The organism is Silvimonas iriomotensis (genome assembly GCF_014645535.1).
Classification (GTDB): Bacteria; Pseudomonadota; Gammaproteobacteria; order Burkholderiales; family Chitinibacteraceae; genus Silvimonas; species Silvimonas iriomotensis.
Genome location: NZ_BMLX01000001.1, coordinates 1,323,923 through 1,380,193, shown reverse-complemented (window position 1 = coordinate 1,380,193; position 56,271 = coordinate 1,323,923). Strand labels below are relative to the sequence as shown.

General features: G+C 59.5%; 58 protein-coding genes (2 of these 58 only partly in view). 49 read left to right on the top strand and 9 right to left on the bottom strand.

The features are described from left to right. From IEX57_RS06155 to IEX57_RS06070, 18 genes are all read left to right on the top strand, one after another. Positions 1-642, top strand: partial view of an ABC transporter ATP-binding protein gene (locus IEX57_RS06155; RefSeq protein WP_188703334.1) — the 3' portion only. Its footprint begins 186 nt before the window's first position; the window shows 642 of its 828 coding nt (coding positions 187-828); its start codon lies off the left edge, out of view; it ends in the stop codon at positions 640-642. Further along, positions 639-1,364 carry an ABC transporter ATP-binding protein gene (locus IEX57_RS06150; RefSeq protein WP_229708789.1) on the top strand — a complete coding sequence of 242 codons (726 nt, stop codon included), beginning with the start codon at positions 639-641 and terminating at the stop codon, positions 1,362-1,364. The genes IEX57_RS06155 and IEX57_RS06150 overlap by 4 nt, the downstream gene beginning before the upstream one ends. Before the next feature lie 82 nt (positions 1,365-1,446). Continuing rightward, positions 1,447-2,352, top strand: coding sequence for a DMT family transporter (locus IEX57_RS06145; RefSeq protein WP_188703333.1), 906 nt, complete (start codon positions 1,447-1,449; stop codon positions 2,350-2,352). Between the two features lie 145 nt (positions 2,353-2,497). Next, entirely contained in the window at positions 2,498-2,998 is a 501-nt protein-coding gene (locus IEX57_RS06140) for a low molecular weight protein-tyrosine-phosphatase (RefSeq protein ID WP_188703332.1), read from the top strand. 375 nt (positions 2,999-3,373) lie between these two features. Then, complete coding sequence (locus IEX57_RS06135; protein ID WP_229708786.1) at positions 3,374-3,943, top strand: TMEM165/GDT1 family protein; 570 nt, start codon at positions 3,374-3,376, stop codon at positions 3,941-3,943. Positions 3,944-4,168: 225 nt separating this feature from the next. Beyond that, positions 4,169-5,461, top strand: coding sequence for an NCS2 family permease (locus IEX57_RS06130; RefSeq protein ID WP_188703331.1), 1,293 nt, complete (start codon positions 4,169-4,171; stop codon positions 5,459-5,461). A 21-nt stretch (positions 5,462-5,482) separates the two neighbouring features. Further along, a complete protein-coding gene (locus tag IEX57_RS06125) occupies positions 5,483-6,031 on the top strand; it encodes an adenine phosphoribosyltransferase (protein ID WP_188703330.1) in 549 nt (182 codons plus the stop codon). A gap of 14 nt (positions 6,032-6,045) precedes the next feature. After that, entirely contained in the window at positions 6,046-6,600 is a 555-nt protein-coding gene (locus IEX57_RS06120) for a hypoxanthine-guanine phosphoribosyltransferase (RefSeq protein WP_188703329.1), read from the top strand. A gap of 829 nt (positions 6,601-7,429) precedes the next feature. Further along, on the top strand, positions 7,430-8,677 hold the full coding sequence (glyA, locus tag IEX57_RS06115) for a serine hydroxymethyltransferase (RefSeq protein WP_188703328.1): 1,248 nt from the start codon (positions 7,430-7,432) through the stop codon (positions 8,675-8,677). Between the two features lie 214 nt (positions 8,678-8,891). Beyond that, positions 8,892-9,359, top strand: a complete 468-nt coding sequence (gene nrdR / locus IEX57_RS06110; protein WP_188703327.1) for a transcriptional regulator NrdR — start codon at positions 8,892-8,894, stop codon at positions 9,357-9,359. Then, positions 9,356-10,468 (top strand): bifunctional diaminohydroxyphosphoribosylaminopyrimidine deaminase/5-amino-6-(5-phosphoribosylamino)uracil reductase RibD, encoded by a 1,113-nt coding sequence (ribD, locus tag IEX57_RS06105; protein ID WP_188703326.1) that lies wholly within the window; start codon positions 9,356-9,358, stop codon positions 10,466-10,468. The genes nrdR and ribD overlap by 4 nt, the downstream gene beginning before the upstream one ends. Before the next feature lie 4 nt (positions 10,469-10,472). Beyond that, positions 10,473-10,652 (top strand): YfgJ family double zinc ribbon protein, encoded by a 180-nt coding sequence (locus IEX57_RS06100; protein WP_229708784.1) that lies wholly within the window; start codon positions 10,473-10,475, stop codon positions 10,650-10,652. Beyond that, on the top strand, positions 10,653-11,264 hold the full coding sequence (locus IEX57_RS06095) for a riboflavin synthase (protein WP_188703325.1): 612 nt from the start codon (positions 10,653-10,655) through the stop codon (positions 11,262-11,264). After that, on the top strand, positions 11,265-12,374 hold the full coding sequence (gene ribBA / locus IEX57_RS06090; protein WP_188703324.1) for a bifunctional 3,4-dihydroxy-2-butanone-4-phosphate synthase/GTP cyclohydrolase II: 1,110 nt from the start codon (positions 11,265-11,267) through the stop codon (positions 12,372-12,374). Between the two features lie 61 nt (positions 12,375-12,435). After that, positions 12,436-12,909, top strand: coding sequence for a 6,7-dimethyl-8-ribityllumazine synthase (ribH, locus tag IEX57_RS06085; protein ID WP_188703323.1), 474 nt, complete (start codon positions 12,436-12,438; stop codon positions 12,907-12,909). Then, entirely contained in the window at positions 12,906-13,397 is a 492-nt protein-coding gene (gene nusB, locus IEX57_RS06080; protein WP_188703322.1) for a transcription antitermination factor NusB, read from the top strand. The genes ribH and nusB overlap by 4 nt, the downstream gene beginning before the upstream one ends. Positions 13,398-13,419: 22 nt before the next feature. Further along, a complete protein-coding gene (thiL, locus tag IEX57_RS06075; protein ID WP_188703321.1) occupies positions 13,420-14,391 on the top strand; it encodes a thiamine-phosphate kinase in 972 nt (323 codons plus the stop codon). A gap of 35 nt (positions 14,392-14,426) precedes the next feature. After that, on the top strand, positions 14,427-14,930 hold the full coding sequence (locus IEX57_RS06070) for a phosphatidylglycerophosphatase A family protein (RefSeq protein WP_188703320.1): 504 nt from the start codon (positions 14,427-14,429) through the stop codon (positions 14,928-14,930). A 78-nt stretch (positions 14,931-15,008) separates the two neighbouring features. Here the strand turns inward: IEX57_RS06070 and bamC are convergent, their stop codons facing one another. Continuing rightward, positions 15,009-16,262, bottom strand: coding sequence for an NlpB/DapX family lipoprotein (bamC, locus tag IEX57_RS06065; protein ID WP_188703319.1), 1,254 nt, complete (start codon positions 16,260-16,262; stop codon positions 15,009-15,011). Positions 16,263-16,298: 36 nt separating this feature from the next. Further along, on the bottom strand, positions 16,299-17,174 hold the full coding sequence (dapA, locus tag IEX57_RS06060) for a 4-hydroxy-tetrahydrodipicolinate synthase (RefSeq protein WP_188703318.1): 876 nt from the start codon (positions 17,172-17,174) through the stop codon (positions 16,299-16,301). Between the two features lie 656 nt (positions 17,175-17,830). Between dapA and nagE the strand changes: the two genes are divergently transcribed. Continuing rightward, positions 17,831-19,804, top strand: a complete 1,974-nt coding sequence (nagE, locus tag IEX57_RS06055; protein WP_188703317.1) for an N-acetylglucosamine-specific PTS transporter subunit IIBC — start codon at positions 17,831-17,833, stop codon at positions 19,802-19,804. Positions 19,805-20,032: 228 nt separating this feature from the next. Here the strand turns inward: nagE and IEX57_RS06050 are convergent, their stop codons facing one another. Beyond that, positions 20,033-21,013 (bottom strand): malate dehydrogenase, encoded by a 981-nt coding sequence (locus IEX57_RS06050; RefSeq protein WP_188703316.1) that lies wholly within the window; start codon positions 21,011-21,013, stop codon positions 20,033-20,035. A 331-nt stretch (positions 21,014-21,344) separates the two neighbouring features. On the opposite strand from IEX57_RS06050, the gene IEX57_RS06045 reads away from it, so the two are divergent. The 13 genes from IEX57_RS06045 (at position 21,345) to IEX57_RS05985 (ending at position 36,002) form a co-directional block, all read left to right on the top strand. Beyond that, a complete protein-coding gene (locus IEX57_RS06045) occupies positions 21,345-22,067 on the top strand; it encodes a GntR family transcriptional regulator (RefSeq protein ID WP_188703315.1) in 723 nt (240 codons plus the stop codon). Between the two features lie 119 nt (positions 22,068-22,186). Beyond that, a complete protein-coding gene (gene sdhC, locus IEX57_RS06040) occupies positions 22,187-22,561 on the top strand; it encodes a succinate dehydrogenase, cytochrome b556 subunit (protein ID WP_188703489.1) in 375 nt (124 codons plus the stop codon). After that, complete coding sequence (gene sdhD / locus IEX57_RS06035) at positions 22,555-22,902, top strand: succinate dehydrogenase, hydrophobic membrane anchor protein (RefSeq protein WP_188703314.1); 348 nt, start codon at positions 22,555-22,557, stop codon at positions 22,900-22,902. The genes sdhC and sdhD overlap by 7 nt, the downstream gene beginning before the upstream one ends. Next, on the top strand, positions 22,902-24,668 hold the full coding sequence (gene sdhA / locus IEX57_RS06030; protein ID WP_188703313.1) for a succinate dehydrogenase flavoprotein subunit: 1,767 nt from the start codon (positions 22,902-22,904) through the stop codon (positions 24,666-24,668). Before sdhD ends, sdhA begins: the two co-directional genes overlap by 1 nt. Before the next feature lie 20 nt (positions 24,669-24,688). Next, on the top strand, positions 24,689-25,390 hold the full coding sequence (locus IEX57_RS06025; protein WP_188703312.1) for a succinate dehydrogenase iron-sulfur subunit: 702 nt from the start codon (positions 24,689-24,691) through the stop codon (positions 25,388-25,390). A gap of 200 nt (positions 25,391-25,590) precedes the next feature. Beyond that, entirely contained in the window at positions 25,591-25,833 is a 243-nt protein-coding gene (locus IEX57_RS06020) for an FAD assembly factor SdhE (protein ID WP_188703311.1), read from the top strand. Positions 25,834-25,897: 64 nt separating this feature from the next. Continuing rightward, positions 25,898-27,181: a citrate synthase gene (gltA, locus tag IEX57_RS06015; RefSeq protein ID WP_188703310.1), complete on the top strand. Its 1,284-nt coding sequence runs from the start codon at positions 25,898-25,900 to the stop codon at positions 27,179-27,181. A gap of 107 nt (positions 27,182-27,288) precedes the next feature. Beyond that, positions 27,289-30,114: a 2-oxoglutarate dehydrogenase E1 component gene (locus IEX57_RS06010; protein WP_188703309.1), complete on the top strand. Its 2,826-nt coding sequence runs from the start codon at positions 27,289-27,291 to the stop codon at positions 30,112-30,114. Positions 30,115-30,194: 80 nt separating this feature from the next. Next, positions 30,195-31,442 carry a 2-oxoglutarate dehydrogenase complex dihydrolipoyllysine-residue succinyltransferase gene (odhB, locus tag IEX57_RS06005; protein ID WP_188703308.1) on the top strand — a complete coding sequence of 416 codons (1,248 nt, stop codon included), beginning with the start codon at positions 30,195-30,197 and terminating at the stop codon, positions 31,440-31,442. A 126-nt stretch (positions 31,443-31,568) separates the two neighbouring features. Then, positions 31,569-33,002 carry a dihydrolipoyl dehydrogenase gene (lpdA, locus tag IEX57_RS06000; protein ID WP_188703307.1) on the top strand — a complete coding sequence of 478 codons (1,434 nt, stop codon included), beginning with the start codon at positions 31,569-31,571 and terminating at the stop codon, positions 33,000-33,002. 96 nt (positions 33,003-33,098) lie between these two features. Further along, complete coding sequence (sucC, locus tag IEX57_RS05995) at positions 33,099-34,268, top strand: ADP-forming succinate--CoA ligase subunit beta (protein WP_188703306.1); 1,170 nt, start codon at positions 33,099-33,101, stop codon at positions 34,266-34,268. Between the two features lie 141 nt (positions 34,269-34,409). Further along, positions 34,410-35,294 carry a succinate--CoA ligase subunit alpha gene (gene sucD / locus IEX57_RS05990; protein WP_188703305.1) on the top strand — a complete coding sequence of 295 codons (885 nt, stop codon included), beginning with the start codon at positions 34,410-34,412 and terminating at the stop codon, positions 35,292-35,294. A 135-nt stretch (positions 35,295-35,429) separates the two neighbouring features. Continuing rightward, a complete protein-coding gene (locus IEX57_RS05985) occupies positions 35,430-36,002 on the top strand; it encodes an HI_0983 family protein (protein WP_188703304.1) in 573 nt (190 codons plus the stop codon). A gap of 54 nt (positions 36,003-36,056) precedes the next feature. Here IEX57_RS05985 and loiP read toward each other — a convergent pair whose 3' ends face one another. Both loiP and IEX57_RS21295 read right to left on the bottom strand, forming a co-directional pair. Further along, on the bottom strand, positions 36,057-36,806 hold the full coding sequence (gene loiP / locus IEX57_RS05980; RefSeq protein ID WP_188703303.1) for a metalloprotease LoiP: 750 nt from the start codon (positions 36,804-36,806) through the stop codon (positions 36,057-36,059). Positions 36,807-37,400: 594 nt separating this feature from the next. Beyond that, entirely contained in the window at positions 37,401-37,532 is a 132-nt protein-coding gene (locus IEX57_RS21295) for a hypothetical protein (protein WP_268238309.1), read from the bottom strand. Between IEX57_RS21295 and IEX57_RS05975 the strand changes: the two genes are divergently transcribed. The 14 genes from IEX57_RS05975 (at position 37,531) to IEX57_RS05910 (ending at position 50,583) form a co-directional block, all read left to right on the top strand. After that, a complete protein-coding gene (locus tag IEX57_RS05975) occupies positions 37,531-38,484 on the top strand; it encodes a sugar ABC transporter substrate-binding protein (protein ID WP_188703302.1) in 954 nt (317 codons plus the stop codon). The two genes, IEX57_RS21295 and IEX57_RS05975, sit on opposite strands and share 2 nt — an antisense overlap. 263 nt (positions 38,485-38,747) lie before the next feature. Then, positions 38,748-40,298 (top strand): sugar ABC transporter ATP-binding protein, encoded by a 1,551-nt coding sequence (locus tag IEX57_RS05970; RefSeq protein WP_188703301.1) that lies wholly within the window; start codon positions 38,748-38,750, stop codon positions 40,296-40,298. Positions 40,299-40,375: 77 nt separating this feature from the next. After that, positions 40,376-41,407: an ABC transporter permease gene (locus IEX57_RS05965; RefSeq protein ID WP_188703300.1), complete on the top strand. Its 1,032-nt coding sequence runs from the start codon at positions 40,376-40,378 to the stop codon at positions 41,405-41,407. 34 nt (positions 41,408-41,441) lie between these two features. Beyond that, positions 41,442-42,443, top strand: a complete 1,002-nt coding sequence (locus IEX57_RS05960; RefSeq protein WP_188703299.1) for a LacI family DNA-binding transcriptional regulator — start codon at positions 41,442-41,444, stop codon at positions 42,441-42,443. Positions 42,444-42,533: 90 nt separating this feature from the next. Further along, positions 42,534-43,481 (top strand): ribokinase, encoded by a 948-nt coding sequence (gene rbsK, locus IEX57_RS05955; protein ID WP_229708781.1) that lies wholly within the window; start codon positions 42,534-42,536, stop codon positions 43,479-43,481. Beyond that, a complete protein-coding gene (gene rbsD / locus IEX57_RS05950; protein ID WP_188703298.1) occupies positions 43,478-43,885 on the top strand; it encodes a D-ribose pyranase in 408 nt (135 codons plus the stop codon). The genes rbsK and rbsD overlap by 4 nt, the downstream gene beginning before the upstream one ends. Before the next feature lie 200 nt (positions 43,886-44,085). Continuing rightward, positions 44,086-45,189, top strand: coding sequence for a nucleoside hydrolase (locus tag IEX57_RS05945; protein ID WP_188703295.1), 1,104 nt, complete (start codon positions 44,086-44,088; stop codon positions 45,187-45,189). 239 nt (positions 45,190-45,428) lie between these two features. Beyond that, on the top strand, positions 45,429-45,773 hold the full coding sequence (locus IEX57_RS05940) for a carboxymuconolactone decarboxylase family protein (RefSeq protein ID WP_188703293.1): 345 nt from the start codon (positions 45,429-45,431) through the stop codon (positions 45,771-45,773). Between the two features lie 57 nt (positions 45,774-45,830). After that, positions 45,831-46,616, top strand: a complete 786-nt coding sequence (locus IEX57_RS05935) for an SDR family NAD(P)-dependent oxidoreductase (protein WP_188703291.1) — start codon at positions 45,831-45,833, stop codon at positions 46,614-46,616. Between the two features lie 48 nt (positions 46,617-46,664). Further along, positions 46,665-47,339 (top strand): SDR family NAD(P)-dependent oxidoreductase, encoded by a 675-nt coding sequence (locus tag IEX57_RS05930; RefSeq protein ID WP_188703289.1) that lies wholly within the window; start codon positions 46,665-46,667, stop codon positions 47,337-47,339. 8 nt (positions 47,340-47,347) lie between these two features. Continuing rightward, complete coding sequence (locus IEX57_RS05925; protein ID WP_188703286.1) at positions 47,348-48,442, top strand: flavin monoamine oxidase family protein; 1,095 nt, start codon at positions 47,348-47,350, stop codon at positions 48,440-48,442. 1 nt (position 48,443) lies between these two features. Further along, positions 48,444-49,133 (top strand): cupin domain-containing protein, encoded by a 690-nt coding sequence (locus IEX57_RS05920; protein ID WP_188703284.1) that lies wholly within the window; start codon positions 48,444-48,446, stop codon positions 49,131-49,133. A gap of 2 nt (positions 49,134-49,135) precedes the next feature. After that, positions 49,136-50,071 (top strand): transcriptional regulator GcvA, encoded by a 936-nt coding sequence (gene gcvA, locus IEX57_RS05915; RefSeq protein ID WP_188703282.1) that lies wholly within the window; start codon positions 49,136-49,138, stop codon positions 50,069-50,071. 2 nt (positions 50,072-50,073) lie between these two features. Then, positions 50,074-50,583 (top strand): DNA-deoxyinosine glycosylase, encoded by a 510-nt coding sequence (locus IEX57_RS05910; protein WP_229708778.1) that lies wholly within the window; start codon positions 50,074-50,076, stop codon positions 50,581-50,583. A gap of 369 nt (positions 50,584-50,952) precedes the next feature. On the opposite strand, the gene IEX57_RS05905 is transcribed toward IEX57_RS05910, so the two are convergent. The 3 genes from IEX57_RS05905 to IEX57_RS05895 form a co-directional block, all read right to left on the bottom strand. Further along, a complete protein-coding gene (locus IEX57_RS05905) occupies positions 50,953-52,713 on the bottom strand; it encodes a methyl-accepting chemotaxis protein (RefSeq protein WP_229708776.1) in 1,761 nt (586 codons plus the stop codon). Positions 52,714-52,921: 208 nt separating this feature from the next. Beyond that, the gene (locus tag IEX57_RS05900) at positions 52,922-53,335 is read right to left on the bottom strand and encodes a tellurite resistance TerB family protein (RefSeq protein WP_188703278.1); all 414 of its coding nucleotides are present in this window, start codon (positions 53,333-53,335) and stop codon (positions 52,922-52,924) included. Next, positions 53,332-53,787: an acyl-CoA thioesterase gene (locus tag IEX57_RS05895; protein WP_188703276.1), complete on the bottom strand. Its 456-nt coding sequence runs from the start codon at positions 53,785-53,787 to the stop codon at positions 53,332-53,334. Before IEX57_RS05895 ends, IEX57_RS05900 begins: the two co-directional genes overlap by 4 nt. Before the next feature lie 130 nt (positions 53,788-53,917). Between IEX57_RS05895 and IEX57_RS05890 the strand changes: the two genes are divergently transcribed. Both IEX57_RS05890 and IEX57_RS05885 read left to right on the top strand, forming a co-directional pair. Further along, the gene (locus IEX57_RS05890) at positions 53,918-54,370 is read left to right on the top strand and encodes a universal stress protein (protein WP_188703274.1); all 453 of its coding nucleotides are present in this window, start codon (positions 53,918-53,920) and stop codon (positions 54,368-54,370) included. Further along, positions 54,363-55,229 (top strand): radical SAM protein, encoded by an 867-nt coding sequence (locus IEX57_RS05885; protein ID WP_188703272.1) that lies wholly within the window; start codon positions 54,363-54,365, stop codon positions 55,227-55,229. Before IEX57_RS05890 ends, IEX57_RS05885 begins: the two co-directional genes overlap by 8 nt. Positions 55,230-55,318: 89 nt before the next feature. On the opposite strand, the gene IEX57_RS05880 is transcribed toward IEX57_RS05885, so the two are convergent. Next, positions 55,319-55,642, bottom strand: coding sequence for a helix-turn-helix domain-containing protein (locus IEX57_RS05880; RefSeq protein ID WP_188703269.1), 324 nt, complete (start codon positions 55,640-55,642; stop codon positions 55,319-55,321). A gap of 151 nt (positions 55,643-55,793) precedes the next feature. Here IEX57_RS05880 and IEX57_RS05875 point away from each other — a divergent pair, with 151 nt between their 5' ends. Further along, a protein-coding gene (locus IEX57_RS05875) for a ferritin-like domain-containing protein (RefSeq protein ID WP_188703267.1) crosses the window boundary here: on the top strand, positions 55,794-56,271 show its 5' portion. It continues 305 nt past the right edge of the window; only the first 478 of its 783 coding nucleotides appear in the window; it begins with the start codon at positions 55,794-55,796; its stop codon lies beyond the right edge, outside the window.

Sequence of the window (56,271 nt, the reverse complement as noted above, 5' to 3'; positions counted from 1 at the left end):
GTGGGCGATGTGGTCATGCATCATCCGCAGCACGGCAAACTGATCCTTAACCAGCTGGCCACGCATCGCGTTGCGCGGCATGCCGGGGTGGTGCGCACGTTCCAGAATATCCGGCTGTTTCCCAGCATGACGGTGCTGGAAAACCTGATGGTGGCGCAGTACAACACGCTGCAACACGCGTCGCGTTTCTCGCTGGCCGGGTTGTTCGGGCTGGCGGGCTATCGCGACGCCAAAGCAGAAGCCCTGGCCAAGGCCACGACCTGGCTGGAGCGGCTGGGTTTGCTGGATCGTGCCAATGTGGCGGCCGGCAATCTGTCTTATGGCACGCAACGCCGTATCGAAATCGCCCGTGCCTTGTGCGTTGACCCGCTGCTGCTGTGTCTGGATGAACCGGCCGCCGGCCTGAACCCGCGTGAATCGGCAGAACTCAACGAGCTGCTGTTGTATCTCTCGCGGGAGCACGACAAGGGCATTTTGCTGATCGAGCACGACATGAGCGTGGTGATGCGCGTGTCAGACCAGATCTGCGTACTCAACTTTGGTCACAAGATTGCCGAAGGCACGCCGATGCAAATCCAGCATGACCCGAACGTGATCAAGGCCTATCTGGGCGAAGAAGAAACCGAAGAGGCCAGCGCATGAGCATGTTGAAAATGAGCGGCGTGCATGCGCATTACGGCGCCATTCACGCCTTGCGCGGGGTTGATCTGACGGTAGAGAAGGGCGAGATCGTCACGCTGATCGGTGCCAACGGCGCGGGTAAATCCACGCTGATGATGACGCTCTTTGGCCAGCCGCGTGCATCTGAGGGCAGTATCCAGTTCCAGGATCTGGACTTGCTGAAAACCGCCACGCACCAGATTGCCCGCAAAGGCATTGCGCTGGTGCCGGAAGGGCGGCGCATTTTCCAGCGCATGACCGTGCTGGAAAACCTGCAGATGGGCAGCACGTTTGCGGATGGCGCGCATTATGAGGAAGACCTCAAGCGCATGTATCAGATGTTCCCGATTCTGGAACAACGGCTGAACCAGCGCGCTGGTACGTTATCAGGCGGTGAACAGCAAATGCTGGCCATTGCCCGTGCCTTGATGAGTCGCCCGCAATTGTTGCTGCTGGATGAACCTTCGCTGGGCCTGGCGCCGATCTATATCCGTCAGGTGTTCCGCATCATCAAGGAACTGAACGAGGCCTGGGGCATGACCATTTTGCTGGTCGAGCAAAACGCCCACCACGCCTTGCGGGTTGCGCATCGGGGCTACGTGCTGCAGCATGGCGCGATTGTGCTGGCGGGCAGCGGCAAGGAACTGCTGGAAAACCCGCAGGTGCGCGCAGCCTATCTGGAAAGCGGCGCCCACGCCGAATAAGCGGCCAGCCAGCCGGTGACGTGGCCGTAACGCCGCGTCACCGGCTTACAACCAACTCCCGCATAAAGCCGACGCTGCCTTCATGAAGTTCAACCGTTATACCTTGTTCCTGATCGTCTCCATGGCGCTGGTCGGCAGCAATGTCGGGATTGGCAAATCCATTGTCATGATCGTGCCGGTCACGCTGTTTGCCTTGCTGCGCTTTGTGGTCGGCGTGGGCATTTTGCTGCCGCGTTATCGCCTCAGCCGCATGCGCCAGGTCACCGGCAAACAATGGGTCGGGCTGTTTTTGCAGGCGCTGTTTGGCACTTTCCTGTTTACCCTGCTGATGCTCAATGGCGTGCAGCGCACCACGGCGCTGGCCGCGGGCGTGATCACCAGTACCATTCCGGCGGTGGTCCTGATCTTGTCCTGGTTGTTCTTGCGCGAACATCTGGGGCGCCGCGCCATCATTGCCGTGGGGCTGGCGGTGCTGGGCATGGTCATCATCAACGTCACCCGGTCGCGCACGGGCGGCAGTGGCTCGCTGACCGGCAACCTGATGGTGGCGGGGGCGGTGGTGTGTGAGTCGATCTACGTGATTCTCTCGCGCCGGCTGACCCAGTCTTTGCCGGCCATTGATATCTGCGCCTACACGCACTTGATCGGCCTGATGCTGATGTTGCCGCTGGGCCTGCCCGCGTTGCTGCACTTTGATCTGGCCAGCGTGGATACCGGCACATGGTTGCTGGTGTTCTGGTACGGGCTGGCCGCCAGCGTGTTGTCGTTCTGGTTGTGGATGAAGGGCATCCGCCACGTTCCGGCGCAAAAAGCCGGGGTGTTTACTGCCGCGCTGCCGGTGGCCGCGGTGACGTATGCCATCGTGTTCCTGCATGAACAACCCATGCTGGCGCATGCCGTGGCGCTGGTGTGTGTGCTGGCGGCGATTTTCCTCGTCAGCTGGCAAGAGCCCGAGTCCCCGGTGGCCAAAGCGCCCCCTTTGACTTGAGTCATGTGTGGGATAACCGCATCAGGGTGCTGCCGTATGGCCCTGTTTGAAACGAATGTTGCATTTCAGGTGTTAAGATAACGGTTCCGCTGTGCGCTGGCCCGGGCTGGCGCGTTGGTCCAATTCTTGTACAACGCCTGATTGCATGAACACCAAGAAAAAATTCCGCGTTCTTTTCGTTTGCACCGGCAACATCTGCCGTAGCCCCACCGCCGATGGCGTCATGCGTCAGCTGGTGCGCAAGGCCGGCCTGCAAGAACGCGTGGATATCGATTCAGCAGGGACGGATGATTACCACGTCAGCGAAGCGCCGGACCGCCGCGCGCAACAGCATGCGCGCAAACGTGGGTATGACTTGTCGTTTCTGCGCGCCCGCCAGGTACACAAGCCGGATTTCTCCCAGTTCGATCTGATCCTGGCCATGGATAAAGGCCACCTGGCCCGGCTGGAGCGCCAGTGCCCGGCGGAGTACCGCGACCGGCTGAAGATGTTTCTGGATTTTGCCACCGGCCAGGCGGGCCAGGATGTGCCTGATCCGTATTACGGCGGCCCGGATGGCTTTGAGCATGTGCTTGATCTGGTCGAGGCCGGTTGTACCGGTCTCGTCAAACATATTGAAGATGTCCTGGCGGCACCGCAGGATTGACGGTAACGCCGCACCGGCCCCGGCAAAGTCCGGGCGGGCAGGGCTGATGGGCTTGAAAACAAAGCGGCGCGCCATGTGCCGCTTTGTTTTTGGTGCCGCATGCACGGGTTGCCCGGGCGGACGACTGCGGCAATCCCTAAGTCCCGGCGTCCGGTTGTAAGGTTGAACTGAAAGCTTGGCCGGAGTAAACTGCGCACCTTTTGGTCTTCAGGAAAGCATTTTCCGTTGATCGTGGCAGCACCCGGAAGTCGCTCGCAAAATGGATTGATTGTGCCGAGATGGCCGTCAGCCTGTTTTGCCAGCGGCTTTGTTGCTGTTGCGGCCGGTAAATCAGAAATGCCCTTCCCTGGTGCATTTTTCTGAACACACAAGCAGATGATCGACGCATTTCTCGTCTCCACCGGCGTGGTTGCCATCGCTGAGATGGGCGACAAAACCCAACTCCTGGCGCTGGTTCTTGCCGCGCGCTTTCGCAAACCGCTGCCTATCGTCGCGGGCATTTTTGCGGCCACCATTTTCAACCACTTCGCAGCAGGCTGGATCGGCGTGCTGCTGGCCGGTTTTATCTCGCACGAAGTCCTGCGCTGGGTGGTCGGTTTTGGCTTTCTGGCCATTGCCGCCTGGGCACTGATTCCTGACCAGTACGAAGAGGGTGAGAGCCCGGTCAAGGCGCATGGCGCGTTTATTGCTACAGCGTTGACGTTTTTTCTTGCCGAAATGGGCGACAAAACGCAAATTGCAACGATTGCGCTCGCGGTTAAATACCAGCCCTTGTGGCAAGTGATTGCCGGCACCACGCTGGGCATGTTGCTGGCCGATGTGCCTGCGGTGTTTGTGGGCAACTGGATCAGCGAGCGCATGCACGTATTGCGATATGTCCGTTTTGTCGCTGCGGCGATTTTTGCCCTGATGGGCGCACTGGCTCTGTCCGGGGTGGGTGGTTAATCACACCGGTTTTTGATCTGGCGCACAACGCATGCGCTGGACATGTTGTTGATCTTGCACTGACGTACGCATCGGAGAAACCGAAAGCAAAAAAATGGGATGGCGCACCAGATGTTGTGCCCAACTGGCAAACACCATCGGGCAAGCGCTATAAACCATTATTCAATCAGCGTTTTTAACGCAACAAACATGTAGTCAGGATAATTTCAAACCGGGGAAAAAGAGATGCTCGAAGCGTTCTTCAAGCTCAAGGAACATGGTACCGACGTCCGTACCGAAGTTCTGGCAGGTTTCACCACCTTTTTGACGATGGCGTACATCATCTTCGTCAATCCTTCCATCCTGTCCATCACGGGCATGGACTTCAACGCCGTGTTCGTGGCGACGTGTATTGCTGCGGCAACCGGTTCGCTGGTGATGGGCCTTGTGGCCAATTACCCGATCGCGCTGGCGCCGGGCATGGGCCTGAACGCCTACTTCACCTTCACCGTGTGCAAGGGCATGGGTGTGCCCTGGCAAGTGGCGCTGGGTGCGGTGTTCATCTCCGGCATCATTTTCCTGGTGGTGAGCCTGTTCAAGGTGCGTGAAGCGATCGTGAACGCGATCCCGCACTCGCTCAAGCTGGCCATTTCTGCCGGTGTCGGTATTTTCCTGGCGCTGATCGCGCTCAAGAGCGCAGGCGTTGTTGTGGGCTCGCCCGCAACCCTGGTGACGCTGGGTAACATCCACGCACCGACCACGCTGCTGGCCGTGCTGGGCTTTTTCCTGATCGTGGCGCTGGAATACCGTCGTATTCCGGGCTCCATCATCATTTCCATTCTGGCCGTGACCGTGATCTCGGTCCTGATGGGTCTGTCCAAGTTCCTTGGTGTCATGTCCGCACCGCCGTCGATCGCCCCGACATTCATGCAAATGGATCTGCACGGCGCGCTGAACGCCGGTCTGCTGGGCGTGATCTTCGTGTTCTTCTTTGTTGATCTGTTCGATACCACTGGTACGCTGATCGGCGTGTCGCACCGCGCTGGCCTGCTGGACAAAGACGGCAAGCTGCCGCGCCTGAAGCGCGCGCTGATGGCCGACAGTTCTGCCATTGTTGTCGGTTCCGTACTGGGTACCTCGTCCACCACCGCTTATATTGAATCTGCGGCTGGCACTGCTGTGGGCGGCCGTACCGGTCTGACCGCAGTTGTGGTCGCGATCCTGTTCCTGATCTCGCTGGTGTTCGCACCGCTGGCCAACTCGGTCCCGGCTTTCGCAACTGCCCCGGCCCTGTGCTATGTGGCTGTGCTGATGGCGCGTGGTCTGGCCGAGATCGAATGGAACGATCTGACCGAATCCGCCCCGGCCGTGATGACCGCACTGGCGATTCCGTTTACTTACTCGATCGCAGACGGTATCGCGATCGGCTTCATCAGCTACGTGGCCATCAAATTGCTGGCTGGCCGCATGCGTGACCTTTCGCCCGCCGTGGTGGTGATTGCGCTCTTGTGGCTGGTGAAATTTGCCTTCTTTGGCTGATCCACTTCAAGGTTTTCCAGGATGAAAGAACCGCTCTACGCCGACTATATCCAGTCGCATATCCGTACCGTGCCAGACTGGCCGCAACCGGGTGTGATGTTTCGCGACATCACGCCGCTGCTGCAAGACCCGAAACTCTTCCGGGTGCTGGTTGATACGTTTGTCCACCGCTATATGGACGCCAAACTGGATGTCGTCGCTGGCGTAGATGCGCGTGGTTTCATCCTGGGCGCCGTGGTGGCCTATGAACTGAACCTGGGTTTCGTGCCGATCCGCAAGAAAGGCAAGCTTCCCTATCTGACCGTGGCAGAGGAATACGAACTGGAATACGGTTCGGCCACGGTCGAAATCCACACCGACGCCTGCAAGGCGGGCGATCGGGTTCTGCTGATTGACGACCTGGTGGCCACCGGCGGCACCATGCTCGCAGCGTACAATCTGCTGCATCGCCTTGGTGCGACGGTGGTAGAAGGTGCAGCGATTGTTGATCTGCCAGAACTGGGCGGCTCCAGACTGATCCGTGATCAGGGTTTGCCGCTGTTTACCATTTGTGATTTTGCCGGACATTGATCGGGGTATCGACCGTGACGCTTGAACTACCTGCAGCCAACACCATTATCGACAACGCAGACTGCCTGCATACAGAACAGGAGGTCCTTGCTGCGATCGACCATATGGCTGCGCGCATTACGGACGCCATGTCCAGCAGCAACCCGATCGTGTACACGATCATGAATGGTGGCCTGATTGTCTCTGGCCATCTGCTGCCCAGGCTGCGTTTCCCGCTGGAGTGCTCTTACCTGCATGCCAGCCGTTATCGCCACGAAACCAGCGGCGGCCAGATCAACTGGCTGGTGCCGCCGCGTGACGACATGAAGGGCCGTACCATCCTGATCATCGACGACATTCTGGACGAAGGCCACACGCTGGCTGCCGTGATTGAAGATTGTCTGAAGCGTGGTGCCAAGGAGGTGAAGGTGGCGGTGCTGGTCGACAAACTGCACGACCGCAAGGCGCCGGGTGTGAAGGCGGACTTTGTGGGTCTGGAGGTGGAAGACCGTTTCCTGTTTGGTTGCGGGATGGATTACCAGGGGTATTGGCGCAATACCTTGTGCATTTATGCGGTGAAGGGGCTGTAAGCGGCCTTGGTGCTTTTTGTGGAATGCCTTGGGGCATTTGGGCGGAACCCGGTTTTTTAACCGGGTTTTGTTTTTTTTGGGGGGTGGGGTGAGGGAGGTGGTGTGGGCAGATGCTGCGGCGCTTTCTTTTGCTGCTGACTCGTCGTTCCTGCGGGCTTCCTTTTGCTGCTGACTCGTCATTCCTGCGAAGGCAGGTGTCCAGTCGTGGTGCGGGTGGATGCTGCGGCGCTTCCATTTGCCCTGACTCGTCATTCCTGCGGAGGCAGGTGTCCAGTCGTGGTGTGGGCAGGTACTGCGGCGCTTCCTATTGCCCCTGAATCGTCATTCCTGCGAAGGCAGGAATCCAGTTGCAATGCTGGGTTGGGCATTGCTGCAAAACCTTTAACCCCTGTTAGCGCCTTGCGGCGCGGGTTTAAAGGCATTTTGATACCGGCGGTGGCCGGAGCACCCTACTTTCTTTGCTTCGCCAAAGAAAGTAGGCAAAGAAAGGCGACCCCAGCCCTGCGGCCCTCCGGGCTGCCCTCAGTCGGTCGGGAGCCTGGGTCTCCCTCCACTCCATCGGCGCTTGGCTTTAATGGGGGAGGAAAGTCAAAAACAACCCCAACTGCAACTGCAACTGCAACCGCAACCGCAACCGCAACCGCAACCGCAACCGCAACCGCAACTCCCGTGGCGGTGGCTATTGGGTTGGCAGTCCTTATGAATTCCGCTCATCTTTCCATGTAGATTCATCAGGCATCGCGGGCGGAATTCGGGTTCATGGTGCGGTAATAAACACGTAAACCATGATAAAATCGGGAATTCTTCTGACCCACCTGGACTTGTCACGATGTTCTCCCGATCCCTGACCATTGCCCAGTACGACCCCGCACTCGCCGAAGCCATGGCCGGCGAAGTGGTTCGTCAGCACGAACATATCGAGCTGATTGCTTCCGAAAACTACACCAGCCCCGCTGTCATGGAAGCCCAAGGCTCCCAGTTGACCAACAAGTACGCCGAAGGTTATCCCGGCAAGCGTTTCTACGGTGGTTGCGAGTTTGTAGACAAAGTCGAGCAACTGGCTATTGATCGCGTGAAAGAGCTGTTTGGCGCGGAATACGCCAACGTGCAGCCGCACTCGGGCTCGCAAGCCAACCAGGCGGTGTATTTCTCTATCCTCAAGCCGGGCGATACGGTGATGGGGATGAACCTGGGTCATGGTGGTCACCTGACTCACGGCTCGCCGGCCAACCTGTCGGGCAAGTTGTTCAAGATCGTGCCGTACGGTCTGAATGAGAAAGAAGAGATCGATTACGACGAAATGGAGCGCATCGCCGTTGAAGCGAAACCGAAGCTGATCATCGGTGGCGCTTCGGCTTATGCCCTGCGTTTTGACTGGGCCCGCATGGCCGAGATCGCCAAGAAGGTTGGCGCTTACTTCATGGTCGACATGGCGCACTACGCCGGTCTGGTGGCCGCGGGTGTGTACCCGAACCCGGTGCCGCACGCTGACTTCGTGACGTCCACCACCCACAAGACCCTGCGTGGTCCGCGTGGCGGCATCATCCTGGCCAAGGCTGAACACGAAAAGATGCTGAACTCCAACGTGTTCCCGACGCTGCAAGGCGGCCCGCTGATGCACGTTATCGCTGGCAAGGCTGTGGCGTTCAAGGAAGCGCTGACGCCTGAGTTCAAGGAATACCAGGCCCAGGTGATCAAGAATGCCCAGGCCATGGCCAAGACGCTGGCCGAACGCGGCCTGCGTATTATCTCTGGCCGTACCGAGTCGCACGTGTTCCTGGTTGACCTGCGTCCCAAGGGCCTGACTGGCAAGGCGGCTGACGCCGTGCTGGGCAAGGCGCACATCACCGTGAACAAGAACGCCATCCCGAACGATCCGGAAAGCCCGTTTGTGACTTCCGGTATCCGTATCGGCAGCCCGGCGATCACCACGCGTGGTTTCAAGGAAGCCGAAGCCGTGCAAGTGGCGCACCTGATCGCTGACGTGCTGGATAACCCGGAAGACGAAGCCAACCTGGCCACCGTCGCGGAAAAGGTGAAAGCCCTGACCGCAAAGTTCCCGGTTTACGGCGCGTAATCAAGGCGTTACCGGTCAGCCAGATCGCGCTGTCATGGCGCGCTGGCTGACAAGGCAGACAGGGTGGGGCGTGGCTCCACCCTTTGCTGTTTCATGATCTTTGATAAATCAGTCACAATGATGCATTGCACATCCGCTCAACCGGCTGCATGTATCACCATCTGACTGGTTGTTTTTCGCCCGTTCCGGGCCTGATCTTTGCCGGAGGCTTCGCGTGAAGTGTCCATTTTGTGGTTCCCCCGATACCCAGGTTGTCGATAGCCGGGTGTCCGATGAAGGTGATGTCGTACGCCGCCGCCGCCGTTGCGCCGTGTGTGACAAACGCTTCACGACCTTTGAAACCGCCGAAGTGCGCATGCCGCAGGTGGTCAAGCAGAACGGCCAGCGCGCCGAATTCGATCGCGAAAAAATCCGCACCAGTTTTCATCGGGCGCTGCACAAGCGGCCGGTGCCGACGCATCTTGTCGACGAAGCCATCAGCCGCATCATCCAGAAAGTGCTGACGGTGGGTGAGCGGGAAATCATGTCGCGCCAGATTGGCGAGATGGTGATGAACGAGCTGGCGCGGCTGGACAAGGTGGCGTACATCCGTTTTGCCTCTGTGTACCGTTCCTTCTCTGATATTGACGACTTCCGCGACGTGATCCGTGAAGTCAGTACCGACAGCAAGGCGCAGCCGTGATCTGGTCTGCCGACGATCTTCGCTACATGCAACGCGCGCTGGTCCAGGCCGCGCGCGGGCAGTATTACGCGCCGCCCAACCCCAGCGTGGGCTGTGTTCTGGTGCGCGATGGCGAAGTGGTCGGTGAAGGTCATAGCCAGCCTGCCGGGCATGCCCATGCCGAGATCATGGCGTTGCGCATGGCCGGTGAACGCGCGCTGGGGGCGACGGCGTATGTGACGCTGGAGCCATGCAGCCATCACGGCCGCACCCCGCCGTGCGCCGATGCGCTGGTCAAGGCCGGTGTGGCACGCGTTGTCGCAGCCCTGCGTGACCCGAACCCGCTGGTAGCCGGGCAGGGCCTGGCGCGCTTGCGGGCAGCCGGTGTGGCGGTTGCGCACGGTTTGCTGGCGGCAGAAGCGGCGGATCATCACCGCGGCTTTCTCAGCCGCATGCTCCGGCAACGCCCCTGGTTGCGGCTCAAGGTGGCCACCTCGCTGGATGGCCGCACCGCCTTGCAAAACGGCCAGTCGCAATGGATTACCGGCCCGCAGGCGCGGGCGGATGTGCAGCGTCTGCGGGCGCGTTCCAGTGCCATGCTGACCGGCATTGGCACCGTGCTGGCCGACGATGCCCAGCTGACCGCGCGCGATATCGACATCGGCCGGCCCTTGCTGCGGGTGGTGGTTGATAGCCGCCTGCGCATGCCGCCTACCGCCAGAATGTTGCAAACGCCGGGCGTATTGATCGCCACGGCATATGCTGAGGAAGGCCGGGCGCAAAAGCTGGTTGATGCGGGCGCCGAGGTGCTGGTGTGCCCGGATGCCGCAGGGCAGGTGGATGTAACCCGCCTTGTGCATGAACTGGGTCAGCGTGGCTGCAACGAGGTCACCGTAGAAGCTGGCGCCAGCCTCAATGGCGCGCTCTTGCGGGCAGGGCTGGTTGACGAACTGGTGCTGTATCAGGCGCCGATTCTGATTGGGGATTCCGCCCGCGGTACCGCCTGGCTTGAGCTGGATGACCTGGCCAACAAGCACGCACCCGTGGTGAAGGAACGGCGCATGGTGGGTGATGACCTGCGCTGGGACTTGCGATTCACTGATTCGGCTCTATTTGTCACGCAGGAGTAGCGAGATGTCTGACACCCAAACCCCCGCGATGCTGTGCCCGGATTGTGGCAAACCACTGGAAGAACTGGTGGCTTGCGGCGCTCGCGACTATTTCTGCAATAGCTGCAACGAACTCAAGTCCAAAACGCGCGTGCGTGAAACCAATGCCGCGTTGCTGGCTGCCCAAAGCAAGGAAAACCACTGAATGTTTACCGGTATTGTTCAAGCCGTTGGCACGATTGAAAAAATCACCCCGTTTGAAGGCGGTCTGACGCTGACCGTGGCCGCGCCAGAACTGGATATGTCTGACGTGGCGCTGGGCGACAGCATCTCGCACAACGGTGCGTGCATGACGGTGATTGAACTGTCTGAAGGGCATCGCTACCGGATTGATGTCTCCAATGAATCGCTGAGCGTCACGGTGGGTCTGGCTGCCGAGGGCGGCAAGGTCAATCTGGAAAAGGCCATGCGCCTGTCTGACCGCGTCGGTGGTCACCTTGTGTCCGGCCATGTGGATGGCGTGGGTCGCGTGGTGAGTTTCGATCCGGTGGGCGATAACCGCGAACTGGTGGTTGAAGCGCCAAAGGCGCTGGCAAAATACCTGGCCGCCAAAGGCTCGGTGGTGGTGAATGGTGTTTCGCTGACCACCAACAAGGTCACAGATGTCGAGGGCGGCTGCCGTTTCTCCATCAACCTGATCCCGCATACGCTGGCCGTGACCACGCTGGGCACTATTCAGGCTGGTGACAAGGTCAACCTGGAGATCGACCTGATCGCCCGTTATGTAGAGCGCATGATGTCGCTGGAGCAAGCGTAAATGGCGGCCAGCATTTCCCCCATCAAGGACATCATTGCCGATATCCGTCTGGGCAAGATGGTCATTCTGGTCGATGAAGAAGACCGTGAAAACGAAGGCGATCTGGTGCTGGCGGCAGATTACGTCACGCCGGAGGCCATCAACTTCATGGCCAAATACGGCCGCGGCCTGATCTGCCTGACACTGTCTGCCGAGCGCTGCCAGCAACTGGCGCTGCCGCTGATGGTGAACAACAACGGCTCCAGCCACGGCACCAACTTTACCGTCTCGATCGAAGCGGCTGAAGGCGTCAGTACCGGTATCTCGGCGCATGATCGCGCGCTGACCATCCGCAAGGCGGTGGCATTTGACGCCAAGCCGGGCGATCTGGTCTCGCCAGGCCATGTGTTCCCGCTGCTGGCGCAACCGGGTGGCGTGCTGGTGCGCGCCGGCCATACCGAGGCCGGCTCTGATCTGGCCATGCTGGGCGGTTTGTCGCCGGCATCGGTCATTTGCGAAATCATGAACGACGACGGCACCATGGCGCGTCTGCCCGAGTTGCTGGAGTTCGCTGCCGAGCATGACATCAAGATCGGCACCATTGCCGACCTGATCCATTACCGCAGCCAGACTGAAACGCTGATCGAATGCAAAGGCCGCCGCACGGTAGAAACCTTTGCCGGCGATTTTGAACTGGCCGTGTTCCGCGACAAACTGACCGAAACCACGCACCTGGCGCTGGTCAAGGGCGAACCGCAGCCCGACAAGGAAACGCTGGTGCGGGTACACGAACCCGCATCGCTGATGGACTGGCTGGATCTCTCGCATTCCGGGCATTCCTGGAATGTGCGCGAATCACTGGATGCCATCGCCAAAGCCGAGAGCGGCGTGATGATCCTGTTGCACCGTACCGAAGACGGCAATGATCTGCTGGCGCGCGCGCTGCCTGAGCTCAAGCTGGAGCAGGTACGCAAATGGGATATGCGCACCTACGGTATTGGCGCGCAGATGCTCAAGTCTTTGGGCGTCGGCAAAATGCGGCTCTTGAGCCCGGAGCGCAAGATTCCAAGCATGACCGGTTTCGGGCTGGAAATTACCGGCTTTGAATTGCCGCGTTGTGCAGAGAAATAAACAGGTTGCCTGCAAAACAAGCAGTGACAGCCGCTATAAATAACCTCATCAAGGATTAACCATGTCGATCAATCCATCGATTCCGTTTATTGCACCCGACTTCAATGGAGAAGGGCTGCGCATTGCCATCGTCATGGCGCGTTTCAATACACCGGTGTGCGAAGGCCTGCGTGATGCATGTCTGGCTGAACTGAAAAAACTGGGCGTCAAAGACGAAGACCTGCTGCTGACCACTGTACCTGGCGCGCTGGAAATCCCGCTGGTATTGCAGTCTCTGGCTGAATCGGACCAATACGATGCATTGATCGCGCTGGGCGCGGTGATCCGCGGTGAAACCTACCATTTTGAACTGGTTTCCAACGAGTCTGGCGCGGGCGTGACCCGTATTGGTCTTGATGCCGGTATCCCGATTGCCAACGCGATCCTGACGACCGAAACCGACGAGCAAGCTGAAGTGCGCGTGCAGGAAAAGGGCACCGATGCTGCCCGTGTTGCCGTGGAAATGGCCAATCTGCAAAAGGCGTTGCGAGCATGAGCGAAGTGAACCAGCCGGGCGCGGACGCGCCGAAGAAGCCGCCGAAGTCGGCCCGTCGCCGCTCCCGCGAATTTGCCATGCAAGGCTTGTACCAGTGGCAACTGACGGGTGAATCCATCCCCGCTATCGAGCGCTTCCTGAAAGAAAGCAGCCCGTACTTCGTCAAGGCCGACGAAGGCTTGTTCAAGTCCATCCTGGTGGGTGGCATCCAGAGCAATGCAGCGCTGACTGAAGCCCTGAAGCCGCACGTGGACCGTGACTTTGAAGAAGTCAGCCCGGTCGAGCGCGCCATTCTGTACGTGGGCGCGCAGGAAATCATCAACATGCCGGAAACCCCGTACCCGGTCATCATCAACGAAGCGATCGAGCTGGCCAAAACCTTTGGCGGTACCGATGGCCACCGTTTTGTGAACGGCGTGCTGGACAAGCTGGCCGCCGAAGTGCGCCCGGTCGAAGTGGAAGCCATCCGCGCCAAACGCGCACGTTGATCGCCACGGTGTCTGTTTCGTTGTGAACGAGTTCGACCTCATCAAGCGTTATTTCAACCCGGCCACCCAGCCCGCTGTGGCGGATCTGGGGATCGGGGATGACGCCGCCTTGCTCACGCCCCGCGCTGGTTGCCAGCAAGCCATTTCGGTCGACATGCTGGTCAGCGGCCGGCATTTCTTTGCCGACGTTGACCCTTGGCGGCTGGGTTACAAATCGCTGGCGGTCAATCTGTCTGATCTGGCGGCCATGGGGGCGGTGCCACGCTGGTTTACCCTGGCGCTGGCCCTGCCTGCGGCCGACACCGCCTGGCTGGACGCCTTCAGCCGCGGCTTGTTTCATCTGGCGCAATTGCACGGGGTGGAACTGGTCGGTGGGGATACCACGCGCGGGCCGCTCACCATCAGTATCCAGATTGCCGGCGAGGTCGAAACCGGCACCGCATTAACACGGTGCGGTGCCAGTGATGGCGACGATGTCTGGGTGTCTGGCGTGCTGGGGGCCGCAGCCGCGGCCGTGGCGCAGCGTACTGATGCACTGCAGCTGGCGCCCGAAATGCTGGCGCGCTGTCTTGACCGGCTGGAAATGCCCACGCCCCGTGTGGCCCTGGGCCGTGCCTTGCGTGGCCTGGCCAGCGCGTGCCTTGATGTCTCTGACGGCATCGTGGGCGATCTGGGCCATATCTGCGAGCGTTCCGGGTTGCGGGCGGAGTTGTTTGCCGAGTCGCTGCCGGTTGATCCGGTCCTTGGCGCATTGCCGCTGGCCACGCAGCAAAAGCTGGCACTGGCCGGGGGCGATGAGTACGAACTGTGTTTCTGTGCGCCTGCGACGCGGCGCGAACAGATTCTCCATCTGGCGCTGGAGCACGACTTGCCCTTGACCAGGGTTGGCCGTATGCTCGCCCCGCTGGCGGGTGCGCAAGCAGTGCAACTGGTCGATGGCCAGGGCGCTGCGCTCGCTTTCAGCCACGGCGCATTCGATCATTTTGGCGCATAGCGCCTGACTCCTGATTTTCACGCTGAAGGTTATTCATGGGAAAGAGCGGAGCCGTCCCGGCGGACTGGCGTTTCTGTTTCAGCCATCCGGCGCATTTCATTGCGCTGGGTTTTGGTAGCGGCGTAGCGCCAAAAGCGCCGGGCACGTTCGGCTCGCTGGCTGCCATCCCTTTGTACGCCGCCATGTTGTATCTGTGGCCGCCCATTTTCATTTTGTCGGTGACTGCGCTGGTCTTCGTGATCGGCTGGTGGGCTGCCAGCAAAACCGGGCACGACCTTGGGGTACATGATCACGGCGCAATCGTGATCGATGAAATCGTCGCCATGTGGCTGGTGTTGCTGGTGGTGCCGGTCAATTTCTGGTGGTGGATCGCCGCGTTTGCCGCTTTTCGTCTGTTTGATATCTGGAAACCATGGCCGATTCGCTGGTTTGATGCAAAAGTGCCGGGCGGTCTTGGCGTGATGGTGGACGATATCGTGGCGGCGTTTTATGCCGTGGTGGTATTGCTGCTGGCGCAGATGCTGTTGTTGCGCGGTTGAAGCGGGCAGGCGGGCGATGAGCCAGATAAAAAAACGGGCCAGATGGCCCGTTTTTTTGTAGCAAGCAAACCGCAGTGCTTACTTGAGCTGGGTTTGCAGCTTGGAGAGGATGTCGTACACAACTTTGGCATCGGCCGGCTTGCCGTCCTTGCCCGTCACGCTCACACGGATCGTGTTGACTTCCTGCTTGAGCAGCACCTGGAATTCGGATTGCTTGGCGACGCCGGCATTCGGGTCGGTCTTCTTCCAGAAAGCCAGCTTGTTCATGAAGCTGTCGCCTTTCTCTTCCTTGCCGATATCGGCTTCGGCCTGCTTCACGTAGTAAGTGCCTTCGGTCCGGTTGCGATCGAACACCACGTAACCGGTGCGGTCCAGCGCCAGGCCCACGCGGCGCCATGCACGGTCATACGTGTCGTTCACGCTCAGTGCCGTGTTGTTCTCAATCAGCGATGCACCATCCGGTACTTTGACCGGTGCGGCCACAACCTGTTGCGCTTGCTGTGCCGGCATGCCGAACTTCTGCAGCATCAGTGCCAGCATCTGGGCTTCCAGTTCCGGATCTTCCGGACGCGGAGTCCAGACGGTCTGGACGCTCGGATCGCCGCCAGCACTGCCACCGTTACGCGGGCTGTCGCTGCCGTTGTCTTTGTAGACTTCCTTCATGCCCTGATGGGTCAGGAAGATTTCCACGGTGCCCGGCTCGGTGCCTTGCTCTACACGGGTGCGGAAGCGGTCCAGCAGGCCGGTAGAGATCACGCCGTCGGCAATCTTGCGCAGCATGCGGGTCACGATGTCTTGCGGCAGATTGGCGCGGTTTTCCTGCCAGTCTGTTTCCATGATGCCGATCGACGGATTGTCGGTAGTCAGCAAGAAGCCGTTATCCAGCCAGAACTGGCGCACTTCCGGCCACAGTTTGGCCGGATCGCCCTGGACAACCAGCCAGCGCTGCGAGCCAGCCTGGACCAGACGGGCCGGCTGATTGGCAGAGACGGTGGAGGCCTTGGCGATGTTGGCTTCTTCGGTGTTCGCCACCGGGGCGACGGCCGGTGCGCTGGCGGCGACAGCAGCCGTGGTGGTCGCTGCTGCTGCGGCCGGGGCCGGGGCGGCGGTCTTGGCTGTTGTGGTGCCGGCAATGGTCTTGCCCGGTACCACGAAAGCGTTGGTGTTGTTCGGCGCGCTCAGATCGGGCGGCACTTCCAGTGTGTTGGTCGAAAGGTTGTCACTGCCGGAACGGTAATCAACCTTGCTCTGGAACGGCATCTGGTCAACAGAAGTACAACCCGCTGCTGCCAGCACGGCAACAAGGGGCATCAGGCGAAACACGTTTTTCATGAGCGGATTCTGCGTCAGGTAATGATCGGATATGGTTTATTGCAGGCCGGCGGCGTGCAGTGCCTTGCGCACCACGGGCTGCGCACTTTCAGAAAGGCGCGTCAGCGGCAAGCGGATACCGCTGCCGATCAGACCCATTTCTTCCAGTGCCCATTTAACCGGGATCGGGTTGGCTTCTACGAACAGATGTTTATGCAGGTCCTGCAGGGCATCGTTGATGGCACGGGCATCGGCAATGCGGCCAGCGGCTGCAGCAACACACAGATCATGCATCTGGCGCGGCGCCACGTTGGCAGTCACCGAAATCACGCCATGGCCACCCAGCAGCAAGAAGGCCAGTGAAGAGGCGTCATCGCCGCTGTACAGGCCAAAGTCTTTGGGCGCGCGCTTGAACAGGTCGGCTGCACGCTCAAGATTGCCGGTGGCATCCTTGAGGCCGACGATGCCCGGCAACTGGGCCAGACGCAGCACGGTGTCATTATTCATGTCGGCCACGGTACGGCCGGGCACATTGTAAAGCAGGGTAGGCAGGCCGGACTCTTCAGCAATGGCCTTGAAATGCTGGAACAGGCCTTCCTGGGTGGGCTTGTTGTAGTAGGGCACCACCGACAGGCCGTACTGCGCGCCGACGTCGCGGGCCTTTTTCGACAGGTGGATTGCTTCGCGGGTGGAGTTGGCGCCGGTGCCGGCAATCACCGGAACGCGGCCGGCGGCCTGTTCGACCACGACACGGATGATCTCTACGTGTTCTTCTACATCCACGGTCGGAGACTCACCGGTGGTGCCAACAGCGACAAGGCCGTCAGTACCCTGCGCGATGTGCCAGTCAACGAACTGCCTCAAACGATCAAAATCAAGAGCGCCGTCGTCCTTCATCGGGGTCACGAGCGCAACCAGACTACCTGTCAGCATGTGCAAATACCTGTATTGTCCACTGGAGTTCGTCGACGCAGGATACCCGTTGCCGGCGAATGTGCAAGCCGCCATTCTAACCGAAGCCAGGCCCGCTTGGCATCAAGAGTGAATGGCAGATTTTGTCACTACGAAATTACATGTTGCGCGCCGCGCCCGGCGCGGCCATCAGCCACGCTTTAACGCCTGGCCAGCCTGGCGGTGCACTTGTGGTGTGTAACAAGACCGCGATTCGAATTGGCCCGTAAAAATTTGAGTAAAAACAAAATCCAGAAGCGATTTTGCGCGTAAGTTACCGGGTTTTAAAATCGAGAATCACCTTGGCAAATACGTTGCGTCGCAGTTGGACAAAACATGGACCAAGGAAATAAAAGCGACAAATCGGTACAAGCAGATGATGGAAATGAAAGGCCGGTTGTTGGCGGCATATCGCTGCAATAGCATGCCCTTCATGTAATAAAAGGCATTGTCTTTCAGTTGCCTGGGCAATTGGAGCAAATGCTTTTTGCGCCTGACATTGCACATGACATAGCACGGTGGAATAATTCGCGTGGGTTTACATGTACCCTGGAAGCGATTACAACACCTTAAGGTGCTGTCTTGTGCAGCCTGAACTCTTATTAAAATTTTTTTCTTACGTATAAACAGGAGGCAACATGAACTTGCTGGGCGGATTACAGAGGTTGGGCCGCTCCCTGCAGCTACCAGTTGCAACATTGCCGGTGGCTGCATTGCTTTTGCGGTTGGGACAACCGGACGTGTTCAACCTGCCGTTCATTGCTGAAGCGGGTGGGGCGATCTTCGGGCAATTGGCACTGGTGTTTGCAATTGGTGTAGCGGTGGGCTGGTCCAAGGATGATGCAGGTGCGGCAGCGCTTGCTGGTGCTGTGGGCTATCTGATTCTCACCAAAGCCATGGTCGTGATCAACAAGGACGTCAACATGGGCGTGCTGGCCGGTATTCTGTCCGGTCTGGTCGCGGGGGCCATGTATAACCGTTTCCACGCAATCAAGTTGCCGGACTGGCTGGCCTTCTTTGGCGGCAAACGTTTCGTGCCGATCATTACCGGTTTGACCATGCTGATTCTGGCGGGGATTCTTGGCTATGTCTGGCCACCGATCCAGGCTGTGATCAAGGACGCCGGTGACTGGATGGTCAGCGCGCACGCCCTGGGCGCTGCCGTGTTCGCCACCGTGAACCGTCTGCTGATCCCGACCGGTCTGCATCAAGTGATCAACGCCCTGGCCTGGTTCCAGATTGGCGACTTCACCTATATGAAGGATGGCGTGTCCACCGTTGCCCACGGCGACTTGAACCGCTTCTTCGCTGGTGACGTGACCGCTGGCCAGTTCATGGCAGGTTTCTACCCGGTCATGATGTTTGGTCTGCCGGGCGCCGCGCTGGCCATGTACCTGGCTGCACCGAAGAACCGTCGCGCCGCTGTCGGTGGCCTGATGTTCTCCGTGGCTTTCACTGCGTTCCTGACCGGTGTGACCGAGCCGCTTGAATTCCTGTTCATGTTCCTGGCCCCGGGCCTGTATTTCGTTCACGCCCTGTTGACGGGTGTGTCGGCCTACATTGCCACCATGCTGGATGTACACGCAGGCTTCTCGTTCTCTGCCGGTGCGATCGACTTTGTGCTGATGTCCAAGCTGCCGGCTGCCAAGAACGTCAGCATCCTGCTGATCATGGGCGCGGTCTGGTTTGTACTGTACTTCGCACTGTTCTCCTTCTTCATCAAGGCATTCAATCTGAAGACCCCGGGTCGTGAAGATGAAGCGCCTGCTGGCGAAGGTGCTGCCCCGGCTCCGGTTTCCGGTGACATGGGTTCGCTGGCTTCTTCCTACATTGCTGCTGTAGGTGGTGTTGGCAACCTGACCGGTATCGACGCTTGCATTACCCGTCTGCGTCTGCAAGTGAATGACTCCAGCATCGTGAACGAAGCTGAAGCCAAGCGTCTGGGTGCTTCCGGTCTGATCCGTCTGAACAAGCAAAACGTTCAGATCATTGTCGGGCCGAAGGCTGAAATGATTGCTGACGGTATGCGTCGTCAAGTCGGTGCTCCGGCTGCTGCTCCGGCCCCGGCCGCTGCTGCCCCGGCGCCGGCGCCGAAGCCTGCTGCTGCCGCCCCGGCACCGGTTGCTCCGGTCGCTGTGCCGACATCGTCCAAGGGTCTGGTTCTGGTTGCACCGCTGACCGGTAACATCGTGCCGCTGGATCAAGTGCCGGATGCTGCATTCGCCAGCAAGGCTGTAGGCGAGGGTATTGCCATCCAGCCGACAGGCAAGTTTGTTGTTGCCCCGGCAAGCGGTACGCTGGTCAAGATCTTCAACAGCAACCACGCTTTTGCCCTGGTGGCAGATAGCGGTGCGGAAATCATCGTTCACATCGGTATCGAAACCGTGAAGCTGGGCGGTCAGGGCTTTACCCGCCTGGCTGAGCAAGGCGCTCACGTGAACGCTGGTGAACCGGTGCTGGAACTGGATCTGGAATACCTGGCTGCCAACGCCCAGTCGTTGATCAGCCCGGTGGTGATCAGCAACTCTGACCAGTTCGCTGGTCTGGCTGATCTGGCTTCCGGTTCGGTTGAAGCTGGCAAGTCTGCGCTGTACACCGTTGTGAACAAGTAATTGTTCAACGGAGCCCCGCGCCGCAAGGTGCGGGGTAAAACAAAAAGCGGAGGGTCGAACGACCCTCCGCTTTTTGTTTGCCTGCTGTTTGTGTTGCCGAGTACGCCCGCAATGGCCTGGCGTCGGGCGATGGCATTGCGCGACGTTTTACGATTGCCGCACACAGATACTGGCCAATAAAAAAGGCGAGCCGCAATGGCTCGCCTTTTTGCTGGAAGCTGAAACCGCTTACGCCAGCAGGTGCTTCACGGCGTCACGTTCTTCAGACAGTTCCTTGTACGTGGCATCCATCCGCGAGCGGCTGAATTCGCTGACCGCCAGACCCTGGATGATTTCGTACTTGCCGTCCTTGCAGGTAACCGGGTAGCCGAAAATGATGTCGCTGTAGCCGTATTCGCCATTAGCCGGAACACCCATGGTGACCCAGTCGCCTTCCGGTGTGCCCAGCACCCAGTTGCGGATGTGGTCGATGGCGGCGTTGGCGGCCGAAGCAGCAGAGGACAGACCGCGTGCCTTGATAATGGCGGCGCCACGTTGTTGCACGGTCGGGATGAACTCGGCTTCCAGCCACTTTTGATCGTTGATCAGTTCAGCGGCGTTCTTGCCGTTGACTTCAGCATGGAAGATGTCCGGGTACTGGGTGGAGGAGTGATTGCCCCAGATGGTCATCTTCTTCACGGCGGTCACGGCATTGCCGGTCTTCTGGGCAATTTGCGTCAACGCGCGGTTGTGGTCCAGACGCATCATGGCGGTGAAGTTGGCCGGGTTCAGGTCCGGTGCGTTCTTCATGGCGATGTAGGCGTTGGTGTTGGCCGGGTTGCCGACCACCAGCACTTTCACGTCGCGGCTGGCGACTTCGTTCAGGGCGCGGCCCTGAGCGGTGAAGATGGCGCCGTTGGCTTCCAGCAGGTCCTTGCGTTCCATGCCCGGGCCACGCGGACGGGCACCTACCAGCAGGGCGATGTCAGCATCCTTGAAGGCCACTTTCGGGTCGTCGGTTTGCACGATGCCAGCCAGCAGCGGGAATGCGCAGTCGTCCAGTTCCATGACTACGCCGTTCAGGGCGGGCAGCGACGGGGTGATATCCAGCAATTGCAGAATAACCGGTTGATCCGGGCCCAGCATCGCGCCGGAAGCAATACGGAACAGGAGGCTGTAGCCGATCTGGCCGGCTGCGCCGGTTACGGCAACGCGTACGGGTTTTTTCATTGATTACTACTCCGCGTAAAAGTGGGCGGGCATCCCGCCATCGACGACAGCGCAGGGCGTGGCCTTGCGCGCCATGAAGCAGCGTGTCCGGTTCTCGTCAGCCCGTATGTTGTGGCAAAGCCGTTGCTACATCTTTTTTGGGGCTTTGGCTGAGGTTGAGCAGGGCAGTACCGAACCAGACTGTTATTACAAAGTGGCGAAAGTCTATCACGCACTCCCGTGCAGGTGGTACGTTTTGGCGGCTTTGTACCGCTATTCGGTGGTTTGTCTTATGTCTTATATAAGACTGTAGTAGACTCCATGGCGACAACATGTTAAAAAGCTGCAAATCATGAAAAAGCTCATTGCCCAATCGCTCTATCAACAGGTGATGCGTGAGGTTCTCACTGATATTGAAACCGGCATGTGGCAAGGCGATGAAGCCCTGCCCAGCGAGCAAGAACTGGCTCAGCGTTTCGGTGTCAGTCAGGGAACCGTCCGCAAAGCGCTGGATGTCCTCGTGGCCAGCAATGTGTTGTATCGGCGCCAGGGTGTGGGCACGTTTGTCACCGACGCAGGGGACGATCTGGGGAACATGCGGTTTGCGGCGCTCAATGAGCATGCGGCAAGAGCCCCCAAGGTTGAAGTGCTGAGTTGCGTGAAAATTCATGCCGGCGAATACCTTGCAGAAGTGCTGAATCTGCGCCGTAGTGCGCCGTTGTGGCAGATCCGCCGGCTGGTGCGGGTTGAGGGTGAAGTGATTGGCGTGGATGAATCCTTGCTGTCCGAGGTGACATTCCCGGCGCTGGATATGCGGCGGCTGCGTGAGCTGGGCGGCAATATCCGCGCCATGTGCTGGCGTGATTATCGTGTCCGGCTCAAGGGTAGCGACATCCGCTACCGCGCGGTGCCGGCGGCGCAGACGGAAGCCAGGCTGTTGCAGATTGAAGTCAACGAGCCGGTACTACAGGTGATTCGCCTGTCGAAAGATTTTGAGGACGTGCCGCAGGTGTGGAGCGCGGCATGGTTCTGTAGTGAGAAATATGCGTTGCAGTCGGTCGAGATGATCGGCTGACGCACAGGTTGTATCCGGGTTGTTCATTTGCCTGAAAAGTGATGTGAACAATCTGAACGATGCAGTGGATGGCAGTAACGGTTCTCAAACTTGTGAGTCAAAAAGAAGGATTTGTGCGTATGAGTCAAACAAGACCCAAGCACCTCGCGCTGTGGCAAATCAGATTGCCGATACCGGGGATAGTCTCGATTCTGCATCGCGCCAGTGGGGCGCTGATGTTTGTAGCGATTCCCTTCATGTTGTATGCCCTCGCAGGTTCCCTCTCTTCCGCGGAGCACTTTGATGCGTTTCGCGCCTGTATTGCCAACCCGCTCGTAAAAATCCTGTTGCTGGTCGTGCTGTGGGGCTTTTTGCATCACGCCTGTGCCGGTGTCCGCTTCTTGCTGCTGGATGTGCACAAGGGTCTTGATCTGGCCACTGCCCGCCTGACTGCAAAACTGGTGCTGGTCGTGAGCCTGGCGCTGACTGTCATCATCGGGGGTCTGACATGGTAAATCGTCACGTCATCGGCGCGCATTATGGTCTGCGTGACTGGCTGGCCCAGCGCGTCACCGCCGTGGTCATGCTGGTTTATACGCTGGCTGTCGTCGTGTTTTTGCTGGCCGCCCACAATCAGGGTTTTGATGGCTGGAAAGCCTTGTTCGCCTGTACCTGGGTGAAAGTGCTGACCCAGATCACCGTCCTTGCGCTGTTGTGGCATGCCTGGATTGGCGTGCGCGATATCTGGATGGATTACATCCAGCCCGTCGGCGTGCGTTTGACCATGCACGTGCTCACGCTGGTATGGCTGCTGGGCAGCCTCATTTATTCCGTTAAAGTGGTGTGGGGTGCCTGATGTCTGTTCCCGTTCGCAAATTTGATGCAGTCATCGTCGGTGCCGGTGGCGCCGGTCTGCGCGCAGCCCTGCAATTGTCTGAAGCCGGCCTGAAAACCGCCGTGCTGTCCAAGGTGTTCCCGACCCGTTCCCACACCGTTGCAGCACAAGGCGGCATCTCCGCCTCGCTGGGCAACGTGCAGGAAGACAAGTGGGAATGGCATATGTACGACACCGTGAAGGGGTCGGACTGGCTGGGCGATCAGGACGCGATTGAATTCATGTGCCGTCAGGCGCCAGAAGTGGTCGTTGAGCTGGAACACTTCGGCATGCCGTTTGACCGCCTGGAAAACGGCAAGATTTATCAGCGTCCGTTCGGTGGCCACATGGCCAACTTCGGCAAGACACCGGTGCAACGCGCCTGTGCCGCCGCTGACCGTACCGGCCACGCCATGCTGCACACGCTGTATCAGCGCAATGTGCGCGCCAACACCCAGTTCTTTGTGGAATGGATGGCGCTGGACCTGATCCGTGACGCCGATGGTGATGTGGTCGGCGTGACCGCGCTGGAAATGGAAACCGGCGAAACCTACGTGCTGCACGCCAAGGCGGTGTTGTTTGCTACTGGCGGTGCCGGTCGTATCTATTCTGCTTCCACCAACGCCTTTATCAATACGGGTGACGGTCTGGGCATGACCGTGCGGGCCGGTATTCCGCTGGAAGACATGGAGTTCTGGCAATTCCACCCGACCGGTGTGGCCGGTGCCGGCGTGCTGATTACCGAGGGCGTGCGTGGCGAAGGCGGCATTTTGCTGAACGCCAATGGCGAACGTTTCATGGAACGTTACGCCCCGAACGCCAAGGATCTGGCCTCCCGCGATGTGGTGTCCCGCGCCATGGCGCTGGAAATTCTGGAAGGCCGTGGCTGTGGCAAGGAAAAAGACCACGTTCTGCTCAAGCTCGATCACCTGGGCCCGGAAATCATCAACCATCGCCTGCCGGGTATCCGCGAAATCGCCATCAAGTTTGCTGGCGTAGATCCGATCAAAGACCCGATCCCGGTGGTACCCACCACGCACTACATGATGGGCGGCATTCCGACCAACTATAAGGGCGAAGTGGTGGCCCCGCAGGGTGACAACCCGGAAGTGCGCGTGAATGGTTTCTACGCTGCCGGCGAGTGCGCTTGTGCCTCGGTGCACGGCGCCAACCGTCTGGGTACCAACTCGCTGCTGGATCTGGTGGTGTTCGGCAAGTCTGCCGGCAACAGCATGATCGACTTCATCCGCAACGAGCGTCCGGACTGGAAGCCGCTGCCGGAAAACGCCGAAGCCTTCTCGCTGGCCCGCCTTGAGCGTCTGGAAAACCAGACCGGTGGTGAAGAAGTGGCCGACGTTCGCGCCGCCATGCAAAAGTGCGTGCAACTGCGCGCTGGCGTGTTCCGTAACGATGAGAACCTGGCCAAGGGCGTGGTGGAGATCAAAGAGATAGCCGAACGCGCCCGGCGCACCCAGATCAAGGACAAGTCCAAGGTCTGGAACACCGCCCGTACCGAAGCGCTGGAGCTGGAAAACCTGATCGAAGTGGCGCTGGCCACACTGATTTCGGCCGAAGCCCGTAAAGAATCGCGCGGTGCCCATGCCCAGGATGACCATCCGGATCGCCACGATGACGAATGGATGAAGCACACGCTGTACGACGGCCAGAAGCGCTCGCTGTCGTACAAGCCGGTGCATACCCAGCCGTTGTCGGTTGAATACATTGCTCCGCAAAAGCGCGTTTACTAATCGGCGAGAGTACACAGATCATGAAAATGCATTTCCAGCTGTACCGTTACAACCCGGATGTCGACGCCAAGCCCTACATGCAGGACTACCACGTCGAACTGGAACCGTCTGACAAGAAGCTGCTGGACGCGCTGGTTCGCCTCAAGGCCGTGGATGACACACTGAGCTTTCGGCGTTCCTGCCGTGAAGGCGTGTGCGGTTCTGATGCCATGAACATCAACGGCAAGAATGGTCTGGCCTGTATTACCGACCTGACCGAACTGAAGCAGCCGGTGCAGATCCGCCCGCTGCCGGGCCTGCCGGTGATCCGCGATCTGATCGTGGACATGACCCAGTTCTTCAAGCAATACCACTCGATCAAGCCGTATGTGATCAACAACGATCCGGCCCCGGAGCGTGAGCGTCTGCAATCGCCGGAAGACCGCGAAGAACTCGACGGCCTGTACGAGTGTATTCTGTGCGCCTGCTGTTCCACGTCGTGCCCGTCGTTCTGGTGGAACCCGGACAAGTTCGTTGGCCCGGCCGGCCTGCTGGCGGCGTACCGCTTTATTGCCGATACCCGCGACACCGCCATCAACGAGCGTCTGGACAACCTGGAAGACCCGTACCGTCTGTTCCGTTGCCACACCATCATGAACTGCGTTGATGTGTGTCCGAAGCATCTGAACCCGACGAAGGCGATTGGCAAGATCAAAGACCTGATGGTCAAGCGCGTGGTGTGAGGGGCTACTGCGCGCATGCAGAGTGAGTCCCGGCTGTGCTCGTGTTCCTCACGTACATACCGTACGTTCCGGTCGCTGCGCGCAGGCGGAACCCAATCCGCAAGCGCTCGCTACGCCCGAGGCGTCGGCTGATGGTTTGGTGGTATGCCAGGGGCGCGGTTCGGGCGTTGTCTGAAAATGTTTTTGCAGGACTGAGAGCAGTGGACGAAGTTGAAAAGAAACGCATCGTCTGGCGGTCACGCCGGGGTTTGCTGGAGCTGGACATCCAGTTGGAGCGCTTTGTGCGCGACGTGGTGCCCGGGTTCAGTGATGCTGAATGGTTAGCCTATTCGCAGATGTTGTTGCTCTCTGATAACGATTTGCTGGATTACCTGAACGGCAAGGCGCAGTGCCCGGATCAGGGCCTTGTGCCGATGATCGAACGGGTTCGCGCGCAGAGATAGTTTAGATACACGGTCTGACCTCCCCGCGGGGAGGTGCGGCATTGCAAACCAGGAGCTTGTAAACATGGCAGAAAACAAAGTTACTCTGACTTACACCGGCGGCACCATTGACCTGCCGGTCCAGTCGGGCACGCTGGGTCCCGATGTGGTGGATATCCGCACGTTCTCCAAAACCGGGATGTTTACTTATGACCCGGGTTTCCTGGCGACCGCCTCGTGCGAATCCGCGATCACCTTTATTGATGGTGATCAGGGCCAGCTTTACTACCGTGGTTACCCGATTGAGCAACTGGCAGAGCATTCCGACTACCTGGAAACCTGCTATCTGCTGATTTTCGGTGAACTGCCGACGGCCGAACAAAAGGCCGACTTCGTCAAGACCGTGACCCGCCACACCATGGTGCACGACCAGATGACCCGTTTCTTCCAGGGTTTCCGTCGTGACGCGCACCCGATGGCGATGATGGTTGGCGTGACCGGTGCCTTGTCTGCGTTCTATCAGGACAGCCTGGACATCAACAATCCGCGTCACCGCGAAGTGACCATGTACCGCCTGATCTCCAAGATCCCGACGATCGCGGCCATGTGTTATCGCTACAGCAAGGGTCTGCCGTTCAACTATCCGAAGAACGACCTCTCTTACGCGGCCAACTTCCTGCAAATGATGTTTGCCACCCCGTGCGAAGACTACAAGCCCAACCCGGTGCTGGTCCGCGCGCTGGATCGCATCTTCACGCTGCATGCTGATCACGAACAGAACGCTTCGACTTCGACCGTGCGTCTGGCCGGTTCGTCGGGCGCCAACCCGTTTGCATGTATCGCCGCCGGTATCGCATGTCTGTGGGGCCCGTCGCATGGTGGCGCCAACGAAGCCGTGCTGAAAATGCTCGACGAAATCGGTTCGGTCGACAACGTGCCGGCGTTCATGGAAGGCGTGAAGAACAAGACCCACAAGCTGATGGGTTTTGGTCACCGTGTTTACAAGAACATGGACCCGCGCGCCGCCATCATGAAAAAGACCTGCGACGACGTACTGAAAGAACTGGGTCTGGAAAACGATCCGAAGTTCAAGCTGGCCATGGCGCTGGAAAAGATCGCCCTGGAAGACCCGTACTTCATCGAACGCAAGCTCTACCCGAACGTCGATTTCTACTCCGGCATCGTGCTGACCGCGCTGAACATTCCGGTTTCCATGTTCACCGTGATCTTCGCGCTGGCCCGTACCGTGGGCTGGATCAGCCACTGGAACGAAATGATTTCCGATCCGGGCATGAAGATCGGCCGTCCGCGCCAGTTGTACACCGGCTCGCCGCGTCGTGATTACGTGCCGGTCGAGAAGCGCAAGTAATCAGGTTGTGATGTAAAGCAACACGTAGTACCACGGTCCGCGGGCGCGGACCGTGCGCAAGCACCCCGGCCAGGCAGACCGGGGGTTCAGTAGACAGGACACTGGCCATGAAACGAGAGCTGGAACAGTTAGCATTGAATTCTCATTTGTTCGGCGGCAATGCCCCCTTTGTGGAGGACTTGTACGAGCAATATCTGGAAGATCCCAACCTGGTTGATCCGGGCTGGCGTACTTACTTCGACAAACTCCAGCAATTGCCTGGTGCCACCGCCCGCGATATTCCGCGCGCGCCGATCGAAGAGTCGTTCCGCCAGTTGGCCCGCCAGCCGCGCGCCATGGCTGTGCACGCTTCGGTGGCCGAGGATTCGGTCTCGCGCAAACAGGTAGAAGTGCTGCGCATGATGCAGGCCTACCGTCTGCTGGGCAGCCGCAATGCCACGCTGGACCCGCTGTGCCGCATGGACACAGACTACGTCGAAGAACTCGACCCCAAATTCTACGGTTTCACCGAAGCCGATATGGCGCTGACGTTCGGCACCAATATCAAATCGATGGAACGCGCGTCGTTGTCTGAAGTCATCGCCTTTGCCAAGCAGACCTACTGCGGCAATGTGGGCCTTGAGTTCATGCACATGACCAATTCCGAGGCCCGCAAATGGGTGCTGGAATACTTTGAAGAACGCCGCTCCACGCCGTCGTTCAACAAAGACCAGAAGCTGCGCATCCTCAAGCAAGTGACTGCTGCGGAAACGCTGGAGCAGTACCTGCACAAGAAATACGTCGGCCAGAAGCGTTTCTCGCTGGAAGGCGGCGATTCGATGATCCCGGCCATGGATTATCTGGTGCAGATGGCAGGCGAGCAGGGCATCCAGGAAATGGTGATCGGCATGGCCCACCGTGGCCGCCTGAACATGCTGGTCAATATTCTGGGCAAGCAGCCGCGCGATCTGTTCAGCGAGTTCGAAGGTCGTCCGACCACCGAACTGCCGTCTGGCGACGTGAAGTACCACAATGGTTTCTCGGCTGATATCCCGACCCCGGGCGGCCCGATCCATCTGTCGCTGGCGTTCAACCCGTCGCACCTGGAAATCGTCAACCCGGTGGTTGAGGGCTCGGTGCGCGCGCGTCAACAACGCCGCCAGGACCGCACGGGCGACCAGGTGTTGCCGGTGCTGATCCACGGTGACTCGGCCTTTATTGGTCTGGGCACCAACCAGGGTACGTTCAACTTGTCGCACACCCGTGGCTACGGCACGGGCGGTACGGTGCATCTGGTGGTCAACAACCAGATCGGCTTTACCACGTCCGACACGCGCGACACCCGTTCCACGCTGTACTGTACCGACATCGCCAAGATGGTCGAGGCGCCGATCTTCCACGTGAACGGGGATGATCCGGAGGCCGTGTGTTTTGTGGTGCACGCTGCCATGGAATACCGCCGCGTCTTCAAGAAAGATGTCGTGGTCGATATCGTTTGCTTCCGCAAGCACGGTCACAACGAGGCGGATGATCCGTACCTCACCCAGCCGATGATGTACAAGCGCATCGCCGCCCACCCGGGCGTGCGCCAGAAGTATGCCGACAAGCTGATCGCCGAAGGCGTGGTACAAGCCGAACAGACCGCCGCGCTGATCACCGCTTACCGCGCTGCGCTGGATAAAGGCGAGCACGTTGAGCAGACCTCGCTGACGGACTACAAGCGCTCTTACGCCATCGATTTCAGCCGCTACATGGGGACGCACTGGCGTCATCCGGTGGTGACTTCGGTACCGCAGGCCGACCTGGCCCGCCTGACCGAGAAATTCACCACCGTGCCGGAAGGCTTCAAGCTGCACCGTACGGTAGAGAAGGTGGTGGCAGATCGTCGCGAGATGGCTGCTGGCAACCTGAATGTCGACTACGGCATGGCCGAACATCTGGCCTACGCCACGCTCTTGACCGAAGGCTACGCCGTGCGTATCTCCGGTGAAGACTCCGGTCGCGGCACCTTCAACCACCGCCATGCCGTGTTCCACGACCAGAATCGTGAGCGCTGGGACCAGGGCGTGTACGTGCCGCTGCAAAACCTGTCGGATAACCAGGCGCACTTTGCGGTCATCGACTCCATCCTGAACGAAGAAGCGGTGCTGGCCTTTGAATACGGCTATGCGTCTTCTGCACCGGATGAACTTGTAATCTGGGAAGCGCAGTTCGGTGACTTCGCCAACGGCGCGCAGGTGGTGATTGACCAGTTCATCGCTTCCGGCGAAACCAAGTGGGGCCGTCTGTGTGGCCTGACCATGATGCTGCCGCACGGTTACGACGGTGCCGGTCCTGAGCATTCGTCGGCACGCGTCGAGCGTTTCCTGCAGTTGTGCGCCGAGCACAATATCCAGGTGGTGCAGCCGACTGAAGCCAGCCAGGTCTTCCACATGCTGCGTCGCCAGATGGTGCGCCCGGTCCGCAAGCCCTTGATCGTGATCATGAGCAAGCGTTTGCTGAAGGCCAAGAACGCCGCCAGCCCGATCGAACATTTCACCAGCGGCGAGTTCCGCAACGTGATTGGCGATACCGCCGGCCTGGATGCCAAGAAGGTCAAGCGCGTGGTGGTGTGTGCCGGTCAGGTGTATTACGACCTCGACAATGCCCGCCGCGAACGCGAGATCAAGGACATTGCCATTGTCCGCGTTGAGCAGCTGTACCCGTTCCCGACCGAAGAATTGCAGGCAGAAATGGAGAAATACCCCAATGCCCGCGAAATGGTCTGGGTGCAGGAAGAGCCGCGCAACCAGGGCGCCTGGCACCAGATCCGCCATCGTCTGGAAAGCGTGACCACGCAAAAGCAGACCCTGCGCTATGCCGGTCGCCCGTCGTCCGCATCGCCGGCCGTGGGTTACATGAGCAAGCACACCGCGCAGCTCAAGGCTTTCCTCGACGACGCACTGACCCTTTAACAACTCGCCTTCCAACGCGGCAAGCGCATCGCACAGCTTGCCGCGTCTTGTTACCAACAAGAACCAAATTGGAGTAACTCATGATCATTGAAATCAAAGTCCCGCAACTGCCGGAATCCGTTGCTGAAGCCACCCTGTTGCAATGGAAGAAAAAAGAAGGCGAGGCGGTTGCCCGTGACGAAACGCTGATCGACCTGGAAACCGACAAGGTTGTGCTGGAAATCCCGGCACCGCAGGCGGGCGTGCTGGTGTCCATCGTCAAGCACGAAGGCGATAACGTCGGCAGCAATGAAGTGATCGCAACGATTGATACCGAAGCCAAGGCCGCAGGCGCTGCCCCGGCACCGGCCGCAGCACCGGCTGCACAAGTGACTGAAGACAAAAAGCGTGTGGCTGAAGCCGCACAAGCCCACGGCGTGGAAGCCTCTGCCGTTGGCTTTGGCACCGCCGTCATGCCGGCCGCCAAAAAGCTGGCCGCAGATGCAGGGATCGATGCCGGTCAGGTTGCCGGTTCTGGCCGCGGTGGTCGTGTACTGAAAGAAGACGTGCAAGCCGCCATTGCCTCTGGCAGCAAGCCTGCCGCTGCACCGACCCCGGCCGTGCCGGCCTTTGTGCTGCCGCAGGGTGATCGCCAGGAGCAGCGCGTGGCCATGAGCCGCCTGCGCCAGCGCGTGGCAGAGCGCCTGCTGGAATCGCAACAGACCAACGCCATCCTCACCACCTTCAATGAAGTGAACATGAAGCCGGTGATGGATCTGCGTAACAAGTACAAAGACCGTTTCGAGAAAGAACACGGCGTGAAGCTGGGCTTCATGGGTTTCTTCGTCAAGGCTGCCGTGCATGCCCTGAAGAAGTACCCGATTGTGAATGCCTCGGTAGACGGTAACGAGATTGTCTACCACGGCTACTACGATATCGGCGTGGCCGTCGGCAGCCCGCGTGGCCTTGTGGTGCCGATCATCCGCAATGCTGACCAGCTGAGCCTGGCGGACATCGAAAAGACCATCGCTGACTTTGGCAAGCGCGCCCAGGAAGGCAAGCTGACCGTGGAAGAACTCACTGGCGGCACGTACACCATCTCTAACGGCGGCACGTTCGGCTCCATGATGTCGACCCCGATCATCAACCCGCCGCAATCGGCGATCCTGGGCATGCATGCCACCAAGGAACGCGCTGTGGTCGAGAACGGTGAAGTGGTTGTGCGCCCGATGATGTACCTGGCCCAGTCTTACGATCACCGCATCATCGACGGCCGCGAAGCCGTGTTGAGCCTGGTGGCGATCAAGGAAGCGATTGAAGACCCGAGCCGTCTGATTCTGGACATCTGATCTGAATGTGAGGCGTGAGCGGTGAGGTGAGAGGTGCAAACCCTCGCCACTCGCGCTGGCAAATTGCAATGGTGTGCCGGGGTTACACCTCACCCCTCACGCCTTACTCCTCACGGTTAACAACACATGGCACAACAATTTGACGTACTGGTCATTGGCGGTGGCCCCGGTGGTTACGTGGCTGCTATCCGCGCTGCGCAACTCGGTTTCAAGACGGCCTGCGTAGACGAATTCAAGAACGCCGAAGGCAAGCAAAGCCTGGGCGGCACTTGCCTGAACGTGGGTTGTATCCCGTCCAAGGCATTGCTGGAATCGTCCGAGAACTGGGAACGCGTGAACCACAAGTTCGCCGCCCATGGCATCACGGTATCCGGTGCGAAGTTTGATGTTTCCAAAATGCTGGAACGCAAGGACGGCATCGTTGCCAAGCTCACCGGCGGCATCGGTTTCCTGTTCAAGAAGAACAAGGTCACCAGCCTGTTTGGCCACGGCAAGCTCTTGAGCCGCAATGGCGACAAGTGGCAAGTCGAAGTGACGGAGTCGGGCAAGACCGAAGTCGTTGAAGCGACCCACGTCATCATCGCCACCGGTTCCGTGCCGCGTCAGCTGCCGGGCCTGCCGGTGGACAACAAGGTTGTGCTCGATAACATCGGCGCGCTGTCGATTCCGGATGTGCCCAAGAAGCTGGGCGTGATCGGGGCAGGCGTGATCGGCCTGGAAATGGGCTCGGTCTGGAAGCGTCTGGGTGCCGATGTCACCATCCTTGAAGCGGCCCCGGGTTTCTTGCTGGCTGCGGATGAAGCCATTGCCAAGGAAGCGCAGAAGATTTTCATCAAGGAACTGGGCCTGAAGATCAGCACCGGTGTGAAGATCAACAGCACCAAGGCCGCGGCCAAGTCGGTCAAGGTGGAATACACCGACAACGAAGGCAAGGATCACACCGAGACTTTCGACAAGCTGATCGTGTCGATCGGCCGCGTGCCCAATACCTGGAACCTGGCCGAACAAGCCGTTGGCCTGCCGCTGGACGCCCGTGGTTTCATCGAGGTAGACGCCGATTGCCGCACCAGCCTGCCCAACCTGTGGGCCGTGGGTGACGTGGTGCGTGGCCCGATGCTGGCGCACAAGGCGTCGGAAGAGGGCGTGGCCGTGGCTGAACGCATTGCCGGCCAGCACCCGCACATCGACTTCAACACCGTGCCGTGGGTGATCTACACCAGCCCGGAAATGGCCTGGGTGGGCAAGACCGAACAACAACTCAAGGCCGAAGGCGTTGAATACCGCAAGGGCCAGTTCCCGTTTGGCCCCAACGGCCGCGCACTGGGCCTCGGGGAGACTGCCGGCTTTGTCAAAATGCTGGCTGATGCCAAAACCGATCGCATCCTGGGCGTGCACATCATCGGCCCGTTTGCCTCGGAACTGATTACCGAAGCCGTGGTAGCCATGGAATTCAATGCTTCGTCTGAAGACCTGGCCCGCATTGTTCATGCGCATCCGTCGCTGTCTGAAGCCGTGCATGAAGCGGCTCTGGGCGTCGACAAGCGCGGTTTGCATTCTTGATGTGTGAGAACAGAGGTGTGAAGCGTGAGGGGTTAACCCGCAAACCACGCTTTTACGCCTCGCTCCTCACTCCTTACTCCTCACAAGGATTTACAAATGAATCTGCATGAATACCAGGCCAAGGAACTGCTGGCCAAATACGGTCTGCCGGTACAACGTGGCATTCTGGCGGACAGCGCAGAAGCTGCCGCTGCTGCGTACGACCAGCTGGGTGGCAAGTTTGCCGTGGTCAAGGCCCAGGTTCACGCCGGTGGCCGTGGCAAGGCCGGTGGCGTGAAAGTGGTGAAGAGCCGCGAAGAAGCCGCTGAAGTTGCGAAGACCCTGATCGGCACCAACCTCGTGACCTACCAGACTGACGCCGCCGGCCAGCCGGTGCACAGCGTGCTGGTGTGTGAAGACATGTACCCGGTGCAGCGCGAACTGTACCTGGGCGCCGTGGTGGATCGCGGTTCGCAGCGCATCGTATTCATGGTTTCCACTGAAGGTGGCGTGGAAATCGAGAAGGTGGCTGAAGAGACCCCGGAAAAGATCATCAAGATTGAAGTGAACCCGCTGACCGGCATGCAACCGTTCCAGGCACGTGATGCTGCGTTTGCACTGGGTCTGGCTGGCGCACAGGTGAAGTCGTTCGAAAAACTGATGCTGGGCGCATACCAGGCCTTCGTCGAAAACGACTTCGCCCTGTTTGAAGTGAACCCGCTGGCCCTGCGTGAAAACGGCGAACTGGCCTGCGTGGACGGCAAGATCAACCTGGACTCCAACGCACTGTTCCGTCACCCGGACCTGCTGGCCCAGCGCGACAAGTCGCAAGAGAACGAGCGTGAAGTGAAGGCCTCCGAGTTCGAACTGAACTACGTGGCGCTGGAAGGCAATATCGGTTGTATGGTGAACGGCGCCGGTCTGGCGATGGCCACCATGGACATCATCAAGCTCAAGGGTGGCCAGCCGGCCAACTTCCTGGACGTGGGCGGTGGTGCGACCAAAGAGCGCGTGATCGAAGCGTTCAAGCTGATCCTGGCCGATACCTCGGTGCAGGGCGTGCTGATCAACATCTTCGGCGGTATTGTCCGTTGCGACATGATCGCTGAAGCCATTATCGCCGCCGTGAAGGAAGTGAACGTGACCGTGCCGGTTGTGGTGCGTCTGGAAGGCAACAACGCCGAACTGGGCGCCAAGATTCTGGATGATTCCGGTCTGAAGCTGACTTCTGCCCAAGGCCTGAACGACGCAGCACAGAAGATCGTCGCGGCTGTTGCCGCGCTGTGAGGGGTGAGGCGTGAGGAGTGAGGGGTAAACCCTGCTGTTCACGTACATCCTTTATCTTGAGACAGTTATGCAGGGTGCAGTGGTGCAGGTTTTGAGGGTTACACCTCACACCTGATCCCTCACACCTCACAAGGAAAAGCAATGAGCGTTCTTGTAAACAAAGATACGAAAGTGCTGGTGCAGGGTTTCACCGGCAAGAATGGCACCTTCCACGCTGAACAAGCGCTGAAGGTCGGCACCAAGGTCGTCGGCGGCGTGACCCCGGGCAAGGGCGGTTCCGAGCATCTGGGCCTGCCGGTGTTCAACACCATGAAAGACGCTGTGCGCCAGACCGGTGCTGATGCCTCTGTCATCTACGTGCCGGCAGCTTTTGCCAAGGATTCCATCCTGGAAGCGCTGGACAGCGGCGTGAAGCTGATCGTGTGTATCACTGAAGGCGTGCCGACCATCGACATGTTGTACGTGAAAAAGGCCGTGGACGAAGCCGGCGTGCGCCTGATCGGCCCGAACTGCCCTGGCGTTATCACCCCGGGCGAGTGCAAGATCGGCATCATGCCGTGGCACATCCACAACCCGGGCCGCATCGGCATCGTCAGCCGCTCCGGCACGCTGACCTATGAAGCCGTGGCGCAAACCACTGCGCTGGGTCTGGGCCAGTCCACATGTATCGGTATCGGCGGCGACCCGATCCCGGGCACCAGCCACATCGACGCCCTCAAGCTGTTCCAGGACGATCCGGATACCGACGCCATCATCATGATCGGTGAAATTGGTGGCTCTGCTGAAGAAGAAGCCGCCGAGTTCGCCCGTCAGTACGTGACCAAGCCGGTGGTGGGTTACATCGCCGGTGTGACTGCCCCCAAGGGCAAGCGCATGGGCCACGCTGGCGCCATCATTTCTGGCGGCAAGGGTACGGCTGAAGAGAAGTTCAAGGCTTTCGAGAAAGCTGGCATTGCGTACACCCGCAGCCCGGCTGAAATCGGCAAGACCATGCATGAACTGCTGAAGTCCAAGGGCATGATCTAAGTCATTGATCGTGTTTCTGGCCTGACAAAAAGCCCGCGTTTGCGGGCTTTTTGTTTGATTGGCGCTGGCTGGGCGCGGGCAGGGCATGCCAGTATCATGAAGTCCCGATAAAAACAGTCAACCCGGAGTGGATTCATGCGATTCAACGCCTTATGGGCAGGATGTCTGCTGGCCGTGGCCGCCCAGGCGCATGCCGACGGATTACGTGCGCCGCAAACGCTGCGCTTTGATGATCAAACCTGGAGCCAGGTCTGGCATAAAAAAGCAGGCAAGCAAGAAGTGTATGAATACACCACCAACGGCGAGCAATCGGAAGACTGGAAATGGACTCGCCTGATCACGCTGAATCGGCTCAATACCGGCAAGATCACGGCGCTGGAATGGAACAAAAGCGTCTCTATCCAGCTGCAAAAGGCCAAAGTGCAGGATTTCCAGCTGGGTGAGCGCAACAACGATCAAGACGCCACGGCGTTGATCATTTACCCGCCCAGCCCCACGCATCCGGTGTACGAGACCAATGCCTGGCTGACGCGTTATGTGCAAAGCTGCGGTGGCCTTGTGAGCTGGCAGCTGGCGCGGCAAATAGCCGATGCACCGGCAGATGCCAGTGCCGATGAAAAACAAAAGGCACACGTCGCCGCCGCCGATGCGGCCCGGGCGGATCTGGCGCTCTTGCTCAAGCAAGACTGGCAACCCGAATGTGAATGATAGCCAACTAAAAAAGCCCGCAACCGCGGGCTTTTTTGTTGGCGTTGCCAGGGCTTATTTGCCCGAGGCGATGCGGTCCTGAATGTGTTTGGCGCGGTCAGCAGAGGCCGGGTGCGAGCTCATGATGCTGCTCTGGCCGCCATCGAGCTTCGCCAGTTTCTGGAAACTGGTCACCAGCGCTTGCGGGTTGTAGCCCTTGCTCTTCAACAGATCAAACGAGTAATCATCAGCCTGGCTTTCCTGCTTTTGCGAGAACTGGGCGTTGACCAGTTGCTCACCCAGATCAGCCAGTTGCGATTTGCTCAGCGCGCCCACCGTGCCGCCGACCGAGCCGGCTGCGCCGCGCGCTGCGCTAACGCTATAAGCCACCTGGGCGGCTTTCTTGGTGTGACCCAGTGCGACGTGGCCGATTTCATGACCCAGCACGGCGCGGACTTCATCGTCGGTCATCAGGTCCATCAGACCGCTGTATACGCGCACGCAGCCGTTGGCCATGGCCCAGGCGTTCACATCCTTGGTCTGGTACACCTTGAAGTTCAGCGGGGCGCCGTTAACGCTGGTGGGCAGGCCCTTGCTGACGTTGGCCAGGCGTTTCACGTAGGTGCTGCTGGCGGCGGCGATCTGGTTCTTGCTGTCCTGATCCTGGCAGGACGCCACAGACAGTTGCTGAACGTCGCTATCAGTCAGCATGGCGGCCTGGGCCGCTGTCGCGCCCGATTGCATCAGCGCATTGGTATCCATATTGGCGCAGCCCGCCAGCAGCAGGGCGGCCACAAGGGCAGGGGTGTAAAGACGGCGTTTCATGTGCGGTTTCCTTTGTATTGCCGGTCTGGTGTCAGCCGGTGAGCCTTGATTGTTGCCTGTAGCAGGCAATTTTCCTATCGGACTTTCCGCAATCAGAGGGTAAATGCCGGATTTTTCATGACATTTTGTCAGGCGCTCAATGGCGTTCCGCAAGCGGGGCGGGTGTTTCTGGCGGGAGCGCACCGCCGGTTGCGCCGCCCAGCGCGGTTTGCCGCTGCGTTGGCGTGATGACAACGGTGTTGCAAAAATGTACTGGCCGCCAGCGCGCTACAGTAAGGCGCCTACCGTTCGTCTTTGCGCGTTGTTTGCGCATGCGGGGGCCTGTTTTGGGCGCTGATGGCCCGTCTGCGGATCATGCTTACAGTTTTACGCAAATGGAATATTTGAAAACCGATTAAAAACAAGCAATTGTCATTTTATTGATTCTCAAATGGCATAACCGGGCTTGTCAGAAAACGCCAGAAATATGCACCATTGTGGTGAATTTATAGTAAAAAACGCTGGCCAGATCGCCCCTGGCTAGTGCAGCGCAATACGAAATGCAGTTGACGACGGCAGGCGAAATGAACGTAAATTGTAGTGCGCAAACGTTTGCTACATCCGGCTCTGCCAAGGCAGGGCCAGCAATCCAGATTGCGCATCTTTTTTAGCTTGATGCGCAAACGTTTGCTTTATCAAAATCACCAAATCAGTGCAGTACAAATCGATGATGAGGAGTCCCAGCATGAAACATAATTTCCGTCGCCTGGCCGCGATGACAGTTGCAGTCACCGTCGCTGCCGTGTTGCCGATTTCCAGCGCCTTTGCCGCTGATGCACACAAGCCCAAGGTTGCGCTGGTGATGAAGTCCCTGGCCAACGAGTTCTTCCTGACCATGGAGAACGGTGCCAAGGATTACCAGAAGGCCAACGCCGCCCAGTTTGACCTGATCACCAACGGGATCAAGGACGAAACCGACACCGCCAACCAGATCCGCATCGTCGAACAGATGATCGTTTCCAAGGTGGACGCCATCGTGATCGCCCCGGCAGATTCCAAGGCACTGGTGCCGGTGGTGAAGAAGGCCGTTGATGCCGGCATCATCGTTGTGAACATTGATAACAAGCTCGACAACGACGTGCTCAAGTCCAAGAACCTGAACGTGCCGTTCGTTGGCCCGAACAACCGCGCAGGCGCCAAGCAAGTGGGCGACTACCTGGCCAAGAAACTGAAGGCCGGTGACGAAGTAGGGATCCTGGAAGGTGTATCGACCACCACCAACGCCCAGCAACGTACTGCCGGCTTCAAGGATGCGATGACTGCCGTGGGCGCCAAGATTGATTCGGTGCAATCGGCCGAGTGGGAAATCGACAAGGGCAACAGCGTTGCTGCCGCCATGCTGAACGAATACCCGAACATCAAGGCACTGCTGGCCGGTAACGACAACATGGCCATTGGCGCCGTGTCTGCCGTGCGCGCTGCGGGCAAGCAAGGCAAGGTGATGATTGTCGGTTACGACAACATCAACGCCATCAAGCCGATGCTGGCGGACGGCCGTGTGCTGGCGACTGCCGACCAGTTTGCTGCCAAGCAAGCCGTGTTCGGAATCGACGTTGCCCTGAAGGCCATCAAGGATCACAAGAAGCAGGCTGATCTGGCTGGCGCCGTAGAAACACCGGTACAACTGATCACCAAGTAAGCGCGCCTGACAAACATGGTCTGGCGGCGTTGCACGCACGTGCCTTATCCACACGGATTGCCGGCCCTGAAACCGGGGTGCCAGGGGCCTGTGCAGGTGCGTTGCCAGACTTGTTTTGCTGATTTTTGTCAGCCGCTTTCAGCGTAGTTGAGTAACAGGTATTCGGGTGCAGCGTCCCCATGCGCTGCACCCGGGCCCGAGCCCGATCCGGTGCCACGGTGCTGGCAAGCCAGCAGGGTTCTGGCGCATAACAGGACAAGATCATGTCGTCTGATCGTGAAATCATGGCCGTCACCGGCGTGGGCAAGGATTACGCCACAACGGTACTGGCCGATGTCAGCCTGCAGTTGTTTGCGGGTGAAGTGCTGGCGCTGACGGGTGAGAACGGCGCTGGCAAGAGCACGCTATCCAAGATCATTGGCGGTCTGGTGGCCCCCACGCATGGCCAGATGAACTATCTGGGCCAGCCCTACGCCCCGCAAAGCCGCACCGCTGCCGAAGACGCCGGTGTGCGCATGGTGATGCAGGAACTGAACCTGCTGCCCACCTTGTCGGTGGCAGAAAACCTCTTTCTGAACAAATTGCCGCGCAAGGCTGGCTGGATTTCCCGCCGGCAATTGCGTGAAGACGCCCGCCGCGCCATGGCGCAGGTGGGGCTGGACAGTATTGATCCGGACACGCTGGTCGGTGATCTGGGCATTGGTCACCAGCAAATGGTGGAAATCGCCCGCAACCTGATCGGTGAATGCCGCGTGCTGATCCTGGATGAACCCACGGCCATGCTGACCGCGCGGGAAGTGGATCTGTTGTTTGACCAGATCGCCATCCTCAAGGCACGTGGTGTAGCGCTGGTGTATATCTCGCACCGGCTGGAAGAACTGGCTCGTATTGCCGACCGCATTGCGGTGCTGCGCGATGGCCGTCTGGTCTGTGCGGATGACATCAACCGCTATACCAGCGACCAGCTGGTGACGCTGATGGTGGGCCGTGAACTGGGCGAGAAAATCGATTTTGGCGTGCGTCATATCGGCGAGCCCATGTTGTCGGTACAAGGCATGCGCCGTGGCAACGTGGTGCGCGATGTGTCGCTGGAAGTGCGCAGTGGCGAAATCTTCGGCATCAGCGGTTTGATCGGCGCCGGGCGCACAGAACTGATGCGGTTGATCTACGGCGCCGACAAGGCCGACGCAGGCACGATCCAGATCGGCCACCCGCTGCGCACGGTCTCGATCAACTCGCCGGTGGACGCCGTGCGTGAAGGCATTGCGCTGATTACCGAAGACCGCAAAGGGGAAGGGCTGCTGCTGTCGCAGTCGATTGCCGCGAATGTCTCGCTGGGCAATATGGATGCCGTTTCCAGCCACGGCATCATTGATCAGCAGAAAGAAACCGCGCTGGCCCAGCGCCAGATTGCCGCCATGCGCATTCGTACTTCCGGTGCGGCCCAGACGGTGCAGGAACTCTCTGGCGGCAATCAGCAAAAAGTCGTGATTGGCCGCTGGCTGGAGCGCGACTGCGACGTGCTGCTGTTCGACGAACCCACCCGCGGGATCGATATCGGCGCCAAGTTTGATATCTACGCGCTGTTTGGCGAACTGGCGCGCAAAGGCAAGGCGCTGGTGGTGGTGTCCAGCGATCTGCGTGAACTGATGCTGATTTGCGACCGCATTGCGGTGCTGTCTGCCGGCAAGGTGACGGGCACGTTCGAGCGCGACACCTGGACCCAGGATGCCATTCTGGCCGCGGCCTTTGCCGGCTACCAGACGCGTGACCGCATGCTGGCCGAAGGCCATGCCGAGCCCGCCAGCGCTTGAAGTCCCGACACAACAAACACATTGCAAAACCAGGATGCAGACCACGCTGACACAGCGTGGTGACAGGAGTGGATCAAATGACTGACCAACAAACCAACGCCGTCGCACCGGATGCCCAGGCACCCGCTGCTGCGCCGTCGACCGCGCTGCCCAACAACAATGGCGGCATCATGCGCGGTCTGAGTACTTATCTGGGCCTTGCCGGCGCGCTGATCGCGATGATTGCGCTGTTCTCGGTGCTCAGTTCGCACTTTTTCACCTACGACACCTTCAGCCTGATCGCCAACCAGATTCCTGATCTGGTGGTCATGGCGGTGGGCATGACGTTCATCCTGATCATTGCCGGTATCGATTTGTCGGTGGGTTCGGTCCTGGCGCTGGCCGCATCGGTCGTCAGCGTGGCTGCGCTCAAGTACCAGATGGGCCCGTGGTCGTCGGCCTTGCTGGGCATGGGCGTGGCCGCACTGGCCGGCGCGCTGACCGGTACAGTCACGGTGGCGTGGCGTATTCCGTCGTTCATTGTGTCGCTGGGCGTGCTGGAAATCGCCCGTGGTCTGGCTTATCAGCTGACCAACTCGCGCACGGCCTATATTGGCGCGCAGTTTGACTGGCTCTCCAACCCGATCGCGGTGGGGATTTCGCCGGCTTTCCTGATTGCCGTGGCGGTCATGATCATTGCCCAGCTGGTGCTGACCCGCACCGTGTTCGGCCGCTATCTGGTCGGCATCGGGACCAACGAAGAAGCCGTGCGCCTGGCAGGGATCAACCCCAAGCCGTACAAGCTGGCCGTGTTTGCGCTGATGGGTCTGTTGTCGGGTCTGGCCGCGTTGTTCCAGATCTCGCGTCTGGAAGCCGCTGACCCCAATGCGGGTCAAGGCATGGAACTGCAAGTGATCGCGGCGGTGGTGATTGGCGGCACCAGCTTGATGGGCGGGCGTGGTTCGGTGATCGCCACTTTCTTTGGTGTGCTGATTATCTCGGTACTGGCGGCTGGTCTGGCGCAGATCGGGGCCAATGAACCGACCAAACGCATCATTACCGGTGCAGTGATTGTGGTTGCGGTGGTGCTGGATACCTATCGCAGTCATCGCGCCAAAAAGCGCGCCTGATCCTCTGCCAACAAAAGAACCGGAATAACAGACCATGGCCACCATCAAAGACGTCGCTACGCTGGCAGGCGTGTCGTTTACCACGGTATCGCACGTGGTGAACCGCACGCGCCCGGTCAGCCGTTCAGCACGCGAAAAAGTGGAACAGGCCATTCGCCAGCTCAATTACGTGCCTTCTGGCGTGGCCCGTTCGCTCAAGGTGCGGGCCACATCGACCATCGGTTTGCTGGTGCCCAACAGCACCAACCCGTACTTTGCCGAGCTGGCGCGCGGGATAGAGACACGCTGCGAGCGCAATGGCTACTGCGTGTTTCTGTGCAACTCGGACGATGATCCAGAAAAGCAGCGCAATTACCTGCGGGCGCTGCGTGAGAAACGCATCGACGGCCTCGTGATTGCCTCGGCCGGGGACAACTACTCGCTGATGCAGGGTCTGGTCGATAACCACGTGCCAGTGGTCATCGTCGACCGTGAAGTCGAGGGCGTGGCAGCAGATCTGGTCGAAATCGACCACGAACTGGGTGCCTACGTTGCGACCAGACACCTGCTGGAACAGGGGCATCGGCGCATTGGCTGTATCAGCGGGCCATCGACCATGGCTGTGGGCACGTTGCGGGTGGCGGGTTTTCGCCGCGCCATGGCAGAGGCGGGCGTGCCGGTATTGCCCGATGCCGTGGTAGAGAGCGATTTCTCCAGCCCGGGCGGCTACTACGCGGCGTCGCGCCTGTTTGCCGGGCTGATGCCCACCGCCATTTTTGCCGGCAACGACATGATGGGCATTGGCGTGTTGCGGGCCGCGGCAGAGCGGGGGATCCGCGTACCGCAAGATTGCTCCGTCATCGGTTTCGATGACATTGAACTGAGTCGTTATGTATACCCGGCGCTCTCCACGGTCGGGCAGTCGATTCCCCAACTGGGCGAACAAGCCGCGCAACTGCTGCTTGATCGCATCAACGGCACGGCCTCCGGCACGCCGCGACGCCAGATTGTGGCGCCACAACTGACGCTGCGCGAATCCACCGCGCCCTGCGTGTGAGGCTGGCGCCGCCCGATTTGAATAACCTTGCAACGCACACAAGAAAAACGGCAAGACCGCAATGCGCGGCAGAACACAGGAAACAAGGCAGTGAACGCAGTCAACAGCAACAAAGATGAACACAAGGCCGGCCATGTGCTGATCGTCGGCAGTCTGAATATGGACCTGGTGGGCCGCGCGCCGCGCCTGCCCAAGCCGGGCGAAACCTTGTCCGGCACGTCTTTTGCCACCATCGCCGGCGGCAAGGGCGGCAATCAGGCGGTTGCTGCGGCACGCCTGGGCGCGCACGTGGCCATGATTGGCGCCACCGGCGCAGACAGTTACGGCGCTGCGCTGCGCGCTGGTCTGGCGGACGAGGGCATCAACTGCAGTGGCATTACCACGCGGGCCAATACGCCCACCGGCGTCGCCATGATCATTGTGGATGATGCCAGCCAGAACGCGATCCTGATCGTACCGGGCGCCAATGGCGAAGTGACGCCGGCTGCCATCAAGCAACACGAGGCGCTGGTCGCCACCGCCGATGTGGTGGTCTGCCAGCTGGAAGTACCGCATGACACCGTGCTGGCCGCGCTGCAAACCGCGCGCCGCCTGGGCAAAGTCACCATCCTGAACCCGGCACCGGTCAGCGAGCCCTTGCTGGCGTCCTGGTTGCCGGAAGTCGATTACCTCATCCCCAACGAGATCGAAGCCGCGACGTTGTCCGGTATCGCCGTGGATTCGCCGCAGGACGCGTGCATTGCCGCCCAACGCCTGCGTGCCCTGGGTGCCCGCAATGTGCTCATCACCCTGGGCGCCCGTGGTCTTGTGGCATTGACTGGGGAGGATATGGCGCATTACCCCGGTACGCCGGTCAAAGCCATCGATACCACCGCCGCTGGCGACACCTTTACCGGCGGTTTTGCTGCAGCGCTGGCGCGGGGTGCCAGCGTGCATGACGCCATTTTGCTTGGTCAGCGGGCGGCCGCGATCTCGGTCACGCGTGCTGGCGCGCAGCCATCCATTCCGTATCTGCATGAAGTGGAGCAAACCGCATGAAGAAAACCAAGGTGCTGAACAGCGCGCTCTCCCGCGTGATCGCCGCGCTGGGGCATGGCGACATGATCCTGATTGCCGATGCTGGCATGCCCACGCCGCTGCACGCGCCGGATGTGGAAATCATTGATCTGGCGCTGACCGCCGGCACCCCGGCGTTTGCCGAGGTGCTGGCCGTGGTATTGAGCGAAATGCAGGTGCAATCGCATGTGGTCGCCCAGGAAATGCTGGATGGCCGCCTGCCGCCGCTGGCCGCGCTGGACCAGTCTGCCACCCTGACGGGCGAGCGCCAGGTGGTCAGCCACGAAGCGCTCAAGGCCCTGAGCCACAACGCGCGCGCATTTATCCGCACGGGTGAATGCACGCCGTATGCCAATGTGATGCTGGTGGCCGGCGTTACCTTCTGATTCTGGCCATCTGCCGGCCAGTTGAATTTGCTGTTTTCCCTCTCCTGACATGACCGCGTGGCCTGCGGTTGTGTCGGGCGCTGTAGTCGTTCCGTAGTTGTATTTCTGAAATCTGCACGACCTTGCTTACGCCGGATTCTTTCCAGACTTCGGGCGGGGATTCGTGCACGCCGCATTTTGAGAAAAACCAAGGAGACAACATGAAGAAAACAGTTTTATCCGTGCTGTTGCTCGGTTCCGCTTTACTGACCGCATGTGGTGGCGACAACAGCGCCAGCACGCCAGCACCCAAAATCATTATCGATTCTGACTTCAACACCATGGGCGATGATGGCCAGTTGTTTGTCATGGCCACGCAACTGATGGCGCAAGGCAAGGTCAACGTGCTTGGCCTGACCATAGAAAGCGGCAACGGCTGGCTGATGCAGGAACAAAGCGATGCACTCAAGGCGGTGGAACGCATGGGCGTCTCGCAGCAGATTGGCGTATACGGCGGCGCGGATTACCCGCTGACGTACGATGTGAACAGCATCAACGCCCAGATTGCCGCTAACCCCAACGGCTGGTTTGGCGCGTGGATGTTCCCCAAACCGCAAACTGCGGCAGACTTGACCGCACCCCCGGATGGCTTTGCCACGCATACCAGCCTGCAGGGCCAGAACGCGTCTGATTTCATGATCCAGACCATCAAGGCGCACCCGCACGAAGTCACCATTCTGGAAGTCGGCCCGGCCACCAACCTTGCCATTGCCTTGCGCAAGGCGCCGGAAATTGCGCCGCTGATCAAGGCCATTGTGTATATGGGCGGCAATATCAACGTGCCCGGAAATTCCAATGCGGTGGCGGAGATGAACTGGTGGTTTGACCCGGTCGCCATCCAGGAAGTCTTGCGCCAGGATATTCCGCAATCGGTCATTCCACTGGATGTCACAGACACCGTCCCGCTCGATCAGGCCACCTTTGATGCCATTGCGCACAACCCGGCCAGGCAGACCATCGTCACGCAGATTTACGACACCGAAAACGCGCAGTTCCTGGGGCCGGACGCGCATATTTTCGATACTTTGACCATTGCCTGGCTGCTTGATCCGACCATGGCGACGCAAACCACAGATGCTTATCTGAGCATCAACACCACGCTGTCCGATCAGCAAGGGCAGGTCACCGCCAGCACCACGACGCCAATTGCCGGTGGCTCTGTGCGCAAGATCCGTTACGTGAGCCAGTTTGATAACGCCCGCTTTCTGGCCGAATACATCGACCTGCTGACCCGCCCGGTGCCGGTGACATTGCCCGTATTCTGAACTCCACTGCCCCAATGATGACCCCTGTACGGTTTTGCCGGGCAGGGGTTTTTATTGCCTGCATGCGCCGGTAGAGAAAGATTTTCTTCTTATGACGCGCAGATATCCTGATTTGTGACCTGGCCGGGATCGGAGAAAAATCCAGTCATGCCAAGCGGCTCTGTCAAAGCAAAGTGCGATGCCAGATCAATATGACCGCATAGAAAAACCATGCCACATCCCGAAAAAGGAACGACAACATGATGCAAGACTGGAATCACTATCGCGACGCATTGCTGGCCCGCGTGAACGACTTCGCCAAGCTGAGCCCGGACGTATTGCGTGGTCTGCAGACGGTGGAAAACAGCGCCGCCCGAACCGGCCACCTGGACGCCAAAACCCATGAACTGATTGCGCTTGCCGTGGCGGTCACTACCCGATGCGATGGCTGCATTGCAGTTCACACCAAAGCGGCGGTGGCGCAGGGCGCGAGCCGCGAAGAAATTGCCGAAGCGCTCGGCGTGGCCATTGCGCTCAATGCCGGTGCCGCACTCACTTACACCGCGCGCGTGCTGGAAGTACACGACCAGCTCACCCCGGCCTGATCTACCCCGAACACATCTTTCTCTGATTCTGTGATTCTCTGAATAAAGGAAAACATCATGACTACCCAGACATTTACCGGTCGCAAACTGCTTGTCGTTGGCGGCACCAGCGGCATGGGCCTTGAAACCGCAAAACTGATCGCAGCCCAGGGCGGCGCGGTTGTGGTCATCGGCCACAACACCGGCAAACTTGAAACTGCGCGCCAGAGCCTGCAGCAGTCGGGCGGGCAGGTGGATGTGATCGAGGCCGATCTGACCTCTGCCGCCGGTGTGGACGCGCTGATCAGCACGCTGAACCAGCGCCATGCCGATATCGACTTGCTGGTGAACGCAGCGGGCGTGTTTTTTCCCAAGCCGTTTCTGGACCATGGCACGTCTGACTACGACCAGTATCAGGCGATCAATCGCGCGTTCTTTTTTGTGACGCAGGCCGTGGCAAAAAATCTGGTCGCCGCGGGCAAGCCGGGCGCGATCGTCAATATTGGTTCGATGTGGGCGCAACAAGCCATTGAAGCCACGCCGTCGTCGGCGTATTCCATGGCCAAGGCCGGTTTGCATGCGCTGACCCAGCATCTGGCCATGGAACTGGCCGGCAAGGGCATCCGCGTAAACGCCGTGTCGCCGGCCGTGGTGCAAACGCCGATCTACGAAGGGTTCATCCCCAAAGAAGAAGTCCACGGCGCGCTGCAGGGCTTTAACAGCTTCCACCCGATCGGCCGCGTAGGTACACCGCTGGATGTGGCTGAAGTGGTCGCGTTCTTGCTGTCTGACAAGGCCGGCTGGGTGACCGGGGCAATCTGGGATGTCGACGGTGGCGTCATGGCCGGTCGCAATCTGGCGTAACACAGACGGGCGCGGCGCTGCCGCGCCCTTAAGGTTAAGGATCAACCCATGTCCAGTCTCACTTCACCGCGTTCCGTGCTGATTGCCGGTTACAGCGCGGGCTTTGGCGCAGCGCTTGCCCGGCATTTTGAAGCCGCGGGCTACACGGTAATCAAAGCCTCGCGCTCTGGCGACGGAGAACAGCTTGATCTGACCGACGAAACCGCGGTTCACCAGTGGTTCAGTTGTCTGGATCGTGATTACCCGCCGCTAGCCGGTGTCATTCACAACGTCATGGCGTTTTTGCGTGAACCGCTGTTGAGTACCACGGCGGCGCAACTGGAGTCCGTCTGGCGGGCCAGTGTCATGAGTGCCTTTCTGCTCACGCGGGAGGCCGTTCCGCGGCTGGAAAGCCAGGGCGGCGGTACGCTGATTTACTCGGGCGCATCGGGCAGTCGCCGTGCCGGGCCGGGTTTTGCCGCGTTCAGCTCCGCCAAGTTTGCCTTGCGCGGGTTTGCCCAGGCGGTGGCGCGTGAACACGGCGCGCGCGGCATTCATGCCGTCAGTGTCATCATTGATGGCCTGATCGCCAGCGACAAAACCGCGGCGCGCTTTCCGGGCAGCGATCCGCAACGCATGATCAACCCGGATGATCTGGCCGCACAGTATCTGGAGTTGTTCCGGCAACCGGCCAGTGTCTGGACCCAGGAACTGGATATCCGCCCCATGGGCGGAAGCTTTTGAGATACAACATGAAGCATCAACACATTGTCATCGTCGGCGCCGGGCTGGCCGGCCTTGTGGCTGCGCAGCAACTGGCCAGGACCGGTTTGCGCGTCACGCTACTGGAAGCCCGCGCGCGTGCGGGCGGCCGCATTTTGAGCGAGCCCGTTGCGGGCCAGCAGCATCGCGCCGATCTGGGCCCGGGCTGGTACTGGCCGGAACTGAACCCGCGCCTGGCAGAACTGGTCCGGCAGTTTGATCTGGCCGATTACCCGCAATGGGCACAAGGTGCCAGCCTGCGCGAAGGTGCGGATGGCACGCGCCACACCATCAGGCAAAGCTGGATTCAGCAGCCCGAATCCATGCGGCTGGTGGGCGGCATGGGGGCGCTGGTGCAGGCGCTGCTGGCGCGGCTTGATGCGGTGGAACTGCATCTGGAGACCGTGGTGCAGTCGGTAGCCTTGACGCCGGATGCGGTGACATTGCAGGTGATTCGCGCTGGCCAGCCACAGCAGCTGACGGCCGATCTGGTCATCAGCACCTTGCCGCCGCGTTTGCTGGCCGGGCTGCAGGCCAATCCGCCTTGGCCTGCCCATGAGCAGCAACGCTGGCTGGCCACACCTACCTGGATGGCGGGCAATGCCAAGTTTGTCGCCGCGTATGATCAACCTTTCTGGCGGGACGCCGGCTTGTCAGGTGATGCGGGCAGCCAGCGCGGGCCGCTGGTGGAAATCCATGATGCCTCAGACGCTGCCGGGCAGGTGGCGCTGTTGTTCGGGTTTATCGGCGTGCCGGCACCCATGCGGCAGCAGATGGGCGAGGCCGAACTGCACCGGCTGGCGCTCAAGCAACTGGCGCGCCTGTTCGGGCCGCAAGCGCTGGCGCCGCGCTGGACTACCCTCAAGGATTGGGCGCAAGACCCGTATACTGCGCAGCAGCAGGATCAACAACCGCTATACCAGCACCCGCTTTACACCCCGATGCCACTGCCGCAGCCGTGGGCCGGGCGCCTGGTGCTGGCCGGCACTGAATTTGCGCCAGAGTTCGGCGGCTATCTGGAAGGCGCGCTGGCCTCGGCCCATGCCGCCGTCGCACAGGTGCAGGATGTCATGAAGGAATACTGAAATGCAGATCAATGCCGATCTGACGCTGCCCGCGCTGGAACACGAGACCCCCGGCGCGTGGCGGCCCACACCGGATACCGATGTGACCCGGCGCCCGCTGTTTCGTATTGGTGGCGAAGTCGCGCAGGCGACGTCGCTGGTGCGGTATGCGCCGGGCAGCCGTTTTCATGCGCATACGCATCATGGCGGCGAAGAAATCCTGGTGATCGACGGCATGTTCAGCGATGAACACGGCGATTTTCCGGCAGGGACATATTTTCGCAATCCACCCGGCACGCGCCACAGCCCGCATACGCAGGAAGGCTGTTTATTGCTGGTCCGGTTGTGGCAGTTCGTGCCCGGGGACGAAACGCAGCAAGCGGTGCCGGTGCCCGGCTGGCCAACGGCCGGTCAGGCTGCTCCGGACGCGCAGCAAACCTGGCCGGTGTATCGCAGCAGCACAGAAACCGTGAGCCTGATCTGGCTCCCTGCTAGTCAGCGCTGGTCCAGTACCGTACCGGGTGGTGGCGAATGGCTGGTGCTGCGTGGCACGCTGATGACGGCGGGTGCCACACTCGCGGCATTATCGTGGTATCGCTTGCCGTGCGGCGCTGCGCTTGACGCCACCGCAGGCGAGGCGGGCGTCTGGCTCTGGGCGAAAACCGGCCATCTGGGGCATCTGCCCGCGCCACCCGCATCCACACAAGGTTAACCATGCCGTCACTTGCGTATCTCAACGCCTTGCGCGCCTTTGAAGCCACGGCCCGCCACCAGGGTTTTGCCGGCGCGGCGGCAGAGCTGAACGTCACCGCCGCCGCCGTCGGGCAACAGGTGCGCAGCCTGGAGGCCTGGTTGGGCATCACCTTGTTCAACCGCGCCAGCAGCGGTAGCAAGCGTCTGACACTGACCGATGCTGCCCGTGCCGCCTTGCCGGATATCCAGGATGGCTTCGCCCGTTTGTCGGTCGGGCTGGCGCGGCTCAAGGACGCCCACGCCCATGCATGCCTGACGGTCACGGTGAGCCCGGCTTTTGCCGCCAAATGGCTGCTGCCACGCATTGATCGTTTCCAGCAGGCCTACCCGCAACTGGATGTATTGCTGGATACCAGCCAGGGCACGGTAGATTTTCTGGCAGAGCGCGTGGATATCGGCGTGCGCTATGGCGCCGGCAAATGGCCTGGCCTGAGCGCCACCTTGCTGATGGAAGAATCGATCTTTCCGGTGTGCTCGCCCGATTACGCCTTGCTGGAAAACGGCCGGCTTAGCGTGGCCGCGCTGGCGCAAAGTACCTTGTTGCATGATGTCTCCATGGCTGCCAACCCGGACTACCCCACCTGGCGGCGCTGGCTGGATGACGCCGGTTATCCTGAGATTGCGGCTGAGCACGGCCTGCGCATCAACAACGCCGCCGCCGTGGTGCAGGCGGCGCTGGAAGGCAAGGGTCTGGCACTAGGCCGTAGCGTCATGGTTGCAGACGATCTGGCCTCCGGCCGGCTGGTCCGCCCGTTTGGCGAGCACATCAGCCCGGTGCCCAGCGCGTATTACATCGTGCACCGGCCGGAAAGCGACAATCTGGATAAGGTCCAGTCGTTCAAAGACTGGCTGCTGGCCGAGGTCGCAAGCCAGGGCAAGGCTGCCTTGTCCTTTTGATCATGACGCCTCATTTGCCGGATATGGACCTCAAACGCTGTTTTCCACCTGTGGTTAACCCGCAAACCCGGCTACTGATCCTGGGGAGCTTGCCCGGCGAGGCCTCTCTGGCGCAGCAGCAGTATTACGCGCATCCACAAAACCGTTTCTGGGAACTCCTGGGCAGCGTCATCGGTGTGGATCTACGCGCCCAGCCCTATGCCCAGCGCCTTGATACGCTGCTGGCGCACGGCGTGGGCCTGTGGGATGTGATTGCCCAGGCAGAGCGCAAGGGCAGTCTGGATGCCGCCATCCGCAACCATGCCCACAATGCCTTGACTGATCTGATTGCCACCTTGCCGGCGCTGCGTGCGGTGGCGTTCAACGGCGGGACATCGGCGCGGATTGGCCGCAAGCAATTGCAGGTCGCCCAAGGCTTGCAACTGATCGACCTGCCTTCGTCCAGCCCGGCATACACGCTGGCGTTTGCACAGAAACTGAACGTCTGGTCGGCTTTGGCTGCCGTGTTGTGATGCCGCGCCGCCCTGGGTATCACCATACCCCGTAACCTGGTTAAAGAGGCCGGTCTGGCATGAAGAACGCAAATGCCATGTGAATAATTGCCGCAGCAAGATGTGAGTTTTACGTAGTTTTGTGGACGCCTATGGCGCATTATGTACGTAGCAAAACTACGTAACCACGGAGAACTCATCATGCGTACACTTATTCAATGGCTGCAACAAACTGGCGAACTGATGCTGCAACATCGTTATCAATATGTGGTTCGCAAAGTCAGCCGTTAAGCAGGTAACAGGGGGTGGCGGCGACGGCCGCCAAATGCAGAACGCCACCATGAGTGATTCATGGTGGCGTTTGTGTTTTCCGGCTTGCTGATCTGGCGATCAGGTTTTCTGGTCCAGCATCTGGCTGGCGTCAAAGCCCAGCCGCAAACCACCCCAGTGGCGACCATTCACGTAAATCGGCACATCCAGCTCGGTCATGATTTCGCCGGTATCGCGCACATAGGTTTGCAGCAGGAAACGCTGCGTATTACGCGCCGCACGCAGGCCGGCCGGATCGTTGAAAATGCGCTTGTCGCGACTGCTAACGAGGTCTGTGGCCTTGTCGCCCGTAGGCGCTTTGGAATACCAGCTATTATGCGTCGGGCCGTAGCCATTGGTATCGACGGCCAGCACAAACTTGCCACCAATGGCGCTTTTGGCCAGTTGATCGTAAATCGGCTGGATTTCGCTTTCAAAACGGTGGTCGTAAGACGTCTTGTACTTGGCGGGCGATGTGCCGGTGATGGCCTGGTATTGCTGGTCAAACACATTGACGCCCTGACGGCTCATGGCTTCAATCCGTGATTGCACTTCATCACGCGCCTTGCTGGCCTTCTGGATATTGGCATCCAGATTGCCCTGGCCCACGGTAAAGCGGCCGATCAGCGCCTGGACCTGTTCTGCCGCGCGGGCCAGCCCTTGCGAGGATTCGGCCGAACCGGCCATGCGCTCATTCACCTTGAGCGAGAGCTGGTGGATTTCAGACACATTGGCGTTCACGACATTATTGGCTTCGGTGAACTCTTCCAGCGTTGAGGCAATGCCGACAAGGGCAGAAGAGGTGGATTCAAAATCCGCCATCATGCGCTGGAACTGACCCGAGGCTTTTTCCACGACCGAACGCGTCAGCTGCGCGTCGTGCGTGATCACATGCGTTTCTTCGCGGGTGTGCGCCACTTCGTTCAGCATGTTGTCGATATCGCGCGAGATATCATCGGTCGCTTCTCCGACTTTCTCTGCCAGTTTGCGCACTTCATCGGCCACCACGGCAAAACCACGGCCGGTTTCACCAGCGCGGGCCGCTTCAATGGCGGCGTTCAGGGCCAGCAGATTGGTCTGGCCAGAGATTTCCTTGATCAGATCCACAATGGATTTGATGCTGGCCGAGCGCTGGTTCAGCCCATCCACAGTTTCATTGAAGCTGGACATTCTGAGGCTGATGGCGTGAATGCGGTCCGTCACATCCTGTAGCTCGGCATAAGAAGCGCGCGCCATTTCCAGGTTGTGCGTGGTAGAGCCAGAGATCTCTTGCGTGCGGTGCGAGACATCGTTGATGCCGACAGTGGTGCTGTCGCTGGCAGCCACCACTTTCTGGGCTAGCGCGTCTTGCTGATGCGCAGACTGGGCCGAGTCACTGATGCTCTTCATGGAGCGTGCCGCTTCCAGCGCAATGCCCACCGTCATGGTCTGCACGCTGGCGATGATCTCGCGCTGCTTGGCCAGAAAGCGGTTACAGGCGCCGGCCAGGGCGGCAATTTCATCGCTGGTAATCACCGGAACATCGCGCGACAAATCGCCCTCGCCACCGGCCACATCGTTGAGCACTTTGGTAATGGCCAGCACCGGCCGGGCGATCCAGAAACGGAAATACACCACCTGCACGGTAATAAACAGGGCCGACAGGATGGTCAGCGCCCAGGCCCAGACATACAGGCTGTCAAAACTGGCGGTCAGGCGGGTAATGGCAGGTTCTGCCAGACCAAGGCTGTGCGCGGTCTGGGCAAGCTCGCTACTGGCAAGGCTGGTGACAATCAGAAGGATGACCGGTGCGGCCAGCAGGAGATACAGAAAAGCGAACTTGCGGGTAAGCGTCTGGAGCAAAGATCGCTCAAGCGCGGCGTGAAAATGGCTCCACCACTGCATAGCGGACTCCCCGGTGACAAATCTGCTTTTGTGCAGATTCTTTATTTTATTGGATGTTTCAATCCGGCTTGACTGTTGAATCTATCGGCTGGGCTGACAGAAACTTGATCTGGTGCCGGATGCAGGTCGTGTGCAGCTTGCCCCGGCCGGTGGCCGGGGCGGTCCATCAAACAGCAAATGCGGTTTGCAGGTCTTCCAGATTCAGGTGCCAGCGCTTGAGCATGTGGCGGAAAACGGCCAGTTCCACGTTAGAGAAATCGTTGTCGGCCTTGGCAATGCCCAGCGCAATGGCCGCCAGCATCAAACGCTTGCGCGGTTCGTCGACGGCATCAAGCATCTGGTCAATTCGCTCACGGTCCACCAGACGGATGTTGCCGTCTTCAGAGGCGTCGTCGGACACGTCATTGCAGTAGTCCTGAAACACCTGGATGAAGGCCTTGCGGCTGATGCCCAGGGCTTCGTAAACGCGCTTGTGCTCCAGCTCGTCGATTTCGGCGGGGTCAAAATTGCCATCGCACATCATCTGCATGACCAGAATGCGTGCCATCGCCTCCGCGCTGTTGTTGGGGTACTTTTTCATGTTGTTTCAGTCCTGTCGATATTGAGCCGGTCTGACCATGCCTTGGGCATGTTCTGTAGTTTGCGTGATGCATAATCAAAGAACGCAATGCCGGTTCGTGCTGTTGCAACCAGCCGTGGCGCCGCGCCATCCTTGACGGCACGCACCACGTAATAAAGAACATATCCCGCGCGCCAGGGTTCGGCGGCGGTCATGGCGATAGAAAGCCGCTCGCCCAGAAAGCCTTCACTATGAAACGTTATGGCAACGTCATTAAGGATGATGCCGGGGGTCTGCGCATCCCCCAATTCGGTATTTCCGTAATGCGCCAGATATTTCACCCGCGCTTCATGCAACATGCCCAGTAATTCCATATTGCCCAGATGGGCACCGTAGTTCAGATCAGTGACACGAATGTCCAGTTCCACTGTCAGATCAATATGTTCGGGCGGGTCAAGTTTGATTCTGGTCATTGGTTAAAGCCGAAAGCTGCAAAATTTACGTCCCAATCGAGTGTATTCGGATGGCTCGCCCCCCGCAACCGGCTAGTCGTGATCTGCTAGACTTCCATATAGAGCGGTATTTTCAGCAAGGGGAGGTTGTATGTATCAGCGCATTCTTGTTCCGGTTGATGACAGTGATACCAGCGCCGCAGCACTGCGTGAGTCCATTCGTCTTGCGATAGATCAGAAGGCCGTTGTTCGCCTCGTGCATGTTATTGATCTGGCGCAGTTTGCGTGGAGTGCGAATGAGTTTCTTGATGTGCCTCAACTTCAAGATTCCTTGCGCAAGAGTGGCGAACAGCTTCTCGTCAAATATGTAGATGCCCTGAAACAACAGAGCGTCAATTGCGAGTCAGGCTTGCTGGAAGCATGGGGCGGCAATCTGGCCCGCGCCATTGTGGACGATGCCACTGAGTGGAATGCCGATGTAATCGTAATGGGCACCCATGGCTATAGCGGGCTCACGCATTTGTTGCTGGGCAGCGTGGCCGAAGGCGTCATGCGGCATACCCGTATTCCTACCTTGCTGGTGAGAGCCCAGGCACATGGCTGATGGTTTTCCGGTGCGCGTGTTGCGGGTGTCTGACCACTCCCGCGACAGCGCAGGCTTTACCTACGTTTACCCCGTTGTTTCCCGTCGCGCCGGCGGGGTGTCGATCGGGATCAATCTGAACCCGAACAACGCCTGTAACTGGCGTTGCCTTTACTGCCAGGTACCGGATCTGAAGCGCGGCGGTCCGCCGCCGGTTGATCTGGCGCAACTGGAAGACGAACTCGCCACCATGCTGCATCAGATCGTCGATGGCGATTTCATGCAAGAGCGCGTCCCGGAAGAACTGCGGCGCCTTAATGATGTGGCGTTTTCCGGCAACGGCGAACCCACCATGAGCCCCGAGTTTGGCCACGCGCTGGAGATTGTCGAGCGCCAGTTGCAAGCGTTTGGCTTGCTGGGCCAGATCAAGATCGTGCTGATTACCAATGGCAGTCAGCTGTACAAGCCCGAAGTGCAGGACGTGGTCGGGCGCATGGGCCAGATCAATGGCGAGTTGTGGTTCAAGGTGGATCGCGCCCCGCAGGACGGCTTTGCGGTGGTCAACCAGGTGCAGCTGAATCGCGCGGCGGTAATCCGCCACCTGATTGCGGCCAGCGAGCGCTGCGCAACCTGGCTGCAAACCTGTATGTTCGGGCTGGATGGTGCTTTGCCGTCAGATGCAGATATCGCGGCCTATGTGACATTTGTGGCAGAACTGAAGGCGCAGGCGCCCGGTCTGAAAGGGGTCTTGCTGTACGGGCTGGCCCGGCCGTCCATGCAACCCGAAGCACCGCGCTTGCATGCTGCGCCGGTAGAATGGATGAAGGCCCTGGCTGAACGGATTTCAGCACAGGGCCTTGAGGTAAAACTAAGCATCTAATGAGCGGTTAACAAAATCCTGCCAGTTGCCATTGGCACCGCCATGCGGGATTTTGTTAACCGCTCAAGGGCCGGAATGGCCCGCACCGTTTAGCGGGCCAGTGCGCCGGCCATGGTAAAACGGCTTTGATGCTTTTCGCGTTCGCGCGCAGCAGAGCGCAGGGTATCCAGCAGCTCAGGCTTGTGTTCGCGCAGATAGCGCATCACTTGAAAGTCTTCCCGGGTCAGTTCTTCCAGGTTGATCTGTTCAATGTGGACGACGCGCAAAAGCTCGCGAACCGGGCGCGGCATGTTGCGGCCGCTTTCGTAGCGGGAACCGCCACTTTGGGTTACGCCGATCTTGCTCCAGAATTCTTGCTGGTTCATTCCGAGCTGGCGGCGGACTTCCCGTGGATTGACTGCATTATTCGCCATGGTAGGCCTCCTTTGTCATGCCATGCTGGATGGCTAAAAAACTATGACGTCATCTTATCGCCATATGCCAAGAGGAATACGTGACTATTCCTGATTTTACTTTGTGATTAATCACGGTAGGGCGATTGGAACTTGTTGAAAATAATGAGAAATGTCTGATTTTCTTTTTGCCGTTGAATGCGCCCTCAAGAGCTGTGATCCCGCAGAAAAGGTCTCGCTCACGCGATTTCTGACGCAGGCTGAAGTGCCGCCGTCAGTGCCGCCGCCTGAGCGCTTGCCCGCGCCTGGCCGCCCGCAAAAGCCGCAGCTTGTCATGCCGCGTGACGTGCCCCGACGCGGGTTGGGAACGCTGGAAGGCCGGGCCGCGTTATTGCATGCGCTGGCGCATATCGAGTTCAACGCCGTGAATCTGGCGCTGGACGCGATCTACCGTTTCCGCGGCATGCCGCAGGCGTATTACGCAGACTGGTTGAAGGTGGCGCAGGAGGAGGCGTATCACTTCACGCTGTTGCGTGAATACCTGCAGCAACTGGGCTTTGAGTACGGTGATTTCCCGGCCCACAACGGCTTATGGGAAATGGCCTTGCGGACCGATCATGATGTGCTGATCCGCATGGCGCTGGTGCCGC

What these genes read in the sequence shown, in the direction of transcription:
- IEX57_RS06150 (WP_229708789.1), top strand. Translation starts at nt 639, where the DNA reads ATGAGCATGTTGAAAATGAGCGGCGTGCATGCGCATTACGGCGCCATT.
- IEX57_RS06145 (WP_188703333.1), top strand. Translation starts at nt 1,447, where the DNA reads ATGAAGTTCAACCGTTATACCTTGTTCCTGATCGTCTCCATGGCGCTG.
- IEX57_RS06140 (WP_188703332.1), top strand. Translation starts at nt 2,498, where the DNA reads ATGAACACCAAGAAAAAATTCCGCGTTCTTTTCGTTTGCACCGGCAAC.
- IEX57_RS06135 (WP_229708786.1), top strand. Translation starts at nt 3,374, where the DNA reads ATGATCGACGCATTTCTCGTCTCCACCGGCGTGGTTGCCATCGCTGAG.
- IEX57_RS06130 (WP_188703331.1), top strand. Translation starts at nt 4,169, where the DNA reads ATGCTCGAAGCGTTCTTCAAGCTCAAGGAACATGGTACCGACGTCCGT.
- IEX57_RS06125 (WP_188703330.1), top strand. Translation starts at nt 5,483, where the DNA reads ATGAAAGAACCGCTCTACGCCGACTATATCCAGTCGCATATCCGTACC.
- glyA (WP_188703328.1), top strand. Translation starts at nt 7,430, where the DNA reads ATGTTCTCCCGATCCCTGACCATTGCCCAGTACGACCCCGCACTCGCC.
- IEX57_RS06100 (WP_229708784.1), top strand. Translation starts at nt 10,473, where the DNA reads ATGTCTGACACCCAAACCCCCGCGATGCTGTGCCCGGATTGTGGCAAA.
- IEX57_RS06095 (WP_188703325.1), top strand. Translation starts at nt 10,653, where the DNA reads ATGTTTACCGGTATTGTTCAAGCCGTTGGCACGATTGAAAAAATCACC.
- ribBA (WP_188703324.1), top strand. Translation starts at nt 11,265, where the DNA reads ATGGCGGCCAGCATTTCCCCCATCAAGGACATCATTGCCGATATCCGT.
- ribH (WP_188703323.1), top strand. Translation starts at nt 12,436, where the DNA reads ATGTCGATCAATCCATCGATTCCGTTTATTGCACCCGACTTCAATGGA.
- nusB (WP_188703322.1), top strand. Translation starts at nt 12,906, where the DNA reads ATGAGCGAAGTGAACCAGCCGGGCGCGGACGCGCCGAAGAAGCCGCCG.
- IEX57_RS06070 (WP_188703320.1), top strand. Translation starts at nt 14,427, where the DNA reads ATGGGAAAGAGCGGAGCCGTCCCGGCGGACTGGCGTTTCTGTTTCAGC.
- bamC (WP_188703319.1), bottom strand. Translation starts at nt 16,262, where the DNA reads ATGAAAAACGTGTTTCGCCTGATGCCCCTTGTTGCCGTGCTGGCAGCA.
- dapA (WP_188703318.1), bottom strand. Translation starts at nt 17,174, where the DNA reads ATGCTGACAGGTAGTCTGGTTGCGCTCGTGACCCCGATGAAGGACGAC.
- nagE (WP_188703317.1), top strand. Translation starts at nt 17,831, where the DNA reads ATGAACTTGCTGGGCGGATTACAGAGGTTGGGCCGCTCCCTGCAGCTA.
- IEX57_RS06050 (WP_188703316.1), bottom strand. Translation starts at nt 21,013, where the DNA reads ATGAAAAAACCCGTACGCGTTGCCGTAACCGGCGCAGCCGGCCAGATC.
- IEX57_RS06045 (WP_188703315.1), top strand. Translation starts at nt 21,345, where the DNA reads ATGAAAAAGCTCATTGCCCAATCGCTCTATCAACAGGTGATGCGTGAG.
- sdhC (WP_188703489.1), top strand. Translation starts at nt 22,187, where the DNA reads ATGAGTCAAACAAGACCCAAGCACCTCGCGCTGTGGCAAATCAGATTG.
- sdhD (WP_188703314.1), top strand. Translation starts at nt 22,555, where the DNA reads ATGGTAAATCGTCACGTCATCGGCGCGCATTATGGTCTGCGTGACTGG.
- sdhA (WP_188703313.1), top strand. Translation starts at nt 22,902, where the DNA reads ATGTCTGTTCCCGTTCGCAAATTTGATGCAGTCATCGTCGGTGCCGGT.
- IEX57_RS06025 (WP_188703312.1), top strand. Translation starts at nt 24,689, where the DNA reads ATGAAAATGCATTTCCAGCTGTACCGTTACAACCCGGATGTCGACGCC.
- gltA (WP_188703310.1), top strand. Translation starts at nt 25,898, where the DNA reads ATGGCAGAAAACAAAGTTACTCTGACTTACACCGGCGGCACCATTGAC.
- IEX57_RS06010 (WP_188703309.1), top strand. Translation starts at nt 27,289, where the DNA reads ATGAAACGAGAGCTGGAACAGTTAGCATTGAATTCTCATTTGTTCGGC.
- odhB (WP_188703308.1), top strand. Translation starts at nt 30,195, where the DNA reads ATGATCATTGAAATCAAAGTCCCGCAACTGCCGGAATCCGTTGCTGAA.
- lpdA (WP_188703307.1), top strand. Translation starts at nt 31,569, where the DNA reads ATGGCACAACAATTTGACGTACTGGTCATTGGCGGTGGCCCCGGTGGT.
- sucC (WP_188703306.1), top strand. Translation starts at nt 33,099, where the DNA reads ATGAATCTGCATGAATACCAGGCCAAGGAACTGCTGGCCAAATACGGT.
- sucD (WP_188703305.1), top strand. Translation starts at nt 34,410, where the DNA reads ATGAGCGTTCTTGTAAACAAAGATACGAAAGTGCTGGTGCAGGGTTTC.
- IEX57_RS05985 (WP_188703304.1), top strand. Translation starts at nt 35,430, where the DNA reads ATGCGATTCAACGCCTTATGGGCAGGATGTCTGCTGGCCGTGGCCGCC.
- loiP (WP_188703303.1), bottom strand. Translation starts at nt 36,806, where the DNA reads ATGAAACGCCGTCTTTACACCCCTGCCCTTGTGGCCGCCCTGCTGCTG.
- IEX57_RS05975 (WP_188703302.1), top strand. Translation starts at nt 37,531, where the DNA reads ATGAAACATAATTTCCGTCGCCTGGCCGCGATGACAGTTGCAGTCACC.
- IEX57_RS21295 (WP_268238309.1), bottom strand. Translation starts at nt 37,532, where the DNA reads ATGCTGGGACTCCTCATCATCGATTTGTACTGCACTGATTTGGTGATT.
- IEX57_RS05970 (WP_188703301.1), top strand. Translation starts at nt 38,748, where the DNA reads ATGTCGTCTGATCGTGAAATCATGGCCGTCACCGGCGTGGGCAAGGAT.
- IEX57_RS05965 (WP_188703300.1), top strand. Translation starts at nt 40,376, where the DNA reads ATGACTGACCAACAAACCAACGCCGTCGCACCGGATGCCCAGGCACCC.
- IEX57_RS05960 (WP_188703299.1), top strand. Translation starts at nt 41,442, where the DNA reads ATGGCCACCATCAAAGACGTCGCTACGCTGGCAGGCGTGTCGTTTACC.
- rbsD (WP_188703298.1), top strand. Translation starts at nt 43,478, where the DNA reads ATGAAGAAAACCAAGGTGCTGAACAGCGCGCTCTCCCGCGTGATCGCC.
- IEX57_RS05945 (WP_188703295.1), top strand. Translation starts at nt 44,086, where the DNA reads ATGAAGAAAACAGTTTTATCCGTGCTGTTGCTCGGTTCCGCTTTACTG.
- IEX57_RS05940 (WP_188703293.1), top strand. Translation starts at nt 45,429, where the DNA reads ATGATGCAAGACTGGAATCACTATCGCGACGCATTGCTGGCCCGCGTG.
- IEX57_RS05935 (WP_188703291.1), top strand. Translation starts at nt 45,831, where the DNA reads ATGACTACCCAGACATTTACCGGTCGCAAACTGCTTGTCGTTGGCGGC.
- IEX57_RS05930 (WP_188703289.1), top strand. Translation starts at nt 46,665, where the DNA reads ATGTCCAGTCTCACTTCACCGCGTTCCGTGCTGATTGCCGGTTACAGC.
- IEX57_RS05925 (WP_188703286.1), top strand. Translation starts at nt 47,348, where the DNA reads ATGAAGCATCAACACATTGTCATCGTCGGCGCCGGGCTGGCCGGCCTT.
- IEX57_RS05920 (WP_188703284.1), top strand. Translation starts at nt 48,444, where the DNA reads ATGCAGATCAATGCCGATCTGACGCTGCCCGCGCTGGAACACGAGACC.
- gcvA (WP_188703282.1), top strand. Translation starts at nt 49,136, where the DNA reads ATGCCGTCACTTGCGTATCTCAACGCCTTGCGCGCCTTTGAAGCCACG.
- IEX57_RS05910 (WP_229708778.1), top strand. Translation starts at nt 50,074, where the DNA reads ATGACGCCTCATTTGCCGGATATGGACCTCAAACGCTGTTTTCCACCT.
- IEX57_RS05900 (WP_188703278.1), bottom strand. Translation starts at nt 53,335, where the DNA reads ATGAAAAAGTACCCCAACAACAGCGCGGAGGCGATGGCACGCATTCTG.
- IEX57_RS05895 (WP_188703276.1), bottom strand. Translation starts at nt 53,787, where the DNA reads ATGACCAGAATCAAACTTGACCCGCCCGAACATATTGATCTGACAGTG.
- IEX57_RS05890 (WP_188703274.1), top strand. Translation starts at nt 53,918, where the DNA reads ATGTATCAGCGCATTCTTGTTCCGGTTGATGACAGTGATACCAGCGCC.
- IEX57_RS05885 (WP_188703272.1), top strand. Translation starts at nt 54,363, where the DNA reads ATGGCTGATGGTTTTCCGGTGCGCGTGTTGCGGGTGTCTGACCACTCC.
- IEX57_RS05880 (WP_188703269.1), bottom strand. Translation starts at nt 55,642, where the DNA reads ATGGCGAATAATGCAGTCAATCCACGGGAAGTCCGCCGCCAGCTCGGA.